43 protein-coding genes and 1 tRNA gene are annotated in these 44,043 nt (G+C 64.1%); 18 read left to right on the top strand and 26 right to left on the bottom strand.

The window, feature by feature from the left end; genetic code table 11:
- Nucleotides 1-209: 209 nt before the first annotated feature.
- Entirely contained in the window at nt 210-2,843 is a 2,634-nt protein-coding gene (leuS, locus tag OB916_RS14475) for a leucine--tRNA ligase (protein ID WP_315910009.1), read from the top strand.
- Between the two features lie 65 nt (nt 2,844-2,908).
- A complete protein-coding gene (locus tag OB916_RS14470; RefSeq protein ID WP_315910008.1) occupies nt 2,909-7,342 on the top strand; it encodes an ATP-dependent helicase in 4,434 nt (1,477 codons plus the stop codon).
- 53 nt (nt 7,343-7,395) lie between these two features.
- Here OB916_RS14470 and pfkB read toward each other — a convergent pair whose 3' ends face one another.
- From pfkB to OB916_RS14445, 5 genes are all read right to left on the bottom strand, one after another.
- Complete coding sequence (pfkB, locus tag OB916_RS14465; protein WP_315910007.1) at nt 7,396-8,361, bottom strand: 1-phosphofructokinase; 966 nt, start codon at nt 8,359-8,361, stop codon at nt 7,396-7,398.
- Nucleotides 8,362-8,801: 440 nt separating this feature from the next.
- Nucleotides 8,802-9,563: a VOC family protein gene (locus tag OB916_RS14460; RefSeq protein ID WP_315910006.1), complete on the bottom strand. Its 762-nt coding sequence runs from the start codon at nt 9,561-9,563 to the stop codon at nt 8,802-8,804.
- A 62-nt stretch (nt 9,564-9,625) separates the two neighbouring features.
- Entirely contained in the window at nt 9,626-11,050 is a 1,425-nt protein-coding gene (locus OB916_RS14455; RefSeq protein ID WP_315910005.1) for an FAD-binding oxidoreductase, read from the bottom strand.
- Between the two features lie 64 nt (nt 11,051-11,114).
- The gene (locus tag OB916_RS14450) at nt 11,115-11,561 is read right to left on the bottom strand and encodes a TIGR04206 family protein (RefSeq protein WP_315910004.1); all 447 of its coding nucleotides are present in this window, start codon (nt 11,559-11,561) and stop codon (nt 11,115-11,117) included.
- The gene (locus OB916_RS14445) at nt 11,561-12,673 is read right to left on the bottom strand and encodes an OBG GTPase family GTP-binding protein (protein WP_315910003.1); all 1,113 of its coding nucleotides are present in this window, start codon (nt 12,671-12,673) and stop codon (nt 11,561-11,563) included. Before OB916_RS14445 ends, OB916_RS14450 begins: the two co-directional genes overlap by 1 nt.
- A gap of 154 nt (nt 12,674-12,827) precedes the next feature.
- Here OB916_RS14445 and OB916_RS14440 point away from each other — a divergent pair, with 154 nt between their 5' ends.
- The 5 genes from OB916_RS14440 to OB916_RS14420 all read left to right on the top strand — a co-directional run bounded on the left by OB916_RS14440 (nt 12,828) and on the right by OB916_RS14420 (nt 16,098).
- A complete protein-coding gene (locus OB916_RS14440) occupies nt 12,828-13,316 on the top strand; it encodes a 50S ribosomal protein L11 (RefSeq protein ID WP_315910002.1) in 489 nt (162 codons plus the stop codon).
- A 78-nt stretch (nt 13,317-13,394) separates the two neighbouring features.
- Nucleotides 13,395-14,402, top strand: coding sequence for a 2-phospho-L-lactate transferase (gene cofD / locus OB916_RS14435; protein WP_315910001.1), 1,008 nt, complete (start codon nt 13,395-13,397; stop codon nt 14,400-14,402).
- Nucleotides 14,399-15,238, top strand: coding sequence for a triphosphoribosyl-dephospho-CoA synthase (locus tag OB916_RS14430; protein ID WP_315910000.1), 840 nt, complete (start codon nt 14,399-14,401; stop codon nt 15,236-15,238). The genes cofD and OB916_RS14430 overlap by 4 nt, the downstream gene beginning before the upstream one ends.
- On the top strand, nt 15,235-15,816 hold the full coding sequence (locus OB916_RS14425) for a DUF447 domain-containing protein (RefSeq protein WP_315909999.1): 582 nt from the start codon (nt 15,235-15,237) through the stop codon (nt 15,814-15,816). Before OB916_RS14430 ends, OB916_RS14425 begins: the two co-directional genes overlap by 4 nt.
- A 90-nt stretch (nt 15,817-15,906) precedes the next feature.
- A complete protein-coding gene (locus OB916_RS14420; protein ID WP_315909998.1) occupies nt 15,907-16,098 on the top strand; it encodes a 30S ribosomal protein S17e in 192 nt (63 codons plus the stop codon).
- Nucleotides 16,099-16,106: 8 nt separating this feature from the next.
- On the opposite strand, the gene OB916_RS14415 is transcribed toward OB916_RS14420, so the two are convergent.
- From OB916_RS14415 to OB916_RS14380, 8 genes are all read right to left on the bottom strand, one after another.
- Nucleotides 16,107-16,811, bottom strand: a complete 705-nt coding sequence (locus OB916_RS14415; protein WP_315909997.1) for an ABC transporter ATP-binding protein — start codon at nt 16,809-16,811, stop codon at nt 16,107-16,109.
- A gap of 2 nt (nt 16,812-16,813) precedes the next feature.
- Complete coding sequence (locus tag OB916_RS14410; RefSeq protein ID WP_315909996.1) at nt 16,814-17,881, bottom strand: ABC transporter permease; 1,068 nt, start codon at nt 17,879-17,881, stop codon at nt 16,814-16,816.
- Between the two features lie 96 nt (nt 17,882-17,977).
- Nucleotides 17,978-18,301 (bottom strand): rhodanese-like domain-containing protein, encoded by a 324-nt coding sequence (locus OB916_RS14405; protein WP_315909995.1) that lies wholly within the window; start codon nt 18,299-18,301, stop codon nt 17,978-17,980.
- Between the two features lie 71 nt (nt 18,302-18,372).
- On the bottom strand, nt 18,373-18,912 hold the full coding sequence (locus OB916_RS14400; protein WP_315909994.1) for an NUDIX hydrolase: 540 nt from the start codon (nt 18,910-18,912) through the stop codon (nt 18,373-18,375).
- Nucleotides 18,909-19,343: a hypothetical protein gene (locus OB916_RS14395; RefSeq protein WP_315909993.1), complete on the bottom strand. Its 435-nt coding sequence runs from the start codon at nt 19,341-19,343 to the stop codon at nt 18,909-18,911. Before OB916_RS14395 ends, OB916_RS14400 begins: the two co-directional genes overlap by 4 nt.
- A 1-nt stretch (nt 19,344) precedes the next feature.
- A complete protein-coding gene (locus OB916_RS14390; protein ID WP_315909992.1) occupies nt 19,345-19,770 on the bottom strand; it encodes a DUF5809 family protein in 426 nt (141 codons plus the stop codon).
- A 57-nt stretch (nt 19,771-19,827) separates the two neighbouring features.
- Nucleotides 19,828-20,199: a DUF5810 domain-containing protein gene (locus OB916_RS14385; RefSeq protein ID WP_315909991.1), complete on the bottom strand. Its 372-nt coding sequence runs from the start codon at nt 20,197-20,199 to the stop codon at nt 19,828-19,830.
- Between the two features lie 31 nt (nt 20,200-20,230).
- Nucleotides 20,231-20,800 (bottom strand): NUDIX hydrolase, encoded by a 570-nt coding sequence (locus tag OB916_RS14380; protein WP_315909990.1) that lies wholly within the window; start codon nt 20,798-20,800, stop codon nt 20,231-20,233.
- A gap of 109 nt (nt 20,801-20,909) precedes the next feature.
- Between OB916_RS14380 and OB916_RS14375 the strand changes: the two genes are divergently transcribed.
- From OB916_RS14375 to OB916_RS14360, 4 genes are all read left to right on the top strand, one after another.
- Entirely contained in the window at nt 20,910-22,658 is a 1,749-nt protein-coding gene (locus tag OB916_RS14375) for a glutamate--tRNA ligase (RefSeq protein WP_315909989.1), read from the top strand.
- A gap of 352 nt (nt 22,659-23,010) precedes the next feature.
- The gene (locus tag OB916_RS14370) at nt 23,011-23,367 is read left to right on the top strand and encodes a DNA-binding protein (protein ID WP_315909988.1); all 357 of its coding nucleotides are present in this window, start codon (nt 23,011-23,013) and stop codon (nt 23,365-23,367) included.
- 1 nt (nt 23,368) lies between these two features.
- Nucleotides 23,369-23,959, top strand: coding sequence for a DUF7411 family protein (locus OB916_RS14365; protein WP_315909987.1), 591 nt, complete (start codon nt 23,369-23,371; stop codon nt 23,957-23,959).
- Nucleotides 23,960-24,059: 100 nt separating this feature from the next.
- Complete coding sequence (locus OB916_RS14360; protein ID WP_315909986.1) at nt 24,060-24,740, top strand: V-type ATP synthase subunit D; 681 nt, start codon at nt 24,060-24,062, stop codon at nt 24,738-24,740.
- Between the two features lie 63 nt (nt 24,741-24,803).
- On the opposite strand, the gene OB916_RS14355 is transcribed toward OB916_RS14360, so the two are convergent.
- Complete coding sequence (locus OB916_RS14355) at nt 24,804-25,331, bottom strand: type 1 glutamine amidotransferase domain-containing protein (RefSeq protein ID WP_315909985.1); 528 nt, start codon at nt 25,329-25,331, stop codon at nt 24,804-24,806.
- A 254-nt stretch (nt 25,332-25,585) separates the two neighbouring features.
- On the opposite strand from OB916_RS14355, the gene OB916_RS14350 reads away from it, so the two are divergent.
- Nucleotides 25,586-25,978, top strand: coding sequence for a DUF6276 family protein (locus OB916_RS14350; protein WP_315909984.1), 393 nt, complete (start codon nt 25,586-25,588; stop codon nt 25,976-25,978).
- A gap of 74 nt (nt 25,979-26,052) precedes the next feature.
- The gene (locus tag OB916_RS14345) at nt 26,053-28,518 is read left to right on the top strand and encodes a methyl-accepting chemotaxis protein (RefSeq protein ID WP_315909983.1); all 2,466 of its coding nucleotides are present in this window, start codon (nt 26,053-26,055) and stop codon (nt 28,516-28,518) included.
- A 352-nt stretch (nt 28,519-28,870) separates the two neighbouring features.
- On the opposite strand, the gene prf1 is transcribed toward OB916_RS14345, so the two are convergent.
- Entirely contained in the window at nt 28,871-30,124 is a 1,254-nt protein-coding gene (prf1, locus tag OB916_RS14340) for a peptide chain release factor aRF-1 (protein ID WP_315909982.1), read from the bottom strand.
- A gap of 126 nt (nt 30,125-30,250) precedes the next feature.
- On the opposite strand from prf1, the gene OB916_RS14335 reads away from it, so the two are divergent.
- Both OB916_RS14335 and OB916_RS14330 read left to right on the top strand, forming a co-directional pair.
- Complete coding sequence (locus tag OB916_RS14335) at nt 30,251-31,063, top strand: MinD/ParA family ATP-binding protein (protein ID WP_315909981.1); 813 nt, start codon at nt 30,251-30,253, stop codon at nt 31,061-31,063.
- A gap of 110 nt (nt 31,064-31,173) precedes the next feature.
- The gene (locus tag OB916_RS14330) at nt 31,174-31,524 is read left to right on the top strand and encodes a cupin domain-containing protein (protein ID WP_315909980.1); all 351 of its coding nucleotides are present in this window, start codon (nt 31,174-31,176) and stop codon (nt 31,522-31,524) included.
- Between the two features lie 136 nt (nt 31,525-31,660).
- Here the strand turns inward: OB916_RS14330 and OB916_RS14325 are convergent, their stop codons facing one another.
- On the bottom strand, nt 31,661-32,437 hold the full coding sequence (locus tag OB916_RS14325) for an HAD-IIA family hydrolase (RefSeq protein ID WP_315909979.1): 777 nt from the start codon (nt 32,435-32,437) through the stop codon (nt 31,661-31,663).
- A 144-nt stretch (nt 32,438-32,581) separates the two neighbouring features.
- Between OB916_RS14325 and OB916_RS14320 the strand changes: the two genes are divergently transcribed.
- Nucleotides 32,582-32,875, top strand: coding sequence for a hypothetical protein (locus OB916_RS14320; protein WP_315909978.1), 294 nt, complete (start codon nt 32,582-32,584; stop codon nt 32,873-32,875).
- A 224-nt stretch (nt 32,876-33,099) separates the two neighbouring features.
- Here the strand turns inward: OB916_RS14320 and OB916_RS14315 are convergent, their stop codons facing one another.
- The 6 genes from OB916_RS14315 to OB916_RS14290 form a co-directional block, all read right to left on the bottom strand.
- The gene (locus tag OB916_RS14315; protein WP_315909977.1) at nt 33,100-34,548 is read right to left on the bottom strand and encodes a multicopper oxidase family protein; all 1,449 of its coding nucleotides are present in this window, start codon (nt 34,546-34,548) and stop codon (nt 33,100-33,102) included.
- A 54-nt stretch (nt 34,549-34,602) separates the two neighbouring features.
- Entirely contained in the window at nt 34,603-34,806 is a 204-nt protein-coding gene (locus OB916_RS14310) for an SHOCT domain-containing protein (protein ID WP_315909976.1), read from the bottom strand.
- Between the two features lie 396 nt (nt 34,807-35,202).
- Nucleotides 35,203-35,754, bottom strand: coding sequence for a hypothetical protein (locus OB916_RS14305; protein WP_315909975.1), 552 nt, complete (start codon nt 35,752-35,754; stop codon nt 35,203-35,205).
- Between the two features lie 129 nt (nt 35,755-35,883).
- Nucleotides 35,884-35,958 (bottom strand) — tRNA-Glu (locus OB916_RS14300).
- A gap of 74 nt (nt 35,959-36,032) precedes the next feature.
- Nucleotides 36,033-37,262 carry a DUF7343 domain-containing protein gene (locus tag OB916_RS14295; RefSeq protein ID WP_315909974.1) on the bottom strand — a complete coding sequence of 410 codons (1,230 nt, stop codon included), beginning with the start codon at nt 37,260-37,262 and terminating at the stop codon, nt 36,033-36,035.
- A 64-nt stretch (nt 37,263-37,326) separates the two neighbouring features.
- Nucleotides 37,327-40,422 (bottom strand): FAD-binding and (Fe-S)-binding domain-containing protein, encoded by a 3,096-nt coding sequence (locus OB916_RS14290; protein ID WP_315909973.1) that lies wholly within the window; start codon nt 40,420-40,422, stop codon nt 37,327-37,329.
- 142 nt (nt 40,423-40,564) lie between these two features.
- Here OB916_RS14290 and OB916_RS14285 point away from each other — a divergent pair, with 142 nt between their 5' ends.
- Nucleotides 40,565-40,957, top strand: a complete 393-nt coding sequence (locus OB916_RS14285; protein ID WP_315909972.1) for a YlbF family regulator — start codon at nt 40,565-40,567, stop codon at nt 40,955-40,957.
- On the opposite strand, the gene OB916_RS14280 is transcribed toward OB916_RS14285, so the two are convergent.
- On the bottom strand, nt 40,954-41,496 hold the full coding sequence (locus tag OB916_RS14280) for a CBS domain-containing protein (protein ID WP_315909971.1): 543 nt from the start codon (nt 41,494-41,496) through the stop codon (nt 40,954-40,956). The genes OB916_RS14285 and OB916_RS14280 overlap by 4 nt on opposite strands.
- A 58-nt stretch (nt 41,497-41,554) precedes the next feature.
- Complete coding sequence (locus tag OB916_RS14275) at nt 41,555-41,920, bottom strand: DUF555 domain-containing protein (protein ID WP_315909970.1); 366 nt, start codon at nt 41,918-41,920, stop codon at nt 41,555-41,557.
- Nucleotides 41,921-42,204: 284 nt separating this feature from the next.
- Between OB916_RS14275 and OB916_RS14270 the strand changes: the two genes are divergently transcribed.
- A complete protein-coding gene (locus OB916_RS14270; protein WP_315909969.1) occupies nt 42,205-42,381 on the top strand; it encodes a hypothetical protein in 177 nt (58 codons plus the stop codon).
- 121 nt (nt 42,382-42,502) lie between these two features.
- Here the strand turns inward: OB916_RS14270 and OB916_RS14265 are convergent, their stop codons facing one another.
- Together OB916_RS14265 and OB916_RS14260 are read right to left on the bottom strand one after the other, a co-directional pair.
- Entirely contained in the window at nt 42,503-42,913 is a 411-nt protein-coding gene (locus tag OB916_RS14265; protein ID WP_315909968.1) for an archease, read from the bottom strand.
- 5 nt (nt 42,914-42,918) lie between these two features.
- Entirely contained in the window at nt 42,919-43,662 is a 744-nt protein-coding gene (locus OB916_RS14260) for a DUF502 domain-containing protein (protein ID WP_315909967.1), read from the bottom strand.
- Between the last annotated feature and the right edge of the window lie 381 nt (nt 43,663-44,043).

Here is a 44,043-nt window from a genome sequence, read left to right as displayed (position 1 = left end):
GTCGAACACGCGCGTGCACGACAGAAAGTCCGTAATCGGCATCATCTGTCCTTGCTACCGCCTACGTCACGCTCCTACTTCAACGTGCAAAGCTGAGTTTTTATTAACCCGCTCCAGTAGCCACGCCGCTACCCAGACCCCGAACAGCCGAAGTGTTTTCCCCCACTCACCCGAACCCAACTATAACGCGCCGGACGCGGGAGATACGAATGCACCGAGGACGCACCTACGACCACGAGAGCGTACAGGAGTTCTGGCAGTACCGCTGGAACCAGGAAAACCCCTACGAACTTTCGGATCTGGAGGACCCGCTGTACGTCCTGGGGATGTTCCCCTACACGTCGGGCAACCTCCACATGGGCCACGTCCGCAACTACGCCATCACGGACGCCTACGCCCGGTTCAAGCGCATGCAGGGTCACGACGTCCTGCACCCGATGGGCTGGGACGCCTTCGGCCTGCCCGCCGAGAACGCCGCCTACGAACGCGCGACCGACCCCCAGTCCTGGACTGACTCCTGCATCGCCCGCATGCGCGAGGAGATGGAGACGATGGGCTTTGGCTACGACTGGGCCCGCGAGATCACGACCTCCGACCCCGACTACTACCGCTGGAACCAGCAGTTCTTCCGGGAGTTCTACGAGGAGGGGCTGGTCGACTACCGCGGTGCCGAGGTCAACTGGTGTCCCGACTGCGAGACCGTACTGGCGGACGCGCAAGTCGTCGATCCGCCGGCGGACGTCGACCTCGACCCTGGCACCGAGGGGGTCTGCTGGCGGTGTGACACGCCGGTCGAGACGCGCGAACTCGACCAGTGGTTCTTCACGATCACCGACTACGCCGACGAACTGCTGGCTGGGCTGGACGACCTCGATGGCTGGCCCGACAGCGTCACCGAGATGCAGCGCAACTGGATCGGCAGACGCGAGGGCGCACGGATCGCCTTCGAGGTGGCGGAGTACGGCCCGGTCGAGGTCTTCACCGCCCGACCCGAGACGATCCACGGCGCGACCTACCTGGCGGTCGGCCCCGGCCACGACCTCGCCCGCGAGCTGGCTACCGAGGACGCGACCGTCGCCGAATACGTCGAGACCTACGAAGAGAGCGAGGTCGCCGGCGTCGCGACCGACCGGACGGCGACGAATCCCGCGACCGGCGAGGAGATCCCGGTCTACGTCGCCGCGTACGTGCTCGACGACGTCGGCACGGGCGCGGTGATGGGCGTCCCCGGCCACAACGAACGCGATCACGACTTCGCGACGGCGATGGACCTGCCGATCCGCCAGATCGTCGAACCCGACGAGGGTGAGAGCGACGTCGAACGCGAGGCCGCCACCGGCGACGGCGAACTGCTCGACAGCGGCGAGTACACCGGCCTCTCGACGGAAGTGGCTCGATCGCGGATCGTCGAGGACCTCGACGCCGCACAGCTGGACACCCAGTACCGTCTGCGGGACTGGCTGATCTCCCGCCAGCGCTACTGGGGGACGCCGATCCCGATCGTCCACTGCGAGGACTGTGGCCCGGTGCTCGTCCCCGAGGAGGACCTCCCGATCGAACTCCCGGAGTTCGTCCAGACGCGAGGTAACCCCCTGGAGGCGGCGACCGACTGGAAGGCGACGATCTGTCCCGAGTGTGGCGGGCCCGCCGAGCGCGAGACCGACACGATGGACACCTTCGTCGACTCCTCGTGGTACTTCCTGCGATTCCTCTCGCCCGACCGTGAGGACGCGCCGTTCGACCCGGAGATCGCCGACGAGATCCTCCCGGTAGACGTCTACGTCGGCGGGAAGGAACACGCCGTGTTGCACCTGCTGTACATCCGGTTTTTCGCCCGCGCGCTCTCGGACATCGGTCTGCTCGATTGCCGGGAGCCGGTCGATCGGCTCGTCAACCAGGGGACGGTGCTGCACGGCGGGCGGAAGATGTCTGAGACGGAGGGAAACGCGATCGCGCCCCACGAGTACGGCGCGGAGACGACGCGGCTGTTCGTCCTGAGTGCGGCCCACCCGAACCGGGACTTCGACTGGGCGGCCAAGGACGTCGGCGAGGCCTACGACCTCCAGCAGGGGATCTACAGCCTGGTCTACGAGTACGCCGACGGCCTTCAGCTGGCAGAGCGCGACGGCCCGGCCGAGCGATACCTCACGCGGGAACTCGACCGGACGGTCGCGGCCGCGACCGAGGACTACGATCGCTTCCGGATCCACCAGGCGATCGATGAGGTCCGCCGACTCACGCGACTGCTCGGCCAGTATCGCGCCTACGAGACGCCGGACGCCGAGACCTACCGGACGGGGCTGAAGACCCTGCTTCGGCTGCTCGCCCCCGTCGCGCCGTACCTGGCCGAGGAGTGCTGGAACATGCTACAGGCCGACGGGCTGATCGTCGACGCCGACTGGCCGACCGTCGAAAGCGACATCGAGGCCTACGACCGCGAGCGGACGCTCGTCGCGACGGTCAGAGACGACGTGCGCGACATCGTCGAGACAGCCGGGATCGACGATCCGGAGCGGATCGAACTGGTCGTCGCCCCGGAGTGGAAGTATACCGCTTACGAGATCGCACGCGAGCAGTCGGGTGATTCGGCCGTTTCGGAGGTGATGGGCGACCAGTCGATCCGCGAGCACGGCGAGGCCGCCGAGTCCTACGCGAAGTCCCTCACGCGGGAGGGGCTGGAGCCGATCCTCTCGCGAGCCACCGAACGGGCGGAACTGGAACGCGCCTCGTGGCTGCTCGAAGACGAGTTCGACGCCGCGGCCGACGTGCGCGAGGCGGCCGACGCCGACGCGGAACTCGCCGGGAGAGCCGAGCCCGGACGGCCGGCGATTCACATCTCCTGACACCGGTGCGAGGGAGGGCGGGCTCCAAACCCACAAGTCGATGCAGCCCCCAGTGGTGGTAAGCGATGGGAGGTCGCCAGTTGCTCGCGGAGGCGAACGTGTCCTTCGATCCCGAGACCGTCGAGATCGACGACCGGGACGTGCTGGAGTTGCTCGATCCGGTCGTCCGCGAGTGGTGGGTCGAGCAGTTCGGCGCGTTCGTGCCCGAGAACGGTGGGTTCTTCACCCCGCCACAGAAGGGGGCAATCCCGCACATTCATGAGGGCGAGAACGCGCTGATCGCAGCACCGACGGGCAGCGGAAAATGCGTTAAGTCAGATACTCCTGTCCTGATCGAAGAGGACGGTTTCGCCGAGGTAGCCCTTGCAGACGAACTACTGGACCGTCGCGGGCAGAAAATCACAGACGTGGATGAGGCGGGATCACTCTACGACAGCGATATTTCGGCGTTCACACTCGATAAAGGGGACTGGAGCATTGATACCCATGGTGCCAATGTCTACTCCGAACCGTATTCTGGGGCGCTTCGCCGGATCGAAACTGTGTACGGACGTGAGGTAGAGGTGACACCCTCACACCCGCTACTCGTCGAGACGGATTCCGGGGTCAAGTGGCAGGCAGCGGGGCAAATATCTGTCGGTGACAAAATCGCCGCGCCGCGGTGGATAGATCTCCCGGAAAAACCGATCGAGACAGATATTGAGGCTGGACTCGAAATACTACGAGAGCGATACGATATGGTTCTGACGAGGACAGAGTCGGACCGGACGGTGTCACAGTTGCACAGTGCCGAAGACTGTGACGGCCTCTCAGAGAAGATACTGCGACGGGCGATGGCTATGGCGAACCTCTCGATGAACGATGTCGCTGAGTCGCTTTCGATGGGACTGTCTACCGTGTATCAAGTGATTACCGGACAGAGTGACCACAAGTCGAGCGCGATTGCCACACTCCTCACCGAGCACGTGACACCGCTTGACGACAAAGAGATTCTCGTCAAGAGTGACAATGGACGGGTATCGAGATTTCGATACCCCAGGTATATCGACCCTGAAATCGCTCGCGTTACTTCGTTTGTCTTGGCAGAAGGGTTGCTTGCTGAGTATGACAAGGGGTGTCAGTTCACCATTTCACAGCGCAAGCGCACGGATTTACTGGAGAAGGTCCTCAACACACTCAGCGAACGGTTCGGGGCCGACCCAATGCCCCAGAGCGACATTGATTGGGTCATCGGCGACACTCCGTTTGCGCTGTTTTTTTCGGAGATCTTCGATATCAATCGTGGCCCGAGCCGCGAGGTCCCATTCCCGAAATGGGTTCTCAACGCCGAGCGGTCGGTAAAGATAGCCTTCTTGGAGACTTTTCTATCGTTAGAAGCAGACGTGAGGGAAAATGAGCTGGGTATCTGTCAAGCCAACGAACGGAAGATCGAGCAACTCGGGTACCTCCTTCTCGACTTCGGCATCCCTTCATCTCGTGGTCGACGCCAGAGCTATCCGACCGACAGTGCCGAACCAACAGTCAGAGAGTACTATCGACTCACGATCCGGCAGAAACCGGTATTACGAAAACTAACAGAGGTGTTTACGGTAGAGCACGACAACTGGAGCCGCCTCAAATCCCACAGCAAGGGGCAGACGAGTGGCTCTCTCGTCGGAAAACACCGGTTCGACTACGAAGACATCAGAAACCTATCAAAGTTTTATGAAAACGATCGGAAGTTCAACGAGCATCTCGGCGACGTGTACGAAGTCGTAAGACGGACTGGCTATATTACCGAAAGCGCTCTCCGCACGCTCCGAGAAGAACTGACGGGACTTCCCGATACTCCTGACGTCAACGAACTCTCCGCCCGGATCGAGAGCCTTCTCGACAGAAACGTCATGTGGCTAGAAGTGACTGCCAACGAGACAGTCGACTATCAGGGCACGATCATCGATCTGAATGTTCCGGGCCCACACAACTTTATCGGAGGACGAGGGGGACTCTACCTCCACAACACGCTCGCCTCGTTTACCGGCATCATCAACGAACTGTTCGCCCGCGACCGCGCTGACGACCTCGATAACTCGGTCTACTGCCTCTACATCTCCCCGCTCAAGTCGCTGGCGAACGACATCCACCGCAATCTCGAAGTGCCGCTGGAGGAAGTCACCGAGAAACTCGACGAGCGCGGCGAGGAGGTCGAGCTCCGCCACGCGATTCGCCACGGCGACACCGACGACAGCGAGCGCCAGCGTATGCTCGAACGGACGCCCCACATCCTCAACACCACTCCGGAGACGCTGGCGATACTGCTCAACTCTCCGAAGTTCAAACGGAAACTCGAAACCGTCGAGTACGTCATCGTCGACGAGATTCACAGCCTCGCGGCCAACAAGCGCGGGACGCACCTCGCGGTCTCACTGGAGCGACTCGAGGCGATGGCCGAGGGTTCGCCGACGCGGATCGGCTGTTCGGCGACCGTCGAACCCCTGGAGACGATGGCAGAGTTTCTGGTCGGAGAAGGGACTGACGGCGAGCCACGCGACTGTGAAATCGTCGACGCCCGCTTCGCCCGGGAGTTCGACATCGAGCTCTCCTGCCCGACCGACGATCTGATCGACACGCCCCCGGCGGTAGTGACCGATCGCTTCTACGAGCAGTTACACGACCTCATCCAGGAGCACACGAACACGATCGTCTTCACCAACACGCGATCGGGTGCCGAGCGGGTCTTGCACAACCTGCGGGCGAACTTCGAGGCCTACGACGAGGATAACTCCGGCGCCCACCACGGCAGCCTCTCGAGGGCCAAACGCGAGGCGATCGAACGACAACTCAAAGCGGGCGAAATCGACGTGGTGACGACCTCGACCAGTCTCGAACTCGGGATCGACATGCCACACGTCGACCTCGTGGTACAGGTCGGCTCGCCCAAATCCGTGGCCGCGCTGCTCCAGCGCGTCGGCCGGGCGGGCCACCAGCTCGGCGAGACCGTCACCGGTCGCGTCATCGCGCTCGATCGCGACGAGTTGATCGAGTGTGCGGTCATGCTCCAGAAGGCCGAAGCGGGGTTCGTCGATCGCGTGTTCGTCCCCGAGAACGCCCAGGACGTCGCCGTCCAGCACGTCTACGGGATGGCGATCAACGGACCCAGACCGGAGGCGGAGATCCGCGAGATACTCACGCGAGCCTACCCCTACCGGAACTACACCGACGAGCAGTGGGAATCGCTCATGCGGTATCTCACGGCCGATTATCCCGGTCTGGAGGAGAAGAACGTCTACGCGAAGATCTGGCGCGACACCAACGATCCACCCGAGGGCGAGCACCACTACGAGGCCTTTGACGTTGGCGAGGGGCTGATCGGCAAGCGCGGCCGGATGGCCCGGGTCATCTACATGACGAACATCGGAACGATCCCGGACAGTTTCACCTGCGACGTGTTCACCCGGTCCGGCGAGGAGTGGGTCGGCCAGCTCGACGAGGCGTACCTGGACAACCTCGAGACCGGCGACGTGTTCGTCCTCGGTGGCGAGCACTTCGAGTTCCGGTACCGCCGCGGCTCGAAGGTCTACGTCGACCGGACCGCAGCCAGGCCGACCGTCCCCTCGTGGTTCTCCGAGCGATTGCCGATGAGCTACGACCTCGGCCGGGAGATCCTCGCCTTCCAGCGGGAACTGCTCGACCGGCTGACCGACGGCGGTCGGCCGCGGGTCCGAACGTGGCTTCGGGAGTTCCCCATCGACGAGCACAGCGTGCGGGCGATCACGCGACTGTTCGACGAACAGGTCCGATACGCCGGCCCCGAGAGCGTCGCGACCGACGATCGCCTGGTCATCGAGGAGGTGCGCGATCGCGGGGAGTACGAGCGCCGGTATCACGTCCACTCGACCTACGGCCGGCGGTTCAACGACGGGTTCTCGCGGCTGCTGGCCCATCACGTCGCCCGGCAGGCGACGGCCAACGTCCAGGTCGCGGTCGCGGACAACGGGTTCACGCTCTCGATGCCACTCAACCGGAAGGTCGACGTCGAAGGACTCGTGGGCGACCTCGATCCCGAAACGGTCCGGGAGGATCTGCGGGCGAGTCTGGCGGGCACGGACCTGCTGGAGCGGTACTTCCGGATCAACGCTACGCGGGCGCTGATGATCCTCAAACGCTACAAGGGCTACGAGAAGTCGGCCAGCGAACAGCAGTTCAACGCCGACATGCTGCTGGACTTTGCGGCCGACCTCGAGGAGTTCGCCGTCATCGAGGAGACCTACCGTGAGATCCTCGAGGACAAACTCAACGTCGATGCGATCGAGAACGTGCTCGACTCGATCCAGTCCGGCGACGTTACGGTGCACGCAACCAGGATGGACTCGCCGACGCCGCGGGCGTTCGGGCTGGCGACACTGTCGGCCAGCGACGTCGTCCTCGCCGAGGACGAGTCCGCAGTGCTGCAGGAGTTCCACCAGCGCGTGCTCGAAGCGATCGACGACGAGCCCGTCGATAGCGCAACTATCGAGTGATCGCAGTCAGGCCCGCACGCGAACGAGCACCCGCCCGAGTCCGGGACGGAGAGCTAACCGTCGAGTTCCCAGACGCGGACTTCGTCCATCCGGTCCTGAGGATTGAGGTTCCGGACGCTCGAACCGGTGACAGTGACGAGCTTCCAGGCGGCGGCGACGCCCGCTCGCAGGGCCTTTTCGTCGTCCCAGCCTTGCTCGTAGGCCCACAGAATCGTCGCGAACATCGCGTCGCCGGCACCGACGGTATCGACCACTTCGACCTCGACGGCCGAGGAGTACAGCGTCTGCTCGGGCGTGACCATCACCGCACCCTCTTCTCCCATCGAGGCGATGACGCGCTCGAAGCCCATCTCGTGGAGCTGTAGTGCCGCCTGTTCGCAGTCGGTGATGTTCTCGATAGTGATGCCGGTCGCCGCTTCCAGCTCTGTGCGGTTCGGACGGCAGTACTCGTAGGTCTCTTCGAGGTCGGGCAATACGTCGCCGTGGATGTCGACGGCTGTTTTCCAGTCGCCGGCGGCCGCGATGCGATCGACGTCAGCGGCGTCCATGCCCGGCGGCAGGCTGCCACCGATATTGAGTATCTGCGGGTCGTGTCTCTTGACCGTCTCGATCAGCAGATCGACGATATGATCGGTCACTTCCGGTCCGGTCTGTAGCAGCCGGTACTCGGATCGGGCCTGCTCTTCTTCTTCGACCATCCGAGACGTCTGGAACTTTTCGCGTGCAGGCGCGAGAATCGTCGTGCTGATCCGTGTGGGTGCAGACTCGATCGTGCAGAAGTCAGTCGGGATGTCGAACTCCGCCAGGTTCTGTTCGAGGAAGTAGCCGGTGAAGCCGCCGGTGATCCCCGTCGCGGTCGTCTCGCCACCGAGCGCGCGGACGAACTGCGAGACGTTGATGCCGTTGCCACCCGCGTCGAACTTCGCACCGACTGACGTCTGGACCGTGTCTGGCTCCAGCGGTTCATCCATCTCGATCGTCTGGTCGACCGCCGGATTCGGCGTCAGTGTGAGTATCATATCCGTATCGTCTCGTCGCGGGGACTTAATTGTCGCCTCCTCGCGTCCACTCCTTCCCGCTCGCGCTTCGCGCACCGCTCGCGGCAAACACTTGGTTCTCGCGAGCGAAGCGAGCGAGAGCAGGGAAGTCGCAGCCCGCACAGCGAGTGCGGCGAGCGAGCAGGACCGTCTTCCCGTGAGAAAAAGCCGGATCCTCACTGCGTTCGGTCCGGGGAAGCGGTCCCCACTGGTCGCTGTATGCTCGCACTGTCTCGCGGGTCACTCCGTTCCCCGCTCGACTGGCCGAGACACCTCGGGTCGCTCGGAGTCTCGCTCCCTCACGGGTCGTCCCTCGCCGCTCGACTGGCCGAGACACCTCGGGTCGCTCGGAGTCTCGCTCCCTCACGGGTCGTCCCTCGCCGCTCGGCTTTCCGAGACTCCTCGCGTCGCTCGGAGTCTCGCTACCGTCGGACGACCTCAATCTCGTGGCCGTCGGGGTCCTTGGTGAACGCGTAGTTGTAATCACAGGACTCCGGATCGCGGTAGTCCTCGGCGTGGCGGCTCATTAGCATCTCCCAGTACCTCTCCAGGTCGGACTCGTCCGCGCGCACGGCCACGTGGCCCCAGGCGTCGCCGAACTCGTAGCTGCGGCCGTCGTGGTTGTAGGTCAACTCCATCGACATCGCCTCGTCGGGTGCGCCCTCGGGTTTGAGGAAGTACAGCGAGAAGCTGTCGTGCTCGCTACGGCGGAACATCTCGTAGTCCAGCTTGCGGGTGTACCAGCCGATGGACTCGTCGACGTCCTCGACGCGGATCATCGTGTGATCGATCGACCACTTCGCGCCGTAGTCGCGCTCGACGATCTCGATCTCGTGGCCGTCCGGGTCCTTGACGAAGGCGTACTGGCCGCCACAGGAGTCGGGATCGCGGTAGTCCTCGACGCCCTCGTCCATCAATTGCTCGTAGGCGTCGTAGACATCCTCGACGCGCACCGCGATGTGGCCCCAGGCGTCGCCGAACTCGTAGCTGCGGCCGTCGTGGTTGTAGGTCAACTCCAGCACTGCGCCGTCCTCGTGCATGTCTTCGGGCCCGAGAAAGGCGAGCGTAAAGGACGAGTGCTCGCTCTTTCGCTTCAGCTCCCAGTCGAGATGCTCGGTGTACCAGTCGATCGATTCTTCGAGATCTTCGACGCGGACCATCGTGTGGTCGAGAATACCGTCCATGTACGAACGGTAGGCTGCAGTGTCGAAAAGCGTTCTGAAAGCGGTGACGCTGTCTTTTGCTCTCACGTTCTGGGGACGACGTTGATGTTCGTCCGGAACCGATTGTCCGGATCGTATCTCGTCTTCAGTTCGGCGAGTCGATCGTAGCTCTCGCCGTAGACCAGCTTCGCCCAGTCCTCGTCATCCTGCTGTTCGTAACCGACGTAGCCCGGATACGCGTACTCGCCGCCGATGTCGCGCGCCTCACGCTCACGTCGTCGCACCCACTCGAGGTTCTGGTCGGTCGTCTCCGGGTCGACCCACTGCCCCTCGATGATGAGCAGGTACTCCTTGTCGGTCCAGGGTGCGGCCGTGTCGTGGTCGCCGTCTCCGATAGCGCCCCCCATCGGCCAGAGACCGATCCCGTCGAGTGGCGACGGCGCGTCGTCCGTTCCGGTCCGGACGAGTTCGAGGTGTTCGTCGGTCAACTCGTCGAGGAAGACCGACCGCTGACTGTACAGGTGCCCGTCGGGGAACATCTCCGCGCCGAGCTCGTGCAACGCCATGTAGGGCATCTCCCCGGACATGTCCAGGATAGGATCCCCGAGAGACCGGTACGGCTCGAGCACCTGCGGGGCGTCGTCGGAATCGCCGAGATACGCTCCCATGATCGCGATCGACGGCTTCCCCTGCAGGTCCTCCGGGACGTCCGGCAACGGCGGGACGTGCGTGTTCAGCAACATGGTGCTGAGAGCGTCTGGAGCCGTGGTCGTCAACTCGCGGAAGCCCTCGAGCACTGCTTCGGCATCGTCGAGTGGATAGAAGACGCCGAGTGCCGGGACGACCGGTGACGTCTCGTACAGCTCGAACGTGAGTTCAGTGACGACGCCGAAGTTCGCGCCCGCGCCGCAGATTGCCCAGAACAGGTCCGGGTCGCTGTCGGGGCTGACAGTACGAACCGTTCCGTCGGCAGTGACGAGTTCGACTTCCCGGAGGGCGTCGAAACCGGCCCCGTGCTTGCGCCGCATCCAGCCGAGTCCGCCAGCGAGCGTCGATCCGGATATCCCGACCACGGACGCGCTCCCCGTAGGGAACGCGAGCCCGTGTTCGAGCGTCCGTTCGAGAGCCGCCCCGGCAGTCGCGCCGGCACCGACGGTGGCGCGCCGCGCGTCGCTGTCGACGTCCACGGCGGTGAGGTCCGCAAGGTCGACGACGAGTCCGTCCTCTACGAGGGCACTCCCGGTCTGGTGGTGGGCGTTCCCTCGAATCGATAGTTCGAGGCCGTGCTTGGCTGCGAACTCGAGGCTGGCCGCCACGTCATCGGCGTGCCGGACCCGGACGATGACTGCCGGATGCCTGTCCACGAGCCCGTTCCACACGTTGCGGGCGTCCTCGTACGCTTCGTGGTCCGGGAGGATCAGGTCGCCGCCGAGTCGCTCGTCGAACGTTTCGGCGTCTGCAGCTGGTCTCTCATTGATCGATCCGTTCGGTGATGCATCACCACTCATGATCATCACTGAACATAAAAGCGATATAGTGGTCAGGGAACGAGCAGAAAGTTCCGGTGCAGCGTCAGACCCGCACCTCGAAAAATACGCCTTTCAGATCCGGCCAGTACACCCACCAGACCAGCACGGTCGTCGTGATCGGCACGACCGGAATCGCGAGATACGCGGGACGGCCGCCCCAGCCGAGCGCGAACTGCAACTGCGTCAGCCCGACCAGCACCAGCAGTCCCGCCGTCAATCGGCGGTCTTCCAGATCCGCCAGTCCGAGCGCCGCCGAGACCAGCGCCAGACCGTACAGGACGACGCCGAGCGGCCAGGCATAGACGTACTGGGGAAGTCCCCGCGTGTACACGAACAGGTACTCGTAGATCGTCACGACGCGCCAGGGCTCGCCCACGCCGAGAAAGCCGAACGGGAAGAACAGCGTCGTCACACCGCCGGTCGTCACCACTGTCCAGGGGATCGCGCCGACGAGTGCAACCAGTAGCAACCGGCGACGCGGGTCAGTCATCACCGGTTCACGACGATCCGAAGGACGTCTTCGTCGGCCAGTTCGTGGTCGCGGCCGACCTGCTGGTCGTCGTGTTTGGCGCTGGGACCGGACACGCGGGCGAACCGGAACCGCTCGTCGAAGCGGCCGCCGATCTTCTTGCAGGCGTCGCCGACGGTGTCGCCCTCGAACAGTATGAGCGGGTCCTCGTAGTCGACGCCGCGGCCGGGCTTGTCCATGTAGATCCGGACGAGTCCGAGTTCGTCGTAGATCCGCTCTTTCAGCGCGTCCAGCCCCTTTTCCTCGACGGCGCTGATGAAGACCGCCTCCTCGGGATCGATCCCGTGTTCGCGGAGGTTCTCGTCGACTGTCTCCTTGTAGTCGGGCTCGATGAGGTCGGCCTTGTTGACGGTCACGATCGAGGGCAGGTACTCGCGGTTGTCCATGATCCCGTCGATGAGACGGTCGATGTCGACCTGCTCGCCGATGGTGACGTCGGCGTTGACGTAGCCGTGCTCGCGCAGGACGCTCTTGATCGTCTGCTCGTCGAGATCCAGATCGACCGAGGCGTTGACCGTGATCCCGTCCTTGTGCTTCTTGCGGACCGAGACGTTCGGAGGTTCGGCGTCCAGACGGACCTTGTTCCGGTAAAGTTCCTCGCTGAGACGCTCGTACTGGTCGATCTCGAACACCGAGAGGACGAACACGATCAGGTCAGCCGTCCGGACGACCGACAGCACTTCTTTCCCGCCGCCGCGGCCGCCCGCGGCCCCTTCGATCAGTCCGGGCACGTCCAGCATCTGGATGTTCGCGCCCTTGTACTGGAGCATGCCGGGGTTGACGTTCAGCGTGGTGAACTCGTACTCGCCGACCTCGCTGTCGGCGTTGGTCATCGCGTTGATCAGCGTGGACTTGCCGACGCTCGGAAAGCCGACCAGCGCGACGGTCGCGTCGCCGTGTTTCTCGACGGCGTACCCGGGGCCGCCGCCCGACCCCGACTGCTGGGTCTCGAGTTTGTCTTTCTTTTCGGCGAGCTTGGCCTTCAGACGGCCGATGTGCTCCTCGGTCGCCTTGTTGTAGGGCGTGTCGGCGATCTCCTGCTCGAGTTCTTCGATCTCCTCTTCGAGCCCCATTACCGGGTAGTCCGCCACCGTCGCTCAAAAGGGCTTCCGTCCGCGGTCGCCACGTCGGCGGGCCGGATCGATACCGACACGATCGCCGTGGGCAGCCCTCGCACGCGGGACACGGAAAAGCAATTCTTAAACCCGCGCCGACGGATTCTCGCATATGGCAGGCACAATCGAAGTTCTCGTTCCGGGTGGCCAGGCCGATCCTGGTCCGCCCCTCGGTCCCGAGCTCGGACCGACCCCGGTAGACGTGCAGGCAGTCGTCCAGGAGATCAACGACCAGACCGAAGCCTTCGACGGCACCGAGGTCCCCGTCACCGTCGAATACGAAGACGACGGTTCCTTCGAGATCGAAGTCGGGGTCCCGCCGACGGCCGAACTCATCAAGGACGAGGCCGGCTTCGAGACCGGCAGCGGCGAGCCCCAGGAGGAGTTCGTCGCCGATCTTTCCGTGGATCAGATCAAGCAGATCGCCGAGCAGAAACATCCCGACCTGCTCTCCTATGATCTCAAGGCCGCGGCCAAGGAGATCGTCGGCACGTGCACCTCGCTGGGTGTCACCATCGAGGGCAACAATCCGCGCGAGTTCAAAGAGCGGATCGACGACGGCGAGTACGACGACGTGTTTGCCGAAGAAACCGCCGCATAAGCGGCGTCGAGGCAAACGCACGAAAGGCGAGTCTTTCGAGGCGAAAGCCTTTCTCGCCCGCCTCACCTGACATCGGACATGGTGACGTTTCTCTCGGGCGGGACGGGCACGCCCAAGTTGCTCGCGGGGGCTGACGCTGTCTTCGATCCCCGGGAGACGACCGTCGTCGCGAACACCGGTGACGACATCGAACTCGGGGGCCACCTCGTCTGCCCGGACGTGGATACGGTACTGTTCCTGGAAGGCGACGAGCTCGATCGGGAGACGTGGTGGGGGATCGACGGCGACACGGCCGAAACCCACGACAAACTCCACGCACTCGCCGACGCTGCTGGCCTCGACGCTGGCCCGCGGTATCTCCCCGACGAGCGCCAGATCGCCGGCCGCGAGATCGCGCGCTGGCGGCGCTTCTCGGCGGTCGCCGAGTTCATGCACATCGGCGATCAGGACCGGTCGATCCACCTCACGCGGACGGGGTTGCTCGACGAAGGGCACACGCTCACCGAGGCGACGGCCGTCCTGGCCCAGGCGCTGGGCGTCGAACGGTCGATCCTGCCGATGAGCGACGACCCCGTGGCCACCCTCGTTCACACGCCGGCGGGCGTCCAGCACTTCCAGGAGTGGTGGGTCGGCCGTGGCGGGGAGCCGCCGGTCGAGACCGTCGAGTTCCGCGGGGCCGAGACAGCCGCTCCGACCGACGCCGTGCTGGAGGCGCTCGACGCGCCGGTCGTGATCGGCCCCTCGAACCCCGTCACGAGCATCGGCCCCATGCTCGCGATGGACGGGTTCCGCGACGCGCTCGAGTCGACGCCGGTCGTGGCCGTCTCGCCGTTCGTTGAAGACCGGGTGTTCTCCGGCCCGGCCGCGAAGCTGATGGCCGCCACCGGTCGCGATCCCTCGACGGCGGGGATGGCCGACGCCTATCCCTTCGCGGACGCGTTCGTCCTCGACAGCGACGACGGGACCGACCTCGATCGGCCGGTCGCCCGCACCGATACCGCGATGGACACTGAAGCCGACGCCGAGCGGGTCGCCCGGACGGTCGAACGGGCGCTCTCGGAGCTCGGAGTGGAGGTGTCGTCGTGAGATCGATCGTCGACAACGCCGAACTGGCGCTGCTGCTCGAAGTCGCCGGGACGCCAAAGCCCGGCAACGTCGACCGCGAGCGGGAGTACGACGACCTCCGGTTCGAGCACTTCCTCGCCGGCGCGGTCGGCGCACGGGCGGGGCTCGAACTTGCGGCCGATCCCGACGGCCCCCCGATCGGCGAAGCCTTCGAGCGAGCCGTCGAGGGAATGAGCGACCAGCGTGGGGGGAACACGCAGTTCGGCGCGCTGTTGCTTCTCGTGCCACTTGTGCGCGCGGCAGCGCGCGACGATCTCTCGCCGTCGGGTGCACGCGAGGTCGCCGAATCGACGACTGTCACCGACGCGGCGGGCTTCTACCGGGCGTTCGAGCACGTCGACGTTTCCGTCGACGACCCGCCCGCGGACCTTGACGATCTCGACGTCCGGCGGGGCAGCGACGCCGTGCCGGCGTTGCACGCGCGCGGACTGGCGCTCGACGCCGTGATGGAACGGTCGGCCGACCGCGACGGCGTCGCCCGCGAATGGGTCGAAGGGTTCCCGCGGAGTTTCCACGCCGCCGAGCGGCTAGGGGACCTGGAGGGGCCGGTCCCGGATCGCGCGGCGCAGGTTTTTCTCGAACTGCTGTCCGACGAACCCGACACGTTCGTTGCGATCAATCACGACGAGACGACGGCCGAGCGCGTCAGCGCCCGCGCACGGGCCGTCCTCGAGGGCGACGGGGACGCCGACGCGCTGGCCGAGGACCTGATCGATCGAGAGATCAATCCCGGAACGACGGCCGATATCGTCGCGGCGGGGCTGTTCGTCGCACTTGAGCGGGGGCTGGACGTATGAGCGACGACCACGACGGGGCGCAGTGGGCGGTCGAACTCCGCGGCGTCACGGAATCGGTCGTCACGACGCGCGGGCCGAACGGCCGCTGGAACGTCGCCGCACTGGGGCTGCACGCGGGCGATCCGGTGACGGCTCGAACCTGGGGGCGGACGCGCACTCGCCGGAACTTCGAGGCGCGCGGCCGGGGGTACGTCCAGTTCGCGCCCGATCCGGTTGCCTTCGCCGAAGCGGCGCTGACGATCCGCGAAGAGAGCGATCCGATCCTCGACAGCACCGATGCCTGGGTCGAGATCGAACCCGAACGGCGCGCAAGCGGGACCGAGGGCGGCACGGAGTGGGTCGACTGGGAACTCCACCCGGTCGAGAGCCAGGTCGTGCGCCAGGGCGTCCGGACGACCAATCGCGGGTATTACGCCGTCATCGAGGCGACGGTCGCAGCGTCCCGACTCGGCGTCGAGACTTACGACCAGGGTCGGCTCCGGGAGCGACTCGACTATTTCGAGGGCGTCGTCGAGACCTGCGGTGGCGAACACGAGCACGAGGCGTTCGAGATCGTCCGCGCGAATGCCGACTGGTGACGCCGTCTTTCTCGTGTCGGAGTGGTAGTCCTCGTCAGACCAGTGTCGCTTCGAATCCTTTTTGAGCACTGTCCGGCTACGTGGGCCCACATGGCGATCAAACCGGCCTACGTCAAGAAGACGGCAACGATCCTGATGGAGAAGTATCCCGACGCCTTCGGCTCGGACTTCGAGCACAACAAAGAGGTCGTTTCGGAACTGACCAACATCGAGTCGAAGGGCGTTCGCAACCGGATTGCTGGCTACGTCACGCGAAAACAGAACCGGCCCGTCGAGGCCTGATCTCCGATCTATCCGCTGGTCTCTGTCTCCTTGCCACTCTCCGCGATGGCCTCGCGATAGACGCGCCTGATTGTCTCGGTTCCGTCGATCTCCTCGCGTCGGCCGTCGAGAACGATCTCCCCCTCGTGCATGACGGTCAGCCGATCGAGCACCGGCGCAAGCGCGTCGATCCGATGGCTCGACACGACGACGGCGTTGCCCTCGGCCGCGTACCCCTCGAGGAACTCGAGTAGCGATTCGCGCGTCACGTCGTCGAGATCGGCCAGCGGCTCGTCCAGCAGCAGGAAGTCGGGCGACTTCAACAGTCCGAGCGTCAGATCGAGTTGCTTGCTGTACCCGCCCGACAGCTCGCCGGCCCGGCGGTGAAACACCCGCGACAGCTTGAACACTTCGACGACCTCTTTGACCCACTCGATGTCGGGATCGCCGGCCAGCGCGCGGAACACGTCGAGGTTCTCCCGCACGGTGAGGTCGTCATAGAAGGCCGGCTCCTGAAAGCTCGCGCCGATTCGATCACTCGCGGGGCGGACGACCCTCCCTTCAGTCGGACGGACCAGTCCGAGCAAGACGCCGAGCAGCGTCGACTTGCCCGAGCCGTTCGGCCCGGCCAGACAGTGCACGACGCCGGGCTCGATCGACAGGTCGACGCCGTCGACGGCGACGACCGGGCCGTAATCTTTCGTCAGGTTCTCGACGGCGAATCGCTCTGTCATGGTCAATCACCCCTCCGGTAGAACACGATCGCGGACTCCAGGACGACCAGCGACGCGAGCGCGGTCGCACCGAGCAGTGCGAAGTAATCGGCGTACAGCCCCAGTGGCACGTCCTTGAGCATCTCGCTGCGGACGATGATCGTCGTGTAGTGTAGCGGGACGGCCCTGACGATTTCTTTCCGGATCGGCGAGAAGAAGCCGGCCGGATAGATCAACCCCCCGAACGCGACCAGCCCGAACAGGACGATCACCGAGAGGAACCGACCGGTCGTCCCGAAGCGGGTCGCGAACATGATCGCCATCGCGACGGCAGCCATCGCGAGGAACGACAGCAACAGGGCGGCGACGATCCCAGCCGAGACCGGCGTCATCGCGTAGCCGAGCGCCGCCGTGACCAGCCCGAACGTCACGATGGGCAGCAGCATGAGCAGCGTGAAGTAAAGCAGCTTCGCCGCGACCAGCGACTCCAGCGAGGAGTCGGTCCGGATGCGCTGGATCGCCCGTGACTCGCTGGCCAGATTGTAGGGGACGTACGTGAACGCGAACAGCATCAGCGTCGCGACCAGCAAGATCGGGATCAGGTACTCCGAAAGCGAGCGCGACTCGCCGACGACCGTCCGCTCGACCGTGATCGACGTGGATGCGCCCGACTGCAGGCGATAGTTGAGGATGCTCACCATCGCTCTCGAGGGCTGGTCGAATAGCACCATGCTTCCCTCGACCGTGAGGTTCAGTTGTGACTGCCGGGAGTCGTTCAACACCCCGGGCGGTACAGTGACGACTGCATAGACCTCTTCGCGGTGTAAGGCGTCCATCGCCGCGGCCTCCGAGTCGTATCGGACCGGCTGGGCGAACGTGACGGTCGCGGCGTCGACGAGTTCGAGACTGCCGTCGTCGGTCGTCTCGTCGCCTGGCACGACTGCGACCGGCGCCTCCTGGGGGATGACGTGCTGGAACGTGACGCTCGCGTACCCGGCGGTCGCGGGCAACACCAGCAACAACACGACCAGCGCGGCCACGTTGTGCTTGCTCCAGCGCAGTTCCTTGCGCAGCAGGGCTCGAAGACTCACGACGACTCGTCTGGGAGTGACAGGAGGAGAGTGAAAAGCGTTGGCGGTTCGCTGCGACCGCTGCTCGCTCCCATCTCTCTGGCTTCCTATCGACTGTTACTCGCCGTTCTCGATCGGGCCGTCCCACCCCTCCAGTCCGTCCGCGAGACTCACGACCGGCGTCTCTTCGATTCCTTCGTAGGAGGCGATCAGTCGGGCGGCCTGGACGCTGGATTCGCCGTGGGGACAGACAGTGACGATCCGATCGGCGTCGCCGTCCAGTTCGTCGACGCGGTCGACGAGCCGGCCGAACGGCAGGTTCCGGCTGCCGGGGATGTGTCCGTGATCGAACGCTGCAGGTCGACGGATATCCACGATTTCGACGTCGGCGTCGGAATCGAGCAGATCCGTGAGTCCCGACGCGCTGATTTCGCCATCCATACTCGCGATCAGGATCTGCCGCGGGATATCCCCTACGGAAGCGGATTCGGCCGGACGGTTCGCGGTCGCGACTACAGCAGTCCTTCCTCTTTCGCGAGCAGCAGCCCTTCGATGGTCGCGTCGTTGGCGGGCGACTCCCGGGCCCGATCCAGCGCCTCGTCGATCGGGACCGGTCGCACGTCGAGGAACTCGTTGTCGTCGTAGCTCGGTTCGACGGGTTCGAGTCCTTCGGCGAAGACGATCCCGCGCTTGTGCCGGAGCACGCCCGTCGCCGTCCAAAACGTCTCCAGCAGCGCGGTCCCCGAGGGATCGAAGCCGGCTTCCTCACGGAGTTCGCGCGCGCCAGCGGTCGTGAACGACTCGCCGTTCTCGACGATTCCCGCGGGGAGTTCCAGACAGTGCTCGCCGATGGCCGGGCGGTACTGCTCGACCATCACGACGGTGTCGTCGGTCACGGGCACGACGACTGCGGCGGGCGGCAACTCCGCCCAGTAGTAGCGCTTTCGCGAGCCGTCGGGCTGCTCGACGAGGTCGTAGCCGCCGGTGTACCAGCCGGTTTCGTACTCGATTTCCGATTCGATGACCGGCCAGTCGTGCGTGTCGTTGCTCATGGTCGTTGTGTCACGTTCAGGCGGTAAAACGTCACGTTCTCGCCACCGGTCGCGTTCGCCCGGACGTAGACCGCGTCGCCGTCGGTCGCGCCGGGATAGTTCGAGCGGAGCGCGTTCAACTCGTCGAACGGTGAGTGGGTGAACGCTCCCTTGATCCCGACGGGCCCGCGCCAGTACGGTTCGGAATACCCCGTCCCGTTTGTCGCGTCGGCCAGCGCGGCTGTGGTGTATTCGTAGCGGCGCTCCGAGAGGTTCGCCGCTTCGACTGCCGCGGCACGCTGGTCCGCCGTCAACTCGTCCGCATCGGCGTGTGTCGCCGTGAGGTAGTAGGGGTCGCCGCTCTTGAGCAGTCCCGGCAGCGCGCCGAGCGCCAGCAGGAGGACGACTACTACGAGGACCCCGAGCAGGAAGTTCCGGGCGATCGGTCGCACGTCACTCCCCCCGCAGGGCGTCCCGGTAGACCTCGCCGAACGCTTGCCGACGGAGCGTCCCGACGGCCGCCTCGCGCTCGGTCTGGAACGTCGCGGCCACGACCGTCTCCGCGAAGGGGGCCGCGTGCCAGGCGACCCGTTCGACGTTCTCGCTGCCGATCTCCCGGACCTCGTAGTCGGGACGGTCCGCGCGCCACGCGTCGAACTCCTCGCGCGTGCCGACCGTCACGGCGAGCGATTCCGCGAACAGGACCTCCCGGGCAGTCTCGACCACCTCGCTGGTGACGCGCTCGCGATACGTCGTGCGGTCGAGTTCCATGGCTTTCGCGACCTCTCTGACGACCACCTGTGCGGTCGAGCCGAGCGCCTCGTAGCGTTCGCGCGCCGCGTCGAGCGTCTCCGGCGCGAACCGCCCCTCGCGTTCCATGTCTCTCCGTCCGGGCCACAGCGTCTAGTCCGTTTCGCCTCCTGATGGGTACTGGAGCTAGTCTCTTTCGTCGTCCTCGGTCTGCCGGGTCAGTTCTCGCGCTCGCGCGAGTATTTCCCGTGCCTCGTCGTCGAGCGAGTCGCTGTCGAGCGCGTGCTGGCCGGCATCCGGGCGTCGAGAGACGCCTTCACCGGCCCTGACTTCGGAATCACGCACCTCGTCGATCGGGTGGTCGATGGACTCGACCGCATCGACATCGCGCAGCCGCGCCGCGAGCCCCTCCGGATCGTCCCCGCCCCAGTCCGGCACGTGCTCGTCGAGCCACGATTCGTGGTCGCCCCCGCGGATGACGGCCGTGAACGCCAGGTGATCCGCCAGATGCACGGCGTCGGCCTGGACTTCCTCGCACACTGGACAGCGATACGCCATATCCGATCAGTGGAACGGGCCAGTGATACGACTATTGGCTCGTCGTACTCCCGTCACGCTCGAAGGCGTGATAGTACAGGATGCCCAGCGCCGCCCGGCCGTCGCGCAGCTCGCCCTCGCGGACGGCAGCGAGGAGGTCCCCGAACGCCGTCGTCGTCACGTCGATCGTCTCGTCGTGATCGAGATCCCGCTGGGCAGTGGGCGCACACTCCTCGGCGAGGAAGTAGTGAAAGACCGTGTCGGCGAAGCCGTTGGCGGGTTCGACGGTCGTGAGGTGTTCGACCCGTCCAGCCTCGTAGCCCGTCTCCTCGGCGAGTTCGCGCTCGACTGCCGCCGCGGGCTCGTCGTCGTCGGGTTCGATACCGCCGGCGGGCAGTCCGTAGTTGACCCGCTGGACCGGCTCGCGCCACTCCTCGATGACGACGACCTCGCCGTCGGTCGTGAACGGGAGGACGACGACGCTCTCGCCCTCGGCCACGTAATCGAAGTCCGTCTCGGCCCCGTCCGGCAGTCGGACGGTCTCGTTGATCACGTCGAACCCCGGGCAAGTGTAGACGGTCTCGGCTTCGAGTCGCTCCCAGGAGAGATCGGAATCGGCCATGGGCGTACTGATTGCCGTGGAAACAAACCCGTTGTGGGTCGCGCGACCTCTCGACGGAGGGCGGCCCGAACCCGGGAGCGTTTTGACCCGGCGCCCGCAATCCGACGCTATGGACGAGGAGATCCGCGAACGCGTCGAGGAGGCCGCCGAAATCGACGCGCTGTTCAACGCCCTCAAACACGACAGCGACGCACAGGTCGGAGCGATCATGGGTCCGCTGATGGGTGACAACCCCGAGTTCCGCGAGTACGGTGACGAAATCGCGGGCGTCGTCGCGCCCGTCGCCCAGCGGGTCAACGACATGGACGCCGCCGAGAAACGCGACCGGCTCGAAGAACTCGCGCCCGGGCGTCTCGAGGAACTCGAAAGCGACGACGAGGAGGACGAGCACGCGCTTCCCGACCTTCCCAACGCCGACGACTACGACGAGGTCCGGATGCGCGCCGCCCCGAATCCCAACGGCCCCTGGCACCTCGGCCACGCCCGGATGCCCGCCGTCATCGGCACCTACAAGGAGCGCTACGACGGTTCCTTCATCGTTCGCTTCGACGACACCGACCCCGAGACCAAGCGACCGGACCTTGCCGCGTACGACGCGATCCTCGAGGACATCGACTACCTGGGCTTCGATCCTGACGAGGTCTTGCGGGCCAGCGACCGCCTGGAGACCTACTACGACCACGCCCGAGAGCTGATCGAGCAGGACGGTGCCTACACCTGCACGTGCCCACAGGAGGAGTTCTCCGATCTCAAGAACAGCGGCGAGGCCTGTCCGCACCGCGAGAAAGACCCCGAACAGACCCGCGAGGAGTTCGAGGCGATGATCGACGGCGAGTACGAGTCGGGCGAGATCACCCTGCGCGTGAAGACCGACATCACTCACAAGAACCCCGCGCTGCGGGACTGGGTGGCCTTCCGGATGATCGACACCCCACATCCCCGCGAGGAAGCCAGTGAGTATCGGTGCTGGCCCATGCTGGATTTCCAGAGCGGGATCGACGACCACCTCACGGGCGTCACACACATCATCCGCGGGATCGACCTGCAGGACTCGGCGAAGCGCCAGCAGTTCGTCTACGATTACTTCGGCTGGGACTATCCCGAGGTGATCCACTGGGGGCACGTCCAGGTCGACGCCTACGACGTTTCGATGAGTACCTCGACGATCAAGGAGAAAATCGATGCGGGCGAACTCGACGGCTGGGAGGATCCGCGCGCCCCGACGCTGAAGAGTCTCAGACGCCGCGGGATCAGGGGCGAGGCGATCGTCGACGCGATGGTCGAACTCGGCACCTCGACCAGCAACGTCGATCTGTCGATGTCCGCGATCTACGCGAACAACCGCGAGTTGATCGACGACGAGGCCGATCGAGCCTTCTTCGTCCGCGATTCTCACGCGGGCGACGACGAGATCGGGCCGGCCGTCGAGAAGCCGGTCGTCGGCGGCCCCGATGCCGGTCAGCCGCCGGTCCATCCCAACGAGGATCGCGGTCGACGCCGGATTCCCGTCGAGGACGCAGTGCTGGTCGAGGCCGAGGACGTCCCCGCCGAGGGCGAGCGGGTCTGGTTGAAAGGCTACGGTTGCGTGCGATATACCGGTGACGCGTTCGAGTACACCGACGACGACATCGAGGTCGTCCGGGAGGGCGACGTCGAGGTGATTCACTGGGTGCCCGCCGAGAGTGCGATTCCGACGCGCCTGCGGACGATGGAGGGCGACGTGACCGGCCACGCAGAGCCCGGACTCGCCGATTACGAGCCCGACGACATGCTGCAGTTCGTCCGGGTCGGATTCGTCCGGGTCGATATGCTCCCGGAGGCAGACGACGAACTGGTGGCGTACTTCGCTCATCCCTGACACGACTCGGACGTGCCATCGAGGTGCGGTCAGGACACCGACGCGTAATTCCGGTCAACCGCCGCCAGGATGCCGACGCGCGGTCTCGTCCGCGCGTCCGGGGAGGAACGGGGCGCGGTAGCGGTGCGGCCGCGGTTAGCGGAAGCGGTGCGGCCGCGATGCGGTTCGTCGCGGCTACGGCGGCCGCGACTGCGGAAAGCGTCGGCGTAACCCGGGCGGATGCCGCGCAGATCGGCGCGGCACCGCAAGGCGGGCCTGGTGGACATGAAAAGGGCGAGGCGGGTGCGCCAGCACCCGCCGAGGGCTTTCAGGAGAAAGCCTTTCGGGTGCGGAAATCGTACGTGCAGATACAATGAGTGGCGACCCAAGCGACGACGAACTCGAGAAGCTTCGCCAGGAGAAAATGGAGCAGTTGCGCGACCAGGCCGAAGGCGGTGGCGGCGAGGGCGAGGCCCGACAGGCGGCACAGGAGCAAGCCGAGGCCCAGCGCAAGGCCTTGCTGCGCCAGCACCTCACCGACGGGGCGCGAAAGCGGCTGAACACGGTCAAGATGTCCAAACCGGAGATCGCCGAGCAGGTCGAACAGCAGATCGTCGCGCTGGCACAGAGCGGCCGACTGGGCGGCGAACAGATCGACGAGGACCAGATGCGGGATCTGCTCAAGGAACTCACGCCCGACTCGAAGAGCTTCAACATCCGCCACCGGTGAGATGGACGCAGCCGTCTGTTTTAGCGGTGGCAAGGACTCGTCGCTGGCGGCGTTACTCCTCGATCCGTTCTACGACGTGACGCTCGTCTGTGCGACCGCTGGCCTCGCCGACAGCGCCGTCCACGCGCGAGAAGCGGCCGGGGATCTCGGCTTCCCCTTCGAACGGGTCGAACTCGAGGAGTCCGTCGTCCGCGAGGCGACCGAACAGGTCGTCGCCGACGGGTTCCCGCGCAACGGGATCCAGGCGATCCACGAGCACGTGCTCGAAGAAGTCGCTGGGCTCGATTACGACGCCGTCGCCGACGGCACACGACGGGACGATCGCGTGCCGACGATCCCGCGTGCGTTCGCCCAGAGCCTGGAAGACCGCCACGGGGTCGACTACCTCTCGCCGCTGACTGGATTCGGCCGCGGGGCCGTCGATCGGCTCGTCGAAACGCACCTCGATGTGGAGTCCGGGCCGAGCGAGCAGCTTCCGAAAGGCGACTACGAGGCGGAGATCCGGGCGGTCATCGCCGAGGAGTACGGCCCGGAAACCGTCAGCGAGTGTTTTCCCGAGCATACACAGACGCGGGTTCGCGGCCGGCGATGATCTCGCGAGCACAGACCTCGCGACTGCGGAACGGTCGTCTCACGATCGTGGTCGGAGAAGTGGAAAGGTGTAAGTCACCGTAGCCGGAACTAGCGCGCAAATGGCCACGGACGTCAAACCAACCCGGAAGAACCTCATGGCGATCGAGGACCGGATCGAACTCTCCGAGCGAGGCCACGACACCCTTGAGAAGAAGCGCGACGGCCTCATCATGGAGTTTATGGACATCCTGGATCAGGCACAGGACGTCCGATCGGAGCTAGAGGATACCTACGACAGGGCCCAGCAACGGCTGGACATGGCGCGGGCGATGGACGGCGACGTCGCCGTTCGCGGGGCGGCAGCAGCCCTGAAGGAACACCCCGAGATCACGACCCAGTCGAAGAACATCATGGGCGTCGTCGTCCCCCAGATCGAATCGACGCGCGTGCGTAAGAGCCTCGATCAGCGCGGCTACGGCGTGCTCGGGACGTCCAGCCGGATCGACGCCGCGGCCGAGGCCTACGAGGAACTGCTCGAACAGATCATCCTCGCTGCGGAAGTCGAGACCGCGATGAAGGAACTGCTCGACGAGATCGAAACCACCAAGCGCCGCGTCAACGCCCTGGAGTTCAAGCTGCTGCCCGAACTCCACTCGAACAAGGAGTACATCGAGCAGAAACTCGAAGAGCAGGAACGCGAAGAGATCTTCCGAATGAAAAAGATCAAAGACAAGAAAGAGGCCCAGGAACGAGCCGAGCGTGAAGCCGCCGAAGCCGAATCTGTCTCTGCTGACGACTGAACTGCCCCTGCTGACGACTGAACTGCCCCTACTGACGGCCGACCGATCGCGGCCGACGGTCGATCACTGTTTTGCGAGCGCGTCGACCAGTACGCGACAGTACTCGGGGATGTCGGCGACGACACGACCCCAGATCAGATTGCCGTCGCGGAACGCCGGCTCGTCGACCCAGGTCGCCCCGGCGTTTTCCAGGTCGTCTTTGATGCCGCGCGACCCCGTCGCGTCCGACCCCTCGACGATGCCCGCGGAGATGCCGACCAGCCCGGCGTGACAGATCATCCCGACGATCTTGTGATCCTCGTAGACCCCGCGGACGAGCTCGAGTACGGACTCGTCTCTGCGGATCTTGTCGGGTGCCCAGCCGCCGGGGATGAGGACCGCGTCCACCTCGTCCGGATCGACGTCCGCGGCCGCGAGATCGGTCTCGGCGGTGAGCCCGCCGCTCTTGCTCGTGTACTCGACGCCGGCGTCCGTCCCGACGACGTCGATCTGTGCACCCTCTTCTTGCATGCGCATGTACACGGCCCAGAATTCCAGATCCTCGTATCCGGGGCCGACTAACATGGCAATTCGTTTGTCTTCAAGTTGCATGTTCGATCACCGCTGGTCGCACGTGCCTGGCGGTCCCGCTGTTCCCGACCGTCAGACTTGATCCCAGCTCCATCTCGACGTACGCAGGGTTCGTGGATAATCTTTTGTGGTGTTCCGCACCTGTCGTGGGCTTGCACGATCGGGGAGTGATACCGCCGGAGAAGGTGACTTCACAGGAATTCGGCACCCGCGTGTCGAATATCTGTCCGAACTATAGCCGGCAGTCTGAAATGCACGCGCCGTCAGCACCGGATATGGACTGTCCAGAGTGTGGCTCGCCGGTCGTCGCGTTCGAGGTACCCGAGCAGTTCCGGGAGCTGTTACCCGGCGACGAATCCGGGGTCGGCGTCTGTACGCACTGTCTGGCGCTTCATCCCGTCAGTGAGCCGCCAGCGACCGATCCCGACGTACAGCGGATCAGCGACGCGTTCCCGTCGAACCCCGACGCGGGCGTTCCGATGGCACTGGCGATCGGGTTGCTCGATCAGTTCGCTCTCTACCGCTCGGAGATCGCAACGCTGTTCGAGGCGGTCGAGCGCGCCGGAGCCGACCCGATGCTCGTCGTCGACCGGCTCGCGTCCGATCCGGCCGTCGACAGTCACGTCGACCTCGAGGGCCGCAGACGCCAGCTCGAACAGCTGCTGTGACGTTCTACCGGGCAATTCTGAGACCCCCACGAAGGTGGCAAATCTTATAACAACATACGTTGTCAATTGCAGTTATGTTGGATAGGCCACGCCAACTGGCCGCGCGTGTCGGCCAGATTGGGGTGGGGATCTACAGACGCGTCGTTCCCGGGGTCGTCCGGACGAATTACGCAGCGAAATTCGGCATCGTGATCCTGTTCATCGGCTTGCTCGTCGCGATCGTGGGGATCGGGGCGACGTCCGTCATGGCCGATCAGGTCGAGCAGAGCGTCGATCGGGACTTCGAATCGACTGCGACTGCCGACGCGCAGGCGCTCGACAACTGGCTCGAAAGCAGTGCCATCGAGATGCGGACACTCGAGCGAAACCTGCCCGAAGCGAACGCAAGCGACGACGAGATCAACGACTTTCTCAGCACCTATCGGACCGACGTGTCTGATCGATCGGCACTGACGCTGGTGCACGTGGTCGATCCCGAGACCAACACTATCGAACACTCCTCTCGGGCCGTGAAGGTCGGCGACACCTTCGAAGAGGGGGAGGTCGGCTGGACGCTCGATCCTGACTTCGAGATCGGCGGGATCGGCGTGTCCCAACTGTACGTCGCCGAGGGCGAGTACCACGCCGTCGCGTTCACGAACGAACTCGACGACGGCCGGCTGCTCGTCTCCGTCTACGACATCGAGTCAGTGAGCGACCAGATTCTATCCGGGGGATCCGACGCCGAGATGGACGACTCGTACGCGATGATCGTCGACAGCCGCGATACGATCGTGATGTACGACACCCCACAGGCCGAGGCCGTCGGCCAGCAGTATCCGAGCGACAGCCCCGTTCTCGATCGCGTCCGGGAACTGGAAGCGCGAAGCGTGAGCGAGTCGACGACTGTCGACTCGGAACACGTACCCGAGGGGGGGTTCGCCCCGAAGAAAGAACATCTGGTTGGTTTCGCCCCGTCGGGAGAGCGAAACGCCCCCGACTTCGGCAGCGACTGGGTCGTCGTCGTCCACGCCCCGACCGATCAGGCGTACGGGCTCGTCTCCGACGTCCAGCAGGGCGTGTATCTCTTTACTGGGCTCGCACTGATCGGTCTGCTGGTCGTCGGCGGCGTGTTCGGTCGAAACACGGTCGCTGCGATCGATCGTCTCTCGGCGAAGGCGAGCGCAGTCGAACAGGGCGAGTTCGAGGTCGAGATCGATTCCCGCCGCCAGGACGAGATCGGGCAGCTGTTCGATTCCATCGCAACGATGCGAGACTCGCTGGTCGGCAAGGTCGAGGACGCAGAGCAGGCGAAATCGGACGCTGAATCGGCCCGGCAGCGCGCGGAGACAGCACAGACCGAGGCCGAGCAGGCCCGCGAGCAAGCCGAACAGCTCGCACGGCAGTTACAGCAGCGCGCCGAAGAATACGAGCGAGTCATGCAGGCGTGTGCCGACGGCGATCTGGGCCAACGGCTGCCGACAGACGCCGACAACGAGGCGATGCGCTCGATCGCGAAATCGTTCAACACGATGCTCGAACAGTGGGCGTCGACGATCGTGGAGATCCAGTCGTTCGCGGACGCCGTCGACACGCGCAGTCAGCAGGCAAATCAGGACATCCGGAACATCCGGGACGCGAGCGACGAGATTACGGACACGACGCAGGCGATCCAGCAGGGCGCCGACGAGCAGCAGCGCCACGTCACGGACGTCGCCGACGAGACGACGCAGCTGTCGGCGACGATCGAGGAGGTCGCCGCCACGGCCGACCAGGTGGCCGAAAACGCCCGCCAGACCGAAAGCGCGAGCGAACAGGGGCAGCAAGCCGCCGGCGAGGCACTCGAAGAGCTCGCGGAGATCCAGGAGCAGAGTCGGGTCGCCGTCGACGCGATCGAGCAACTCAACGACGGCATGGCGCAGATCGGGGAGATCGTCGAGTTCATCACCGACGTCGCAGAACAGACCAACATGCTCGCGCTCAACGCCAACATCGAAGCGGCACGCGCGGGAACCGGCGAGAACGGCGACGGGTTCGCCGTCGTCGCGGACGAGGTCAAGAGTCTCGCCGAAGAAACGCAGGACGCCGTCGAGGAGATCAGCGACGTGATCGAAGACGTCCAGCGGCGCAGCGACGAGACGGTCGCCGAGATCCACGAGATGCGCGAGCGTATCTCAGAGGGCAGCGAGACCGTCGAGCAGGCCCTCCGGGCGTTCGACGACATCGCCGATCGGGCCGAGGACACGAACGCCGGCGTCCAGGAGATCAAAAACGCGACCGACGACCAGTCACGCGCGACACAGGAGGTCGCCGAGATGGTCGATCGCGTGGCCGACCTCACGGACGAGACGGTCGACGACATCGAACGCGTGGCCGCGTCGACACAGACGCAGTCAGCCGCCATCGCGGACGCCGTCGATCGCGTCGAGGACCTCTCTCAGCAAGCCGGCAACCTCCGACAGGAACTCGAACGGTTCGACGTCGAGGGGACGGCGGCTCTCGAGGCGCCGGACCGACCGGCACTCACCAGTGACGGGGGAGAGAACGAAGACGCGAGCTGATATTGTCCGCAGGAACATCTTGATTCGGGACTCCTGTGTGTCGAATCTTCTGACGAACGCACAGCCGGCCGTCTGAGAACGCCGGCTACGAAACGTCACCACGGAGCGGCGAACGGCTTCGAGACGTCACGGTGGCAGTGTGACTCTCCCCTGGTGATACCAATTATGTTTGGGACAGTGTATTTTCCGATCAATCCACAAACGACAAATTGGGTGCTCGACCCACCCATCCCGTCGGCTCGCCGCGAACGTCGTCGCACTGACGTTGCGGGTGTCCCCCCATCCCCTAATCGAACGGCTGTTCGCGGCGGACCGATCTCGTGCCGGTTCAGCACGCACCACCCCTCCGGGATCACACGCCGGTCGAGTAACGTAGAATGCCAGCGACGCCGCCGAAGGCCGTCAGCAGTTGCTCGCCCTTTTCGAAGTCAGTCGAGACGAAGACCGTCTCGGTGCCGCGCTGGTCGGCCAATTCCATCAGGTGCTCGATGGCGTCTTCGCGTTCGGCTTCTTCGGCCGGAACCTCCTCACCGCAGGTCGAGCAGGTGTGTGCGTCGGTCTTCGCGGTGGCGTCGACCAGTTCGTAGTCGGTATGGCCGTTGGGACACTCGTAGGTGATGGCGTCCTTGCGGAGATCCTCGCTGATGAGCAACTGCTCGACGGCCCCCATGTTGAGGTTCTGCCTGGTCTGATTGAACCCGTAGGTCGCCTTCTCGCCGTCGTGAAGTTGCTTGAAAAACTCCTCCATGACCTCCTTGTCCTGGAGGATCTCGTGTTCGGCCAGCACGTCCTCGGCGGCGTCGACCAGGTCGTACAGTCCCGACTCGTCGGTGTAGGCGACGTCGAACTTCCCCAGCACCATGTCCTGGAGTTCGTGGTGGAGGTAATCGCCGTCGAGGAACTCGTCTTTGGTCGGCGAGGGACCGCCGACGAGCACTCCGTCCATGTCGTGGCGCTCGGGGACGAACAGGTCGTTCGCCATCTCCGCGACCTCCTGATAGAAGTTGTCGATCGCTTCGAGTCGGAGTCGGGCGAACCGCTGGGCGGACTGGCCACCTTTGCGCTGTTTGCCCGGTACCAGCGAGGAGGCCGACTTGACGGGCTCGACGCGTTTGCCCTTGAGCCAGCCGACGTTGGCCTCGCGGCGGTCGAGGACGACCAGCCCGAACAGCCCCTTGTCCAGCAGCATGTTCTCCAGGGGCTCGGTGAAAAACTCCGCGTCGCAGTGATAGCGGAACGACTCGATGGGGTCGGGCGGACTCTCCAGCACGCGGGTGATCATATCCGTTCGACCGCCGCCGGTGTCGATCGCGCCGGAGAAGATGACGAGCCCGTTCTCGGGTGGATAGGTGTCGTAATACCGAAGTCGATCCTTGATGGATTTCAGCGCGTCCTGGACGTTCGTTCGGGTTTCCTTCGATTTGATGTTGCTCGCTTCGCTGTGCTCTTGGGTGACGTGGGCAACGACGTCGCTGATCTGCTTGTCCTCGGGGATGTAGATCGTGACCAGCTGGGTGCCCGACCCGCGGTACTCCTGGAGTTCTTCGATGACCTTCTGGAACTCGTATTTCTGCCGGTCGGTTTGCTCGGCTTCCTGTTCACTCATTGGCGACTACTAGTCCGATGAGGGGTAAGTATGCTTTGACCGCACTTCGCACCCAAACCTCATCGTCTGCTGACATCGGACGGACGGCTTTATATGGGTGGCACCCGCTGTTCCCAAACAGGCCAAATGACGGGACACGTCTTTACCATTGCTGGCGGCAAGGGCGGTGTCGGGAAGACGACGACTGCCGTCAACGTCGGCGTCGCGATGGAAGACGCCGGCTACGACGTGGTTATCGTCGACGCCGACCTCGGGATGGCGAACCTCGCGGCTATGCTTGGAGTCGACCACGAGACCAGCCTGCACGAGGTGCTTGCCGAGCGCGCGGCGATCAGCGACACGCTCACCGAGGGGCCCGGTGGCGTCACGCTCGTCCCCGGCGAACAGAGCCTCGAGGCGTTTGCAGACGCCGATCCCGCGAAACTCCGGAAAGTCATCAAGACGCTGGCGAACGCCTACGACGTCGTCTTGATCGATACGGGCGCAGGATTGAGCCACGAGGCGACGGTGCCGCTGGGGCTGGCGGACAGTGTCTTGCTCGTAACCACGCCGGACAGCGTCGCGATCGGCGACGCTGGCAAGACCGCACAGCTCGCACAGCGAGTCGACGGCGAGGTCATCGGGACGATTCTGACCCGTGCCGAGGAGCAATCCGAGATCGACGAGGTCGAGCGCGAGGTCGAGTTTCCCCTGCTGGCGGTCATCCCGGAAGATTCGGAAGCGACGACCAACGAACCGCTCGTGTTGAACTTCCCGGACAGCGCTGCTGCCCACGCCTACCGACATCTCTCGACGGCGCTGGAACGCGTGCTCAAGGGCGAAGCCGTCGAGACGATCGTCGAAGAAGAGACGGAGTGGTTCCCCTCCGGAGACGAGGAGGAAACCAGCGACGACGACGAAGACAGCAGCGGCGGCGTTCTCGGTCTCTTCGGCGGCTAACCCCAGTCGGCGTGTCCCCGTCATATTCTACAGTAACTCCTTTTCAGTGGGAACTATCCTGTGACTACCGGGCAGAAACTTGAAACTCTCCCTCGTGAAACGTTCACACTATGAAACGTCCCGACCCCTCTGAGTGGATCGAACGCGACAGCTATCGAAAGCAGATCCTGGCCACCGAAGAGACGATCGGCTTCGACGGCAACCTCCTCCAGGTGGTCGAGGTCCCGCCCGGCGAACACGTCGAACCACACTACCACCGCGAGACCGAGGAGGTCTTCTACGTCCTGCAGGCGGGCGGGACGCTCGTGATCGACGACGTGCAGTTCAGCCCGACCGACGGCGAGGTCATCATCTGTGAACCCGGGGACGTCCACGAGGTGTTCAACGAGTCCGACCAGCCGTTCCGGATCCTCGTCTTCAAGGTAAATCTGACCGACGACGACACCGTCTGGCTGGACTGATACTGCCGGCTGTACGTTCGCGGAGATTTTCGCCACACCGGGTGGCGAAATCCTGCCGAAATGTTACAGCCGACAGTATAACTCTGTCGAGTCGAGTGAAACGTCTCCCCGATCGAGGGACGGGCGCCAGAGCCGTTCACCCGTCCAACACTGTCTCGATGTCGCCGAGGGACTCGAGGACGTAATCGGGCGTCACGTCGCCGCTCGAGTTGCCATCAGTCCCGGTCCGCACACGGACAGTCGTCATGCCGGCACGCTCTCCGAGCGCGACGTCCGTCTCGAGGCGGTCACCGATCACGAGATACTCGCCGGGCGATCCCGTAATCCGCTCCCGTATCGCTTCGACCATCGTGTCCGACGGCTTCCCGAATATCCGGTCGGGGTCACGCTCGGCCGTCTCGGCGACCGAGCGAATGATCGCCCCGGATCCCGGGATCGGTCGCCCGTCGTCGCCGGGAAACGTCCGATCGGGATCGGTGCCGTAGAACGGGACATCGTCTTCGAGTACCCGGATCGCGTCCACCAGGTCGTCGTAGCTGAACTCGGTCGTCCACGAGGCGAGCAACACGTCGGCGGCCCCAGGCGTCTCACAGAGGGCGACGCCCGCGTTCCGCAGTTGCCGACGGAGCCCATCGCTGCCGACCACGAATACGACGTCCCCGGCGTGGGCGTCGGCGAGGTACTGGGTCGTCACGACGCCCGACGAGAGGATCCGATCAGCTCGCGTCTCGATGCCGATGTCGTCGAGTCGATCGACGTATTCGCTCGGACTGTGCGACGGGTTATTCGAGACGAACCAGACGCCTTCCGGGAGCGACGTGAGCCGTTCGAGTCCTTCAAGCGCGCCGTCGATCGGATCGCCGTCCAGGTAGACCGTGCCGTCGAGATCGACGACGGCACCTGCGAATGTCATTGTCGCCACGTACGCGTGCGGCGGTCAAAGTCGCTCCGCTTGCTCGACGGTGAATTGCCGAGCCCGACAGTGACTCCCAACTGTGTGTGGATAACTGCCACCGGCTCGTTGCTTTTGTCCGGTGGCGGCCTACATAGCGCACCGATGACCGAACCAATCGCAGATGCCGACGAACGCCGAACCGCCGTCGTCGAACTGCACGACCACCTGGCGGCGACGGCCGAACTCCCGATCGAACGCACTGCAAATCGCTGGATCGGCGAAGCACAGGCAGTTGCGGCCGACCTCGTCGACGCACCGAACGATCCCGAACTGATCCGCGAGCGTACGACTCACATCGCGGCACTGCTCGACGAAGTCGAGGACACGGACGACCCGACAGCAAACGAGCACGTAGCGACCGCCGCACAGCTCGCCGATCGACTCCGGCGTGAGTGAGATTCTGCGAATCCGTATTCCTGGATCGTCGCAAAGGTCGCCTGCATGATTCACTGGCGCGTGTCCACCGGTTCGCCTACGAACGGCGAGCCATCGGGTGAGTGATCGGTCATGCCGAACAGATATGCAGCGTCGGATGAAATGCTCCGAATCACGCTAGGTGATCGCCGTCGTCCGCTCGGATCACACTTTCACACGGCCGAGACCGACAACGGCAGTCCGTTTCAGACGTACCGAATGACCCGTGCCATCCCGGCTTCGAGGTGGTAGAGGTTGTGACAATGGAAAAACCAGTTCCCGCGGTTGTCTGCTTTAAAATCGATCGTGGTCCCACCCATATGCCCCGGAACGACGACAGTGTCCTTGATCGCGTTGCCGACGCTGAAGAAGTGTCCGTGGAGGTGCATCGGATGCGGAACCGGGCTCTGATTGCGCATGTGGATGCGGACGTGATCGCCCTCACGGATATCTAGCGGGTCGGCGTCGGGGAATACCTGTCCGCTGATCGCCCAGCTATAGCCGTCGCCGCCGGGCGAGAGCGTCAGATCGAACGTTCGATCGGGGGTTCCGTCGATCCCGTCGATCGATCCGATTGACCACAAGTCACCGTACTGAAGCGTTCGGCCACCCGTCTCGGGGGCCGTCGGCGCTCGACCGTCGCTCGTGCTGGCGTACTGGAGTACGCCCCGAGCACCGGGTTCTGATCCCCGAACCGGCGTCGCGTCGATCGCCCACGTGCCGGGGTTGTTCGCGGTGACGATCGCGTCGTAACGCTCGCCCGGACCGAAGGTGAACGAGTCCGCGGAAACCGGCTCGACGGGTCGCCCGTCAGCGTGGGAGATTTCGAAGGCGTGCCCACCAGCCCGGACCCGGAACGTCGTCGCACTGGCTGCGTTGACAAACCGGAGACGGACCCGATCTCCGTCCGAGACTTCGAATCGCGGCGCGTTCGACGGTCCACGTCCGTTCATCGTCATCCCTGCGTAGGGCGGTCGATAGTCGTTCATCATCCTGCCCATCGGTCCGCCGCCACCCATCCCGCCCCCAGACGTGCCGTCTGATTCCGACGGAGATCGCGGCGCATCCGGGAGATAATCGTCGAGGACGATCACGTATTCGTCGTCGTAGTCGACGTGTGGTTCGTCCTCTTCGACGACGAGCGGCCCGGCGAGTCCCCGATCGAGCTGCAGGCCCGCGTGGCTGTGGTAGAAGTACGTACCCGGAGGATCAGCCCGGAACCGATATTCGAACGAATCACCCGATTCGACCGGGTCCTGTGTCAGGTTCGGGACACCGTCCATCCCGTTCGCGACCGGCAGTCCGTGCCAGTGGACGGATGTCTCGTCGGGTAGTTCGTTGGTCAGTGAGACGCCGACGACGTCCCCTTCCGAAGCCCGGATCTCCGGGCCGGGAAGCGTGTCGTCGTACAGCCACGTCGACCGGGATACTTCCGACGCATCGGCTCCCGGCGCGGCCGTCAATGTGAACGTTTCGTCAGCTGGATCGGACGGGGGCGCACGCGGTGTGACATCTGTCGGATCGCCCGTGAGCCCGCTGTCGTCCCCGGGAACCGATTCCGCGAGCGAGGTGCAACCTGCGAGCGCAGCTACACCGGCACCGCCAAGGACCTGTAGCGCTCGACGCCTCGATATTCCGTGTAAATCGTCATCCATGTTGTATTGTTGTTGTGTCTGCGTATCTGAGTGCGCGAATATCTGCATCCGGTCCTATCGTTCACGGAGCATTCTGGCCCGCTCCTCGAACTCCTCTTCGTCGATCTCACCGCGCGCGTACCGTTTCCGAAGCGTTTCAATGGCGTCGTTCGTCTGTTCCGTGGATTCCGGTGTCGACCCGGCGATCGCGCTCCACAGCAGGTAGACGACTGTTCCCATGATCAGCAGACCGACGAGTGGACCGAGAAACGAAACCATCCACCAGCCTCCCGTTCCACTGCCCATCTGCAACAGCAAGGACCAAATCATACCTATCATAGGCGACCGAGACGTAAGTATTGTGCGTGTCAAGCAATTCTCTCCCAAACCGTCGTTCGCGGTCGATGTCGTGCTTGTCCGCTCGGTGAGACCTTTACCCTGGTAGGCGAACGAACGTTCGGTTCACGATAATCGAACGAGAGTTCAGTTATTTGATGAGACGAGCAGAGGGGTGAGCGTCGATGACGCTCGACGTTGCGGAGACTATCGCGGACAACGCTCGGACTCCCTCGGCGCATACACGCCTTGGTCCTTGAGGCCGGAGACTCTCCCTCGAAACTGCTGAAACGACAGTAACCGCCTCAGTTCGAAACAATATAACTGAGGCTGTAGAAATCACTCAGATTCTATAAGCAATTTCTCACGAGCAGCGTGGATATTTGACCGAACTGCATCTTCGGTCACATCTCGGACATCGGCCCACTGAGCGACAGTATACCGTTCTGCCTCCTCAACGACGACCCAGTCGATAGCCTCATGAAGCGAGAGTTCGCCAGCGATAAGTTCCGTGACTCGTTCGAGGAAGTCCTGATCGTCCCATGCGAGGTCGACATCTTCGAACTGGTGGTTCTCAGGGTCGTACGAGGCGACCATCTGGATGGCGCCGTTCTGCTCGAGTTCTGCTCGGACGTGAGCAGGCAAAGAGTCTAGTGCAGTTTGCGGTAACGGGTAAGCAGGGACATCATGGAGTGAAGCAACGTCAAAGGGAGTAAGGCTACGGTATGACTCGTCACCGAATTTCATCAGGTAGCTAGTTTCGGCGGTAAGCTGTGTCCGCCCCTCGAGTAGTAGATCCGCGAGATTGGAGTCTTCGCTTCGATCTACTGAACCGGTCTTGAAGACTGTAATAAAGTCGCGGCCACTGCCTGTGTCAGGTTGAGCTGCCATCGAATACCTCCGCTGTATGACTTAGATTTGTTGGCAACGAATATTAGTCTACCTCTGACCTTACTCTCCAGTATCGAGGCCTGGATTCCCTGGTCGCAGTTGCGACTCACGATTTGTTCGTCACAAAAGTGCTCCGGCAGGGATTTGAACCCTGGTCCTTGCCGTGAGAGGGCAAGATGATTGGCCGGACTACACCACCAGAGCGTGCATCCGCTGGTAGTGGGGAGATACGTAAAACCGTTCCGTTTCCGATCGCCGTATGCCGATGCCTCCCAGACCTACTCCTCGTCCTCGAAGGGTGAACCGGCGGCATCCGGTTCGTGGCCTGGCAGGCTGACGATGTTCTCTCGCCCGACCCGAAGCTTGGTGATCTCGCCGTCGTCTTCCATATCAGAGAGCAGCATGCTCACTTTCGACTTCGACCAGTCTGTCTCCTCGACGATCTCGGACTGGCGCATCCGGCCACCGCGGTCTTCCAGCAGCGCCTCCACGCGGTCGGCGTCCGACAACACCGCCTCGGGCTCGAGTGGTGCAGACTCGGTCTCTGCACTCGTGTCCGGCTTCGCCGGTTCAGTCGGCGGCCCGGAACTGCGCTGGAGGAGATACCAGATCCCACCGGCGCCGCCCGTGACGACCAACACGACGGCACCGATCGGCAGCCACATCGATGGACCGCTGTCGCCGCCGGCACCGCCTGGCGTGTCTGTCGTGGTTGTGGATGTCGTCGCTGTGGTCGTCGCCGTACCCGTAGACGCCGGCCCGAGCCTGATCAGCGGCCGGTACGGGCTGAACTCCCGCTCTCCGGTCCAGGTGATGGTCTGACTGTCGGTGAGGTTCGATCGGGACATGCTGTCGGGCGCCGGTTCGACCTCGATAAACTGCAGCTCGCCCGACGTAACGATCACGAGTCGTCTATTCGGGCCCAGCGAGAGCCCGTTCGTGAAGATGTCGCCGATCCGGAGCTGCTGGCCCGACCGCTCGGTGAAATTCGACCACGTGAACGACATCTCGACCACGCCCTGGGTTCCGAGCGTGAAGCCACTCTCGCCGGTTTCGGCGACGTGTGCCCACCGCTCGAAGCTCGAAGCGTTCATCTGCCTGCCGGTCGTCTCCGTTCCCCTCTCGGTCAGCTGGCTGGCGGTCTCTCGAAACTGCGTATACAGCTCCGTCTCCTCTGCGTTGAACTCGGCAGCGTAGGTCTCGTAGGCGTCTTCCTCGGATTCGTTCTCCAGTGGCCTGGTGTGTCGGTCGGTCCACCGGACGCTCCCGTTGTCGTAGACGGTCAGCTTGTGAGTCGTCCGGACGAACTCGTCCGGCGCGGCTAGCAGCTCTGTTCCAGCCGTGTCGGCAGCGCCTGCCTGCGCGTCGAACTGTGCCGCTTCCGGTTCGGCGACGCTCGTGTCGTGTCGCTGCTCGACTCCGTCAGCACCCGCCGGTGTGCCGAGAACGGCGACCGTCCCGACAGCGAGAACGAACACGAGAGCGATAACGCCCGGCCAGCGGACCATCTACCAGTATAGTCCCCTGCACGATAGTTAAGTACTGTGCTACGGCCAGATGGGGCCGACGCCGTCAGGGAGTTTCCCCGAGCGCGTCGGCCAGGCGTTCGATCGGATGGGGTGGCTCGGAACCCGCGTAGTCTTTGAGCTGTCCCCGGCAGGACGCCCCGGGAGCGACGACTGACTCGCCGCTGCTGCGGTCGATCTGGTCGAACAGTATCGAACCGATCGCCTTGCTCATCGAGTAGTGTTCGGCCTCGTAGCCGAACGAACCGGCCATCCCACAGCACGTCGAATCCAGCGCGTCGACCTCGTAGCCGGCGCGTCGCAGGACGTTTGCCGTGTGATGGTCTTTTTTCGTCGATTTCTGGTGGCAGTGGCCGTGATAGGTTAGCGTCTCCTCGGGCGCGTCGAAGTCGATGTGCTCGTCGAGCCGGTAGGTGTCGAGGTACTCGGCGACGCCGTAGGCGTTCGTCGCGACGCGTTCGACGTCGTGACCCGAGAGCAGATCCAGGTAGTCGAGCTGGAACATCACCGCTTCGGAGGGCTCGACAGCCACGATCTCCCAGCCGTCGTCCACTTTCGGGGCGAGATATTCGACGTTGTGCTCGGCGTGCTCGCGAGCCTTGTCGAGAAAGCCCTTCGAGTGGGCCGCACGACCGCTGTCGACGACGTCTGTCGGAACCTCGACGTACACGCCTGCGGCTTCCAGCACCTCGACGGCGGCCATCCCCGCCATTGGACGGTTGTAGTTGGTGTAGGTATCGGGGAACAACAACACCTTCCGGTCGGCTTCCGCTTCGCTGACGGACGGTTCGTGATCGGCGAAGCGGTCGACGAACGTGTTCCGGTAGAACCTCGGGAACTCACGCTCGCGGGCGATACCGAAGAACTTCTCCTGGAGGATGCCGGTCCCCGGGAGCTTCTGCGCCCAGTTCGACAGCGGGGCGAGTGCGCTGGCAAGCGGGTACAGTGCATCGGCGTTGGCGAAGATCCGGTCGCGCAGCCCCGGGCCCTGTTCCTCGTGGTGAGCGTGTTTGACTTCGGCTTTCAGCTTGGCCATGTCGACCTCGCTCGGGCAGTCCTTGGCACAGCCCTTGCAGCCGACACACAGGTCCAGCACCTCGTCGACGAACTCCTCCTCGCGCGGATCGTCCGGCAAGTCGCCGCTCATCGCCTGCCGGAGCATGTTCGCCCGGCCGCGCGTCGCCTGAATCTCCTCGTTGGCCGCGCGGTACGTCGGACACATCACCCCGCCAGTCGTCTCTTGGGGGCCGCGACAGCCGCCACAGCCGTGACAGAGTTCGACCATCCCCTGCATGCCGTTGTCGTTGTCCCAGTTGAGCGTCGGCTCGAAGGGGATGTCCAGTTCGTACTCGGGGTCGAACCGGAGCTGTTCGGTCATCGACGCGACCCGGGCGCGTTCGGGAGCGTCCGCGGGCAGTTCCTCGTCGGGTGCGTACCCGCAGACCTGGCTGGGATTGAGCAGCCAGTCCGGGTCGAACGCCGTCTTGAGCTCGCGCAACAGCTCCCAGACCGGCTGGCCGTACAGTTTCCGGTTCCACTCGCTGCGCGCGCGACCGTCTCCGTGTTCGCCGGAGACGCTACCGCCGTATTTGACCGCCAGATCGGTCGCACCGTCGGCGATCGATCGCATCTGTGCGACGCCGGCGGGCGTCTTCGTGTTGACTAGCGGTCGGACGTGCAGACAACCCGGGCCCGCGTGGGCGTAGAAACTCGCGTAGGTGTCGTTCTCGGCGAGCAACTCCCGGAAGTCGGTGACGAACTCGGGGAGGTTCTCCGGCGGGACGGCCATGTCCTCGATGAACGAGATGTGCTTCTCGTCGGTCGTCCGGCCCAGAAGCGTCGGCTGGCCGGATTTGCGAAGCTTCCAGAAGCGACTCCGACGCTCGTCATCGTGGGCCTCGCTCGCGTCGAAGGCGATCGGGTCGGCGTCGGTGATCTCGGCGGCCCCCGCATCTGGCTCGGCCACCGTTTCGACGCCCGGGACCCGATCCGCAAGCAGGTTCGCGACCTTGCGCTCGCCTTCGGCGTCGCTGTCGGCGTAGAACTCAACCAGCAGCGTCGCTTTCGCGCCCTCCGGCAAGATCTCCTCGACGAGGTCGCCGAACTCCTCAGTGTCGGCCGCCAGCTCCAGCAGGACGTCGTCGAGCACCTCCACAGCGGAGGGGTCGTGTTCGAGGATGATCGAGACGTCCTCCATCGCGTCGACCAGATCCTCGTAGAACAGCAGCGCGACGGACTTGGTCTCCGGGACGGTCTCCAGCCCGAGCGTCGCCTCGGTGATCGTCGCGAGGGTCCCCTCGCTGCCGGCCAGCAGTCGCGCGATGTTGACCGTACTCTCCTCGCGAGCCTGCTCGACCATCCGATCGAGGTCGTACCCGGAGACGTTGCGCTTCAGGTCCGGGAACGCCTCGAGGATCTCGTCGCCTTCCTCCTCGATCAGGCGCTGGACGGTCGCACAGACCCGCGCCTCGATGTCGCCGTCCGGGTCAGCCCGCTCTGCGAGTTCCTCGAGGGACACCTCGCCCAGTTCCGTGACCGTTCCGTCCGCGAGGACGACCTCCGCGCTCTCGACGTAGGCGGCGGTCATGCCGTACTTCAGCGAGTGCGATCCGGATGAGTTGTTGCCGATCGCCCCGCCGACGGCGCTTTTGTCCCGCCAGGCCGGGTCGGGACCGAACTTCAGCCCGTCCTCTTTGAGGTGTTCGTTCAGGTCTTCGAGGTAGGCCCCCGCCTCCACCCGGGCGGTCTCGGCGCCGGTGTCGACCGATACGATGTCGGTCATGTACCGCGAGAAGTCGAGCACGACGGCTTCGTTGACTGTCTGACCCGCGAGACTCGTCCCGCCACCCCGGGGAAGCACCGGAATATCGCGCCGTGCGCAGTATTCCACGACGGCCGCGACGTCGTCGGCGTCGGTCGGGAAGACGACGCCGATCGGCGTCACCTCGTAGGCGCTGGCGTCGGTCGCATAGAGCTGGCGCGTGTACTCGTCGAACCGAACGTCCCCGGAGACGCGCGAACGCAGATCCGCCACGAGCCCCGGTCGATCCACCTCGCCGCCGGTGTAGTCGTAGTCGGCCCGGTCGTCGGTCGTGGGGTCCGGTTGTGGGACCCCTGGCTCGATCCCGTCGCTAGTTCCCATACGGACTGGCTACGACCCGACGAGGATTAAACTCACGCTCTCGGCGCGTGAGGAGGTGCGACCTGTGGCGGGACCGCCCGGAGCCAGCAACCGACGGTGGGTTCCCGGACGTTCAAGCCGACGACTGCCCTACGCCTGTCGCATGAGTGTCGATACCGAGGGGACGACGGCCGGGGCCGACGCCGAGACGCTGGCGACGGCACTGGGCGAAGCGATTACCGACCTGCCGGAGTATCAGGCGTATCTTGACGCCAAAGCCGACGTCGAAGCCGACGAAGCGGCACAGCAACGGATCGAGGAGTTCGAACAGGTGCGCGAGGAGTACATGGTCGCCAAACAGACCAACCGGGCCGACGAAAGCGATCTCGACGCACTGAAAGACGCCAAACGGCGACTCCACGCGCTGCCGGTGATGAAGACGTACCTCCGGTCGCAGGCCGCGCTCGAAAGCCGGCTTCAGGAACTCGACGAACTGATTTCCGAGCCGCTCGCGGTGGATTTCGGTGAGCAGGCCGGGAGCTGCTGTCAGGACTAGGAGACGTGCGCGGCGATGTCGGCGTCGGTGATGATACCGACCGTCTTTCCGTTCTCGACGACGAGCACGGCGGCCTTGTGATCGAGATACGTATCGACCTCGTCGATCGTGGCGTCGGGTTCGACCTGGGCGATCGATTCGTGCATGACTTCCGCGACGGGGAGTTCACCCACGTTCTCCTCGGATCGCTGGCGGATGTCGGTGTTACCGATCAACCCGATCGGTGACCCGTCCCGGATCACCGGCACCTGCGAGTAGCCTTTCCCGTCCATGACGTCCTTGGCGTGGTGGACCGAGTCGTCCGGCGCGACACTGACGACGTCGCGGTTCATCAGGTCCGACGCACGGAGGATACTTCCCTCCGCCTCTTCGAGCGCGTTGACGATCCGCCGCAGCGTCGACAGGCGCGGATCGACGTCGCCGCCCTCGATCCGGGCGATCAACGGCTGGGACACCTCGGCCCGCTCGGCGAGCTCGCTCTGGGTGAGATCGAGCTCCGTCCGCCGCTCGCGCAGGTCCTCCGGCGTTGGCAGTTTCATATCTTTGTATAACCAAGGGTAATACAAAAAGGTACCGGCGGTCGGTGGACGGGCGTTGTTAGGCCTCGGCCTCTTCTTCGTCCGCTTCGAATTCGACGGTTTCGATGACTTTCAGCGGGACGTCCCGGAGCGCGCCGCCGACTTCGCTTTTGGCGATCCGCTGGGCGTGTTCCATGCTCTCGGCGTTGAACACCTTCATTTCCAGGACGAGGCCGACGAGTGCGGTGTCGGCGGCGATAAACGCCGAGTCGAAGGGCTCACCACAGGCTGGACAGCCCGTCGCACCGACTTCGACTTCGACGTAATCCATCTCCTGGTCGTTCAATCGCTTCCCTGCTTCGCTGACAGCCACACCGATCGCGTCGTCGATGTCTTCGACGTCTCGTACCAACCAGGCTGCTTCCATTGCGACGAGGTAATTCATACACGCCCATACCGGTCCGAGCCTCTTGGTGTTTTATGATTCGCCGCGACGCTCGGTGCGCACGCCATCTCGATAATGCCTATAACTTATGACGATGCCGGCGGTTTCCAACCGCTCGATTACCGGTCACTCCGGCGAAAATCACATCTACTTGAGTATAGTCCAACCCTATCTGAACCGCATGACGTGGCGGGTGTGATTTATCATGATCTGCCAAACTACCATTTGTGTCGCAGAAATATTTATATACTCCAAACGACCCACCTCTCACCGAGGACAAATCGATGGAATCACGGCTGTACCGCGCCACCCTGTTCGCACTGTATCAACTGACCGTACTGGTCGGCATCGCGATGCTGCCAGTCGCACTGGTCGCCCGCCAGGTCGGAATCGCTGTTCCGATCCACCGGGCGATCGATCGACTCGAAGCCGCCTACGAACAGACCGCCGAACAGGCCTGATCCAGTCGTACGCCGTTTCTGTCGCTCTCACGTCGATAGCGTCGCTGCGGCCTCTTCTTGGGTCTGTGTATCCACAGATTCTCGACGAGTCCTGATCACACGTCGTTTCTTGTGAGTGGGCTCACACGTCGAATACCACGTACGCTCGCCAGCCGCCGTCGGTCCGTTCGAGTTGCATCTCGGAGTAGGTGACGGCCTTGACCTCGCGAGCGGTGATCAACGACAGCGGGACGCCCCGAGCGCTGGCTTCCACCGTCCAGCCCTCCGACGTCTCTCGGACAGTCGCCTCGTTTCCGACCGGGAGGACGCCCCTGACGTCTCGCTGGTAGATGAGTTCGTCGAGATAATCGAAGAGTAGTGCTTCCCGGGATTCGGCCGTTCGAGTCAGTTCGAATCGGTCGCCCTCTTCGGGCGGGTCGTCGTACATCGCGGCGGCGAGGCCGTCGGCGACTGCCCCGAAGACCGCATCGATCGTCTTCCCGGTGGCTTCGACGGCGACGTCGGCCGTGTGTTCACGTAGTTCGTAGCTCATGGTTCTCACCCGCTCCCGGAATCGGCGTCCGGTTCCGAGACGTGCTCGACGATCGGTCGGTCGCCACTGCCCGGTATCTCCTCGACTGGCACGTCCTCGGCATTGTTGATCGCCACCCCGCTGGTCACCAGCGATCGCATCCCTTCCTCGACAGTCATGTCGACGTCGTAGACCTTCTCGTCGTCGACGTGGACGACGAACCCGCCCATGACCGGGTTCGGGGCCATCGGGAGGTACAGCGTCGTCATCCCGTTGATCCCCGCCGCATTGCGGATGTTCTGGGAGGTCTCGGCGGTCACGAACGCCACACAGTACGATCCCTCGACCGGATACTCGACGAGTTTGACTTCCCGGAAACTCCGGACCTCGCTGTCTAACAGGAGACTGCTCATCTCGTTGAAACTGCTGTAGACGGCACCGATACCGGGAATCGCGGAGACGGTCCGGTTGAACGCCGCCTCGATCCGACGGGACGCGCGGCTCCGTTCGGTTGCGAACCCAACGACGAAGACGATCACAAGCAACGTCACCAGCGCGGCGACGTCAGGGGCGAGTCCGCCGTCGATCCCGAGCATCCGCAACAGCTCCGCCAGCGGCCCCACCGAGTCCAGCAGGAGATTCATCGCGAAGTTGAACACGAACAGCGTCACCAGTATCGGGACGGTGATCGCCAGGCCGCTGATCATCGCCGTCCGGAACTGCTCGCGAACGCTGCGTCGTTCGTTCGGTTGTCCGGGATCGGTCTGCATCCGTTCGGACTCTCGCCGTGAGAGCACAAAAATCGGTCGGCACGAGTGACGATTTGTTGAGGGGAACCATGCATTGGCCGGGTGGCGTTGTCGTGCCACGTTTGCCCGCTACGACTGCCAGTTACTACCGAGAACTGACCAACAATCTACTGCTGCTTCAACGCTGAACTGACATATACGGCCGGTAGATGGGTCATAGCGCGAATCAAGTAGATCACGACTGAAGTCCTGCGACTGCTATGGAGTTATTTTTATTATATATTGATGAATAGTATCTTATATCTCAGCTTTGCACGTTAGCGTCAGCTGTTGAATGAACGAACAGGTGATCGATTTCTTCCATCAGGTCATCGACGCCACGATCATTATTGTCCCGAACCC

It is taken from the genome of Halapricum hydrolyticum (genome assembly GCF_025517535.1).
Taxonomy (GTDB): Archaea; Halobacteriota; Halobacteria; order Halobacteriales; family Haloarculaceae; genus Halapricum; species Halapricum hydrolyticum.
This window is presented reverse-complemented; position numbering and strand designations above follow the sequence as displayed.

Bases quoted from the DNA above. Each gene is read 5' to 3' on its own strand.
- leuS (WP_315910009.1), top strand. From the start codon at position 210: ATGCACCGAGGACGCACCTACGACCACGAGAGCGTACAGGAGTTCTGG.
- OB916_RS14470 (WP_315910008.1), top strand. From the start codon at position 2,909: ATGGGAGGTCGCCAGTTGCTCGCGGAGGCGAACGTGTCCTTCGATCCC.
- pfkB (WP_315910007.1), bottom strand. From the start codon at position 8,361: ATGATACTCACACTGACGCCGAATCCGGCGGTCGACCAGACGATCGAG.
- OB916_RS14460 (WP_315910006.1), bottom strand. From the start codon at position 9,563: ATGGACGGTATTCTCGACCACACGATGGTCCGCGTCGAAGATCTCGAA.
- OB916_RS14455 (WP_315910005.1), bottom strand. From the start codon at position 11,050: ATGAGTGGTGATGCATCACCGAACGGATCGATCAATGAGAGACCAGCT.
- OB916_RS14450 (WP_315910004.1), bottom strand. From the start codon at position 11,561: ATGACTGACCCGCGTCGCCGGTTGCTACTGGTTGCACTCGTCGGCGCG.
- OB916_RS14445 (WP_315910003.1), bottom strand. From the start codon at position 12,673: ATGGGGCTCGAAGAGGAGATCGAAGAACTCGAGCAGGAGATCGCCGAC.
- OB916_RS14440 (WP_315910002.1), top strand. From the start codon at position 12,828: ATGGCAGGCACAATCGAAGTTCTCGTTCCGGGTGGCCAGGCCGATCCT.
- cofD (WP_315910001.1), top strand. From the start codon at position 13,395: ATGGTGACGTTTCTCTCGGGCGGGACGGGCACGCCCAAGTTGCTCGCG.
- OB916_RS14425 (WP_315909999.1), top strand. From the start codon at position 15,235: ATGAGCGACGACCACGACGGGGCGCAGTGGGCGGTCGAACTCCGCGGC.
- OB916_RS14420 (WP_315909998.1), top strand. From the start codon at position 15,907: ATGGCGATCAAACCGGCCTACGTCAAGAAGACGGCAACGATCCTGATG.
- OB916_RS14415 (WP_315909997.1), bottom strand. From the start codon at position 16,811: ATGACAGAGCGATTCGCCGTCGAGAACCTGACGAAAGATTACGGCCCG.
- OB916_RS14405 (WP_315909995.1), bottom strand. From the start codon at position 18,301: ATGGATGGCGAAATCAGCGCGTCGGGACTCACGGATCTGCTCGATTCC.
- OB916_RS14400 (WP_315909994.1), bottom strand. From the start codon at position 18,912: ATGAGCAACGACACGCACGACTGGCCGGTCATCGAATCGGAAATCGAG.
- OB916_RS14390 (WP_315909992.1), bottom strand. From the start codon at position 19,770: ATGGAACGCGAGGGGCGGTTCGCGCCGGAGACGCTCGACGCGGCGCGC.
- OB916_RS14385 (WP_315909991.1), bottom strand. From the start codon at position 20,199: ATGGCGTATCGCTGTCCAGTGTGCGAGGAAGTCCAGGCCGACGCCGTG.
- OB916_RS14380 (WP_315909990.1), bottom strand. From the start codon at position 20,800: ATGGCCGATTCCGATCTCTCCTGGGAGCGACTCGAAGCCGAGACCGTC.
- OB916_RS14375 (WP_315909989.1), top strand. From the start codon at position 20,910: ATGGACGAGGAGATCCGCGAACGCGTCGAGGAGGCCGCCGAAATCGAC.
- OB916_RS14370 (WP_315909988.1), top strand. From the start codon at position 23,011: ATGAGTGGCGACCCAAGCGACGACGAACTCGAGAAGCTTCGCCAGGAG.
- OB916_RS14365 (WP_315909987.1), top strand. From the start codon at position 23,369: ATGGACGCAGCCGTCTGTTTTAGCGGTGGCAAGGACTCGTCGCTGGCG.
- OB916_RS14360 (WP_315909986.1), top strand. From the start codon at position 24,060: ATGGCCACGGACGTCAAACCAACCCGGAAGAACCTCATGGCGATCGAG.
- OB916_RS14355 (WP_315909985.1), bottom strand. From the start codon at position 25,331: ATGCAACTTGAAGACAAACGAATTGCCATGTTAGTCGGCCCCGGATAC.
- OB916_RS14350 (WP_315909984.1), top strand. From the start codon at position 25,586: ATGGACTGTCCAGAGTGTGGCTCGCCGGTCGTCGCGTTCGAGGTACCC.
- OB916_RS14345 (WP_315909983.1), top strand. From the start codon at position 26,053: ATGTTGGATAGGCCACGCCAACTGGCCGCGCGTGTCGGCCAGATTGGG.
- prf1 (WP_315909982.1), bottom strand. From the start codon at position 30,124: ATGAGTGAACAGGAAGCCGAGCAAACCGACCGGCAGAAATACGAGTTC.
- OB916_RS14335 (WP_315909981.1), top strand. From the start codon at position 30,251: ATGACGGGACACGTCTTTACCATTGCTGGCGGCAAGGGCGGTGTCGGG.
- OB916_RS14330 (WP_315909980.1), top strand. From the start codon at position 31,174: ATGAAACGTCCCGACCCCTCTGAGTGGATCGAACGCGACAGCTATCGA.
- OB916_RS14325 (WP_315909979.1), bottom strand. From the start codon at position 32,437: ATGACATTCGCAGGTGCCGTCGTCGATCTCGACGGCACGGTCTACCTG.
- OB916_RS14320 (WP_315909978.1), top strand. From the start codon at position 32,582: ATGACCGAACCAATCGCAGATGCCGACGAACGCCGAACCGCCGTCGTC.
- OB916_RS14315 (WP_315909977.1), bottom strand. From the start codon at position 34,548: ATGGATGACGATTTACACGGAATATCGAGGCGTCGAGCGCTACAGGTC.
- OB916_RS14310 (WP_315909976.1), bottom strand. From the start codon at position 34,806: ATGGTTTCGTTTCTCGGTCCACTCGTCGGTCTGCTGATCATGGGAACA.
- OB916_RS14305 (WP_315909975.1), bottom strand. From the start codon at position 35,754: ATGGCAGCTCAACCTGACACAGGCAGTGGCCGCGACTTTATTACAGTC.
- OB916_RS14295 (WP_315909974.1), bottom strand. From the start codon at position 37,262: ATGGTCCGCTGGCCGGGCGTTATCGCTCTCGTGTTCGTTCTCGCTGTC.
- OB916_RS14290 (WP_315909973.1), bottom strand. From the start codon at position 40,422: ATGGGAACTAGCGACGGGATCGAGCCAGGGGTCCCACAACCGGACCCC.
- OB916_RS14285 (WP_315909972.1), top strand. From the start codon at position 40,565: ATGAGTGTCGATACCGAGGGGACGACGGCCGGGGCCGACGCCGAGACG.
- OB916_RS14280 (WP_315909971.1), bottom strand. From the start codon at position 41,496: ATGAAACTGCCAACGCCGGAGGACCTGCGCGAGCGGCGGACGGAGCTC.
- OB916_RS14275 (WP_315909970.1), bottom strand. From the start codon at position 41,920: ATGAATTACCTCGTCGCAATGGAAGCAGCCTGGTTGGTACGAGACGTC.
- OB916_RS14270 (WP_315909969.1), top strand. From the start codon at position 42,205: ATGGAATCACGGCTGTACCGCGCCACCCTGTTCGCACTGTATCAACTG.
- OB916_RS14265 (WP_315909968.1), bottom strand. From the start codon at position 42,913: ATGAGCTACGAACTACGTGAACACACGGCCGACGTCGCCGTCGAAGCC.
- OB916_RS14260 (WP_315909967.1), bottom strand. From the start codon at position 43,662: ATGCAGACCGATCCCGGACAACCGAACGAACGACGCAGCGTTCGCGAG.